Annotated in this window: 50 protein-coding genes, 1 tRNA gene and 2 pseudogenes (2 of these 53 cut by a window edge); 21 read left to right on the forward strand and 32 right to left on the reverse strand. The window is 62.3% G+C overall.

Annotated features, from left to right (window positions below; translation table 11 throughout):
* On the forward strand, window positions 1-993 hold the 3' portion of the coding sequence (locus tag QF629_00865; protein ID MDP6012089.1) for an NADP-dependent oxidoreductase. 30 nt of this gene lie to the left of the window's left edge; 993 of the gene's 1023 nt are visible here — the last part of the coding sequence; its start codon lies beyond the left edge, outside the window; it ends in the stop codon at window positions 991-993.
* Window positions 994-1024: 31 nt separating this feature from the next.
* On the opposite strand, the gene QF629_00870 is transcribed toward QF629_00865, so the two are convergent.
* The 5 genes from QF629_00870 to QF629_00890 form a co-directional block, all read right to left on the reverse strand.
* The gene (locus QF629_00870) at window positions 1025-2164 is read right to left on the reverse strand and encodes an acyl-CoA dehydrogenase family protein (protein ID MDP6012090.1); all 1140 of its coding nucleotides are present in this window, start codon (window positions 2162-2164) and stop codon (window positions 1025-1027) included.
* A gap of 213 nt (window positions 2165-2377) precedes the next feature.
* Window positions 2378-3007 (reverse strand): flavin reductase family protein, encoded by a 630-nt coding sequence (locus QF629_00875; protein MDP6012091.1) that lies wholly within the window; start codon window positions 3005-3007, stop codon window positions 2378-2380.
* Window positions 3008-3071: 64 nt separating this feature from the next.
* The gene (locus QF629_00880) at window positions 3072-4256 is read right to left on the reverse strand and encodes an acetyl-CoA C-acyltransferase (protein ID MDP6012092.1); all 1185 of its coding nucleotides are present in this window, start codon (window positions 4254-4256) and stop codon (window positions 3072-3074) included.
* Window positions 4257-4286: 30 nt separating this feature from the next.
* Window positions 4287-6377: a 3-hydroxyacyl-CoA dehydrogenase NAD-binding domain-containing protein gene (locus tag QF629_00885; GenBank protein ID MDP6012093.1), complete on the reverse strand. Its 2091-nt coding sequence runs from the start codon at window positions 6375-6377 to the stop codon at window positions 4287-4289.
* A 327-nt stretch (window positions 6378-6704) separates the two neighbouring features.
* Window positions 6705-7562 (reverse strand): NAD(P)-dependent oxidoreductase, encoded by an 858-nt coding sequence (locus tag QF629_00890; protein MDP6012094.1) that lies wholly within the window; start codon window positions 7560-7562, stop codon window positions 6705-6707.
* Window positions 7563-7636: 74 nt separating this feature from the next.
* Here QF629_00890 and QF629_00895 point away from each other — a divergent pair, with 74 nt between their 5' ends.
* Window positions 7637-8101, forward strand: a complete 465-nt coding sequence (locus QF629_00895; GenBank protein ID MDP6012095.1) for a MaoC family dehydratase — start codon at window positions 7637-7639, stop codon at window positions 8099-8101.
* Between the two features lie 46 nt (window positions 8102-8147).
* On the opposite strand, the gene QF629_00900 is transcribed toward QF629_00895, so the two are convergent.
* Together QF629_00900 and QF629_00905 are read right to left on the reverse strand one after the other, a co-directional pair.
* On the reverse strand, window positions 8148-9638 hold the full coding sequence (locus tag QF629_00900) for an AMP-binding protein (GenBank protein MDP6012096.1): 1491 nt from the start codon (window positions 9636-9638) through the stop codon (window positions 8148-8150).
* Window positions 9639-9644: 6 nt separating this feature from the next.
* Window positions 9645-10421 carry a glucose 1-dehydrogenase gene (locus QF629_00905; protein MDP6012097.1) on the reverse strand — a complete coding sequence of 259 codons (777 nt, stop codon included), beginning with the start codon at window positions 10419-10421 and terminating at the stop codon, window positions 9645-9647.
* An 85-nt stretch (window positions 10422-10506) separates the two neighbouring features.
* Between QF629_00905 and QF629_00910 the strand changes: the two genes are divergently transcribed.
* The 5 genes and pseudogenes from QF629_00910 (at window position 10507) to QF629_00930 (ending at window position 15369) form a co-directional block, all read left to right on the forward strand.
* Window positions 10507-11403 carry a haloalkane dehalogenase gene (locus tag QF629_00910; protein MDP6012098.1) on the forward strand — a complete coding sequence of 299 codons (897 nt, stop codon included), beginning with the start codon at window positions 10507-10509 and terminating at the stop codon, window positions 11401-11403.
* Window positions 11404-11811: 408 nt separating this feature from the next.
* A pseudogene (locus QF629_00915) lies at window positions 11812-12398 on the forward strand (nitrile hydratase subunit beta).
* Window positions 12395-13018, forward strand: coding sequence for a nitrile hydratase subunit alpha (nthA, locus tag QF629_00920; protein ID MDP6012099.1), 624 nt, complete (start codon window positions 12395-12397; stop codon window positions 13016-13018). Before QF629_00915 ends, nthA begins: the two are co-directional and overlap by 4 nt.
* Window positions 13019-13027: 9 nt before the next feature.
* Window positions 13028-13648, forward strand: coding sequence for a glutathione S-transferase family protein (locus QF629_00925; GenBank protein MDP6012100.1), 621 nt, complete (start codon window positions 13028-13030; stop codon window positions 13646-13648).
* A gap of 41 nt (window positions 13649-13689) precedes the next feature.
* Window positions 13690-15369, forward strand: a complete 1680-nt coding sequence (locus QF629_00930; GenBank protein ID MDP6012101.1) for an amidohydrolase family protein — start codon at window positions 13690-13692, stop codon at window positions 15367-15369.
* A 186-nt stretch (window positions 15370-15555) separates the two neighbouring features.
* On the opposite strand, the gene QF629_00935 is transcribed toward QF629_00930, so the two are convergent.
* A complete protein-coding gene (locus QF629_00935) occupies window positions 15556-16356 on the reverse strand; it encodes a hydroxypyruvate isomerase family protein (protein MDP6012102.1) in 801 nt (266 codons plus the stop codon).
* Window positions 16357-16372: 16 nt separating this feature from the next.
* Window positions 16373-17545 carry a M20 aminoacylase family protein gene (locus QF629_00940; GenBank protein ID MDP6012103.1) on the reverse strand — a complete coding sequence of 391 codons (1173 nt, stop codon included), beginning with the start codon at window positions 17543-17545 and terminating at the stop codon, window positions 16373-16375.
* A gap of 181 nt (window positions 17546-17726) precedes the next feature.
* Between QF629_00940 and QF629_00945 the strand changes: the two genes are divergently transcribed.
* The gene (locus tag QF629_00945) at window positions 17727-18794 is read left to right on the forward strand and encodes a diguanylate cyclase (GenBank protein MDP6012104.1); all 1068 of its coding nucleotides are present in this window, start codon (window positions 17727-17729) and stop codon (window positions 18792-18794) included.
* On the opposite strand, the gene QF629_00950 is transcribed toward QF629_00945, so the two are convergent.
* Together QF629_00950 and QF629_00955 are read right to left on the reverse strand one after the other, a co-directional pair.
* Window positions 18791-20509: a carbamoyltransferase C-terminal domain-containing protein gene (locus QF629_00950; protein MDP6012105.1), complete on the reverse strand. Its 1719-nt coding sequence runs from the start codon at window positions 20507-20509 to the stop codon at window positions 18791-18793. The genes QF629_00945 and QF629_00950 overlap by 4 nt on opposite strands.
* Before the next feature lie 234 nt (window positions 20510-20743).
* Window positions 20744-21676, reverse strand: coding sequence for a 2-dehydropantoate 2-reductase (locus QF629_00955; GenBank protein ID MDP6012106.1), 933 nt, complete (start codon window positions 21674-21676; stop codon window positions 20744-20746).
* Window positions 21677-21773: 97 nt separating this feature from the next.
* On the opposite strand from QF629_00955, the gene QF629_00960 reads away from it, so the two are divergent.
* The 5 genes from QF629_00960 to QF629_00980 all read left to right on the forward strand — a co-directional run bounded on the left by QF629_00960 (window position 21774) and on the right by QF629_00980 (window position 26837).
* Window positions 21774-22523: a dienelactone hydrolase family protein gene (locus tag QF629_00960; protein ID MDP6012107.1), complete on the forward strand. Its 750-nt coding sequence runs from the start codon at window positions 21774-21776 to the stop codon at window positions 22521-22523.
* A 182-nt stretch (window positions 22524-22705) separates the two neighbouring features.
* Window positions 22706-23878: an isovaleryl-CoA dehydrogenase gene (locus tag QF629_00965; GenBank protein MDP6012108.1), complete on the forward strand. Its 1173-nt coding sequence runs from the start codon at window positions 22706-22708 to the stop codon at window positions 23876-23878.
* A 224-nt stretch (window positions 23879-24102) separates the two neighbouring features.
* Window positions 24103-24618 carry a TRAP transporter small permease gene (locus tag QF629_00970; protein MDP6012109.1) on the forward strand — a complete coding sequence of 172 codons (516 nt, stop codon included), beginning with the start codon at window positions 24103-24105 and terminating at the stop codon, window positions 24616-24618.
* A gap of 4 nt (window positions 24619-24622) precedes the next feature.
* Window positions 24623-25915: a TRAP transporter large permease gene (locus QF629_00975; protein ID MDP6012110.1), complete on the forward strand. Its 1293-nt coding sequence runs from the start codon at window positions 24623-24625 to the stop codon at window positions 25913-25915.
* A 10-nt stretch (window positions 25916-25925) separates the two neighbouring features.
* A complete protein-coding gene (locus QF629_00980) occupies window positions 25926-26837 on the forward strand; it encodes an SMP-30/gluconolactonase/LRE family protein (protein MDP6012111.1) in 912 nt (303 codons plus the stop codon).
* 27 nt (window positions 26838-26864) lie between these two features.
* On the opposite strand, the gene QF629_00985 is transcribed toward QF629_00980, so the two are convergent.
* The gene (locus QF629_00985; protein ID MDP6012112.1) at window positions 26865-27665 is read right to left on the reverse strand and encodes an alpha/beta fold hydrolase; all 801 of its coding nucleotides are present in this window, start codon (window positions 27663-27665) and stop codon (window positions 26865-26867) included.
* Window positions 27666-27718: 53 nt separating this feature from the next.
* Between QF629_00985 and QF629_00990 the strand changes: the two genes are divergently transcribed.
* Window positions 27719-28447 (forward strand): NUDIX hydrolase, encoded by a 729-nt coding sequence (locus QF629_00990; protein ID MDP6012113.1) that lies wholly within the window; start codon window positions 27719-27721, stop codon window positions 28445-28447.
* Window positions 28448-28594: 147 nt separating this feature from the next.
* Here the strand turns inward: QF629_00990 and QF629_00995 are convergent, their stop codons facing one another.
* Window positions 28595-28885: an NfeD family protein gene (locus tag QF629_00995; GenBank protein ID MDP6012114.1), complete on the reverse strand. Its 291-nt coding sequence runs from the start codon at window positions 28883-28885 to the stop codon at window positions 28595-28597.
* A gap of 347 nt (window positions 28886-29232) precedes the next feature.
* Between QF629_00995 and QF629_01000 the strand changes: the two genes are divergently transcribed.
* Window positions 29233-30321 carry a mandelate racemase/muconate lactonizing enzyme family protein gene (locus tag QF629_01000; protein ID MDP6012115.1) on the forward strand — a complete coding sequence of 363 codons (1089 nt, stop codon included), beginning with the start codon at window positions 29233-29235 and terminating at the stop codon, window positions 30319-30321.
* Between the two features lie 303 nt (window positions 30322-30624).
* Here the strand turns inward: QF629_01000 and QF629_01005 are convergent, their stop codons facing one another.
* Both QF629_01005 and QF629_01010 read right to left on the reverse strand, forming a co-directional pair.
* Complete coding sequence (locus QF629_01005) at window positions 30625-31806, reverse strand: alpha-hydroxy acid oxidase (GenBank protein ID MDP6012116.1); 1182 nt, start codon at window positions 31804-31806, stop codon at window positions 30625-30627.
* A 62-nt stretch (window positions 31807-31868) separates the two neighbouring features.
* A pseudogene (locus QF629_01010) lies at window positions 31869-32863 on the reverse strand (quinone oxidoreductase).
* 91 nt (window positions 32864-32954) lie between these two features.
* Between QF629_01010 and QF629_01015 the strand changes: the two are divergent.
* On the forward strand, window positions 32955-33587 hold the full coding sequence (locus tag QF629_01015) for a glutathione S-transferase family protein (GenBank protein MDP6012117.1): 633 nt from the start codon (window positions 32955-32957) through the stop codon (window positions 33585-33587).
* Between the two features lie 161 nt (window positions 33588-33748).
* Here the strand turns inward: QF629_01015 and QF629_01020 are convergent, their stop codons facing one another.
* The 3 genes from QF629_01020 to QF629_01030 all read right to left on the reverse strand — a co-directional run bounded on the left by QF629_01020 (window position 33749) and on the right by QF629_01030 (window position 38727).
* Entirely contained in the window at window positions 33749-35392 is a 1644-nt protein-coding gene (locus QF629_01020; protein ID MDP6012118.1) for a thiamine pyrophosphate-binding protein, read from the reverse strand.
* Complete coding sequence (locus QF629_01025) at window positions 35389-36606, reverse strand: CinA family nicotinamide mononucleotide deamidase-related protein (GenBank protein ID MDP6012119.1); 1218 nt, start codon at window positions 36604-36606, stop codon at window positions 35389-35391. Before QF629_01025 ends, QF629_01020 begins: the two co-directional genes overlap by 4 nt.
* A 351-nt stretch (window positions 36607-36957) precedes the next feature.
* Window positions 36958-38727 (reverse strand): hypothetical protein, encoded by a 1770-nt coding sequence (locus tag QF629_01030; GenBank protein ID MDP6012120.1) that lies wholly within the window; start codon window positions 38725-38727, stop codon window positions 36958-36960.
* 292 nt (window positions 38728-39019) lie between these two features.
* Here QF629_01030 and QF629_01035 point away from each other — a divergent pair.
* A tRNA-Leu gene (locus tag QF629_01035) sits at window positions 39020-39106 on the forward strand.
* A gap of 148 nt (window positions 39107-39254) precedes the next feature.
* On the opposite strand, the gene QF629_01040 is transcribed toward QF629_01035, so the two are convergent.
* The 13 genes from QF629_01040 to QF629_01100 all read right to left on the reverse strand — a co-directional run bounded on the left by QF629_01040 (window position 39255) and on the right by QF629_01100 (window position 54173).
* The gene (locus QF629_01040) at window positions 39255-41702 is read right to left on the reverse strand and encodes an FAD-dependent oxidoreductase (protein ID MDP6012121.1); all 2448 of its coding nucleotides are present in this window, start codon (window positions 41700-41702) and stop codon (window positions 39255-39257) included.
* Between the two features lie 89 nt (window positions 41703-41791).
* Window positions 41792-42904 carry a pyridoxal phosphate-dependent aminotransferase gene (locus tag QF629_01045; protein ID MDP6012122.1) on the reverse strand — a complete coding sequence of 371 codons (1113 nt, stop codon included), beginning with the start codon at window positions 42902-42904 and terminating at the stop codon, window positions 41792-41794.
* Window positions 42905-42918: 14 nt separating this feature from the next.
* On the reverse strand, window positions 42919-43461 hold the full coding sequence (locus tag QF629_01050; GenBank protein ID MDP6012123.1) for a cytochrome c: 543 nt from the start codon (window positions 43459-43461) through the stop codon (window positions 42919-42921).
* Window positions 43448-44746: a sulfite dehydrogenase gene (soxC, locus tag QF629_01055; GenBank protein MDP6012124.1), complete on the reverse strand. Its 1299-nt coding sequence runs from the start codon at window positions 44744-44746 to the stop codon at window positions 43448-43450. The genes QF629_01050 and soxC overlap by 14 nt, the downstream gene beginning before the upstream one ends.
* Before the next feature lie 14 nt (window positions 44747-44760).
* Window positions 44761-46794: a 4Fe-4S binding protein gene (locus QF629_01060; protein MDP6012125.1), complete on the reverse strand. Its 2034-nt coding sequence runs from the start codon at window positions 46792-46794 to the stop codon at window positions 44761-44763.
* A gap of 139 nt (window positions 46795-46933) precedes the next feature.
* Window positions 46934-48970: a 4Fe-4S binding protein gene (locus QF629_01065; protein ID MDP6012126.1), complete on the reverse strand. Its 2037-nt coding sequence runs from the start codon at window positions 48968-48970 to the stop codon at window positions 46934-46936.
* 210 nt (window positions 48971-49180) lie between these two features.
* Window positions 49181-49390, reverse strand: coding sequence for a cold-shock protein (locus tag QF629_01070; GenBank protein ID MDP6012127.1), 210 nt, complete (start codon window positions 49388-49390; stop codon window positions 49181-49183).
* A gap of 180 nt (window positions 49391-49570) precedes the next feature.
* A complete protein-coding gene (locus QF629_01075; protein ID MDP6012128.1) occupies window positions 49571-50389 on the reverse strand; it encodes an NAD(P)-dependent oxidoreductase in 819 nt (272 codons plus the stop codon).
* A gap of 3 nt (window positions 50390-50392) precedes the next feature.
* Window positions 50393-51292, reverse strand: coding sequence for an SMP-30/gluconolactonase/LRE family protein (locus QF629_01080; protein MDP6012129.1), 900 nt, complete (start codon window positions 51290-51292; stop codon window positions 50393-50395).
* Window positions 51293-51315: 23 nt separating this feature from the next.
* Entirely contained in the window at window positions 51316-51744 is a 429-nt protein-coding gene (locus QF629_01085) for a GFA family protein (protein ID MDP6012130.1), read from the reverse strand.
* Window positions 51745-51754: 10 nt separating this feature from the next.
* Complete coding sequence (locus tag QF629_01090) at window positions 51755-52906, reverse strand: thiolase (protein MDP6012131.1); 1152 nt, start codon at window positions 52904-52906, stop codon at window positions 51755-51757.
* Entirely contained in the window at window positions 52903-53283 is a 381-nt protein-coding gene (locus tag QF629_01095) for a Zn-ribbon domain-containing OB-fold protein (GenBank protein ID MDP6012132.1), read from the reverse strand. Before QF629_01095 ends, QF629_01090 begins: the two co-directional genes overlap by 4 nt.
* Window positions 53280-54173, reverse strand: coding sequence for a polyamine aminopropyltransferase (locus tag QF629_01100; protein ID MDP6012133.1), 894 nt, complete (start codon window positions 54171-54173; stop codon window positions 53280-53282). The genes QF629_01095 and QF629_01100 overlap by 4 nt, the downstream gene beginning before the upstream one ends.
* Before the next feature lie 111 nt (window positions 54174-54284).
* On the opposite strand from QF629_01100, the gene QF629_01105 reads away from it, so the two are divergent.
* The 4 genes from QF629_01105 to QF629_01120 are packed head-to-tail and all read left to right on the forward strand — an operon-like array spanning window position 54285 to window position 57308.
* The gene (locus QF629_01105) at window positions 54285-54557 is read left to right on the forward strand and encodes a hypothetical protein (protein MDP6012134.1); all 273 of its coding nucleotides are present in this window, start codon (window positions 54285-54287) and stop codon (window positions 54555-54557) included.
* Between the two features lie 50 nt (window positions 54558-54607).
* Entirely contained in the window at window positions 54608-55408 is an 801-nt protein-coding gene (locus QF629_01110) for an amidohydrolase family protein (protein MDP6012135.1), read from the forward strand.
* Window positions 55405-56508 carry a TRAP transporter substrate-binding protein gene (locus QF629_01115; protein ID MDP6012136.1) on the forward strand — a complete coding sequence of 368 codons (1104 nt, stop codon included), beginning with the start codon at window positions 55405-55407 and terminating at the stop codon, window positions 56506-56508. Before QF629_01110 ends, QF629_01115 begins: the two co-directional genes overlap by 4 nt.
* Window positions 56508-57308: a shikimate dehydrogenase gene (locus QF629_01120; protein MDP6012137.1), complete on the forward strand. Its 801-nt coding sequence runs from the start codon at window positions 56508-56510 to the stop codon at window positions 57306-57308. Before QF629_01115 ends, QF629_01120 begins: the two co-directional genes overlap by 1 nt.
* Here QF629_01120 and QF629_01125 read toward each other — a convergent pair.
* Window positions 57298-57671 carry the 3' portion of a glutathione S-transferase family protein gene (locus tag QF629_01125; protein MDP6012138.1) on the reverse strand. The gene runs 259 nt beyond the window's last position, so only the last 374 of its 633 coding nucleotides appear in the window; its start codon lies off the right edge, out of view — the gene reads right to left on this strand; the stop codon is at window positions 57298-57300. The genes QF629_01120 and QF629_01125 overlap by 11 nt on opposite strands.

The raw sequence follows: 57671 nt of genomic DNA on the forward strand, positions 1-57671 counted from the left end.
GCAGCCCGCCCCGTGGGAGCGCCCAAGCTCGGCGATTTTCACCTGCAGGAAACGCGGCGGCCCGAGCCCGGGACCGGCGAGATGCTGATACGTACCCTTTGGCTCTCGCTTGACCCCTATATGCGCGGGCGTATGAACGCGCAGAAATCCTATGCGGAGCCGATACCCATCGGCGGTGTCATAGAAGGCGGCACGGTAAGCGTGGTCGAGGCGTCCAACCATGGCGACTATGCCGTCGGCGACATCATCGTCGGCCGTGCCGGCTGGCAGGAATGGGCAGTGTCCGCAGGCACAGGCATGCGCAAGATCAACCCCAACGCAGGACCGCTCTCCGCCTCGCTCGGCGTGCTCGGCATGCCGGGCATGACCGCATATACGGGCCTGCTCAACATAGGCCAACCCAAGGCGGGCGAGACCGTAGTCGTGGCCGGCGCCTCGGGCGCGGTCGGCAGCGTGGTCGGGCAAATCGCAAGGATCAAGGGCTGTCGTGCTGTCGGCGTCGCCGGAGGTGCAGAGAAGTGCACCTTCACCACGGGCGAGCTTGGCTTCGACGCCTGCATCGACCACCGCGCACCCGATTTTGCAAATCAGCTCGGCGCCGCCTGCCCTGACGGCATTGACGTCTATTTCGAGAATGTCGGCGGGCCGGTGCTGGAGGCAGTGTTCCCACTCATGAACATGTGGGGGCGCATGCCGGTTTGCGGCATGATCTCACACTACAACGACACCGCGCCGTCGCCCGGCCCCAACATGTTGCCCAAAGCGATGATGTTGATCCTCACCCGGCGCCTGATCCTACGCGGCTTCATCGTCAGAGACTATACGAGCCAACTGGACGATTTTCTGCGTGACGTGGGTGGTTGGGTGCGCGAGGGCAGGATCCGCTATCGCGAAGACGTGCTGGACGGTCTGGACAAGGCGCCCGAAGGCCTCATTGGGCTGCTGCAAGGCAATAACTTCGGCAAGCTGGTGGTCAAGGTGGCGGAGCTATGAGACGGGCCTGCCGCCCTGCTGATCTCCCCGCCTACAAACCCATCTGCCGCGCCGCGAGGTCGCGCATGATTTCTTCGGCGCCACCGCCGATGGCATTCACGCGCACCTCGCGGTAGATGCGTTCGACCTTCTGGCCCCTCAGATAGCCGGCGCCACCGAAGGTTTGCACGGCCTCGCGAGCGCAGAACTCCATAGTCAGCGTTGCCTGGTTCTTGAGCAGGCAAATCTCGGCGACCGGGTCTTCTCCGTGGTCGATGCGCCAGGCGAGGGCTTCCAGCCAGGCCTGGGTCGCCTTGATGCGCATCGCCATGTCGACCAGCTTATGACGAACCACCTGGTGATCGATGAGGCGCTTGCCGAAGGTTTCGCGCTCCCGAGCATAGCCAACCGTCTCATCGAAGCAGACCTGGGAGAAGCCGTTGCACCCAGCTGCCATCATCAGCCGCTCGAAGTTGAAGTTCTGCATGATGATCTTGAATCCCTGGTTCTCCGCGCCGATGAGGTTCTCCGCCGGCACGCGCACATCGTCGAAATAAAGTGTCGCGGTATCGGAGGCGTGCCAGCCCATCTTCTTCAGCGGTGTGCGCGAAAAACCCGGCATGTCGGCCTCTATCAGCAATAGGGAGATGCCGTGCATGCCCGCGCCGCCGGTGCGCACTGCCGTGGTGATGTAGTCGGCCTGAAGTCCCGAGGTAATGAAGGTCTTACTGCCCTTGACGATATATTGCTTGCCCTCGCGCCGCGCCGTGGTCCGTAGGTTGGCGACATCAGACCCGCCCGTCGACTCGGTGATTGCCAGCGCCGCGATCTTCTCGCCCGCCAGAACCTCAGGCACGACACGCGCCCTCACCGCGTCCGTCGCCGCCCGGATGACCGGCGGCAGGCCGATGGCATGGCTGCATAGGCTGGCCGACACGCCACCGGCGCCAGCGCGCGCGAGCTCTTGTGCAGCGATGATCATGCTGAAGTGATCTGCCATCGCGCCCCCAGCCTTGACCGGGTGATAGGCCGCGATAAGCCCAATCTCACCGGCCTTGCGGAAAAGCGTGCGCGGCAGGCGCTCGGCATCCTCCCAGGCTTCGACGTTGGGATCAACCTCCATCTCGACAAAGCGGCGCAGGCTATCGCGCCAGACCTCGTGATCAGCGGTGTAGTACGGACTTGGTATCATGACCGACATCCCTCCGATGAGCGGAAGTCACTATAGGACGGTTGCGACTGCACGGCACTGTCTAACAGCTAAAATATTCTTACATATTACTAGTATGCCAATAGAATGCTCATAGAGGTCTGACTCAATTTTGGATTCCAATGGCTTGCCCACACTAGAAGCACAGTACAGTGTGACGCGATCGACGCGCGCGGCGGGATAGGCGAAAGAACCCTACCCCCGTTTCTCCTCCGTCCATTTCGGGCGAGGGTGGGTGATGATAGTTTCGACGGGAGAATAGTCGAGATAGCCAAGCCGGCCAACGGGGCGTAGCTTATTCCAGGCTACTATCCCGTTCTCGATCACGCGGTCGTCAATATGAATGCCTATGACCTCGCCAAATACCACGCTGTTGTCGGCCGGTGCGATTGAGCGCAGGCGCGTGGTCTGCACGTAGCGGCATTCGAGATGCACTGGGCTACCGGCCACGCGCGGCGGCCTGACCACCTTGGACGCCTCGGTCTGTAGCCCAGCATAAGCAAATTCGTCGACCTCGTGCGGCGCCGGCACTGAGGTGGCGTTCATGGCCTCGACAAGCTCTTGCGTGACCATGTTGACCACAAACTCACCCTGCGTTTCAACATTATGCACGGTGTCCTTGAGCCCGCCCTGCTCGTGGTGGCCAGAGGCCGCGAACATCACGTGCGGCGGCGTGTAAGAGAGCGCATTGAAGAACGAATAGGGCGCTAGGTTGACATTGCCGTCGGTGTCCATCGACGAAATCCAGCCGATCGGTCGCGGGACGACAAGGGCGTTAAACGGATTATGCCGCATACCATGCGGCTCGCCGGGCTTGTAGAACATGCCTTCCCTCCCACAAAGAAAAGCCCCTCCCGCCGCGACGGCGGGAGGGACCGAATTTGTGCGCTTAGTTGACCTCGAACAGGCCGGCCGCGCCCATGCCGCCGCCGATGCACATGGTCACAACCACGTTCTTGGCGCCGCGGCGCTTACCTTCGATAAGCGCGTGGCCGGTCAGCCGAGCGCCGGACATGCCATAGGGGTGCCCGATAGAGATGGCGCCACCGTCGATATTGAGATTTTCGTTGGGGATGCCGAGCTTGTCGCGGCTGTAAATTACCTGCACCGCAAAAGCCTCGTTGAGTTCCCAGAGATCGATGTCATCCATGGTCAGGCCGTTGCGCTCCAAAAGCCGGGGTACAGCATAGACCGGCCCGATACCCATCTCGTCGGGCTCCAGCGCCGCGACACTGAAACCGCGGAAAGTGCCGAGCGGCTCAAGGCCGCGCTGCTCGGCGAGCTTGGCATCCATCACCACGCAAGCCGAAGCACCATCCGAGAGCTGGCTGGCATTGCCGGCAGTGATGAAGCCACCCTCGCCGATCACCGGTTGCAGGCCCGCCAGGCCTTCCAATGTCGTGCTCGGTCGGTTGCCCTCGTCCTGCTCCAAGGTCACCGCCTGTTCGCTAGTCTCGCCGGTTTCCTTGTCGGCAACGATCTTGACGCTCGGTAGCGGCACGATCTCATCATCAAAGCGTCCAGCCTGCTGCGCCGCCGCTGTGCGCATCTGGCTTTGCAAGCCGTATTCGTCCTGGACCTCACGGCTAATACCATAGCGGTCGGCCACCACCTCGGCGGTCTGGATCATGCTGTAGTAGATCTCGGGTTTGTGCTCGTCTAGCCATTCGTCATGGCCGCGATAACTGTTCTGGTGGTCGTTCTGCACCAGGCTAATTGAATCGAGACCACCGGCAACCATCACCGGCACGTTGTCAACGATTACTCGCTGCGCCGCCATGGCAATGGTTTGCAGACCCGATGAACAAAAGCGATTGACCGTGGCACCGCTAGTGGTCACGGGTAGGCCCGCACGCAGCACCGCCTGGCGGGCAATATTGCCACCGGTGGCACCTTCCGGGATAGCACAGCCGAGCAACACGTCCTCAACCTCCTCCGGATCGACGCCGGCACGCTCGACCGCATGCTTAATCACATGGCCGCCGAGTTCGGCACCGTGGGTGTTGTTGAAGGCACCGCGATAGGCTTTGCCGATCGGCGTACGTGCGGTTGAGACGATGACGGCTTCACGCATGACTGCACTCCCATTGTGATAGCGTATCGGCTATTCGTTGAAGGTCTTGCCCGCCTTGGCGAGCTTTTCAAGCAGCGGCGCCGGCCGCCAGGCCTCGCCATGCTCATCGTGATAACGGCTGACTGAGTCGTACACCTTGTCGAGGCCCGTGCGGTCGGCATAGAACATCGGCCCACCACGATAGCGCGGAAATCCGTAACCGTTGCAGTAGATGACGTCGATGTCGCTGGCACGCATAGCGATGCCCTCTTCGAGAATCTTGGCGCCTTCATTGACCAATTGATACATGGTGCGCTCGAGGATCTCCTCGCGGCCGATCTGGCGCCGGGTGATGCCTTCCTCCTCGGACTGAGCGTCAATTAGCTTTTCAACCTCGGGAGCGGGGATCGGCGTCCGGCTGCCGGCTTCGTAACGATACCAGCCGGCGCCGGTTTTCTGGCCATAGCGACCCTGCTCGCAAAGCGCATCGGCCACGGGTGAGTCGGACTGGTTGAGGCCGAACTCCACCATCTTGCCCTTGCGGATACGCCAGCCGACATCGAGGCCGGCGAGGTCGCCCATGGCAAAAGGCCCCATGGCGAGACCAAAGTCATACAACGCGCCGTCCACATCCTGCGGCAGGGCCCCCTCGATCAGCATGCGATAGGCTTGGCGCGCATAATGATGCAGCATGCGGTTGCCGACAAAGCCATCGCAGACGCCGACGAGCACCGGCACCTTGCCGATCTGCTTGCCGACCTTCATGACGGTAGCGATGGCTTCCGCCGAGCTCTTTTCGCCGCGCACGTTCTCCAGCAAGCGCATGACATTGGCGGGGCTAAAGAAGTGCGTCCCGATGACGCTCTCGGGGCGGCTCGTCGAGGCCGCGATCTCGTTCACGTCTAGGGTCGAGGTGTTGGTCGCCAGCACCGCGCCGGGCTTGGCGATGGTGTCGATCTTGGCGAAGATCTCCTTTTTTAGACCCATCTCCTCGAACACCGCCTCAATCACCATGTCGGCCTCAGCGATATCGTTGTAGTCTAGGCTGGGCTTAAGCAGACCCATGCGAGTCTCAACGTCTTCGGCCGTGATGCGCCCCTTGGTAGCCGTGCTCTCGTAGTTCTTGCGAATGATGCCGAGACCCCGGTCTAGCGCCTCCTGACTCGCTTCGACCATGGTCACGGGGATGCCCGCATTGAGAAAGTTCATGGCGATGCCGCCGCCCATGGTGCCGGCGCCGAGGATGGCCGCCGTCTTGACGTCCACGATCGGTGTGTCGCGGGGCACGTCGGGAATCTTATTGGCAGCTCGCTCGGAGAAGAACATGTGGATCATGCCGCGTGCCTGTTCGGATTGATGGCATTGGTTGAACAGCTTGCGCTCGCGTGCCATGCCTTGGTCGAAAGGAAGATTCACCGCCGCCTTGACGCATTCGATGATGTTGAAGGGAGCAAGATTGCCACGCTCGCGCCGCACAATGGACTTGGCGAAGTTGTCGAAGAATGCCGGGTCGGACGGCGCGGCGGCGCTGTTATCGCGTATCTTGCGCGGCCCCTTACCCTCTGCCAGCAGGCCCTCGGCGTAGGCCACCGCGGCATCGGTGATATTGCCCTTGGCCACGGCATCGATGATGCCGAGGGCTGCCGCCTTGTCGCCATTGACAAAGCTTCCGGAAGCGATCATCGGCAGTGCGCGCTCAACCCCGATCAGACGCGGCAGGCGCTGGGTGCCACCGGCGCCAGGCAGCAGGCCAAGCTTGACCTCGGGCAGGCCGTAATTGGCCTTGGCGTGACCGCAGCGATAATGGCACGACAAAGCAACCTCGAGCCCGCCGCCGAGCGCATTGCCGTGAATGCCGGCAACGGTGAGCTTGGCCGAACCCTCCAGTGCGTCGAGCACGTCGAAGATCGAATGGGTCGGGTTTTCCGGCGGATTGAAGAACTCGGAGATATCGGCGCCGGCGATAAAGGCGCGACCACCACCAACAACGACAATGGCCTTGACCTCAGCGTCCGCCTCGGCCGCCGCGACGCCCTCACAGATGCCCTTCGGCACGCCCACCGAAAGCGCATTCACGGGTGGGTTGTTGACGGTAATGACGCCGACCGCACCGCGCTTCGAGAAATCGACCAGATCCGCCATGAGGCCCGCGTCCTTTGCAAGAATGGGAAAGCCCCGGCAAGAAAGCCCGCTGGGCACCCCGCGTCAATCGCTAATGCGGAAGGGCCGGTCTGCGCTCAGCGTATTGACACAGCCCACGCGGTTACATTGCGCGAGGCAGGAGCAAGCCGCGCCATCTGATGCGACTGCTTCAGGCGCCAGTAGGGAAGGGAACCGGCGTGACTGAGGACGAAGGGTAAGCGGGTATAACTGACCCCGTGCTCGCCGGATATTCGCCCCGCGGTTGGGACTTGCCGCCTGACCTAGGGCCGAATGTTGCGGCAAACTACTGATCTCAAGTAACACTTTCTACGCCGCACCCAGCCTTTTCAAATATGAGTAAACACGGGTGAAGTCGGCGCCCGGCATGGCGTCGTGCATGGCAGCGAGAGTCTCGCCCACTTGCCGCGCGACCTTTTCGCGGGCGCCGATGCGCTCGGCTTCAGCCAGATAGAGCGCCACGTCCTTGCTCAGGAGATCAACCGTGAAGCCAGCATCGTAGCGGCCGTTCAATATGCGGGTCGGAAATTTATCTGACGTGGCCGTGTTTTGGCCGCTGGAGACGTTGAGCACGTCGATGATCACTTTTGGGTTGAGCCCGTGCGCCTCGCCGAACAGCACGACCTCGCTGGTGGCAACCATAGCGACGCCCGAGAGCAGATTGTTGAGCAGCTTCATGGTCTGGCCCTGGCCCGGCGCGGGGCCGATGTAGAAGAGATTCTTGGCCATGGTCTTGAGCGCCGGCGTGGCGCGCTCAAACTCTGCGGACTCGCCCGAGACCATCATCGCCAGGGTGCCCCGCACCGCTCCGCGGGTGCCGCCCGAGACCGGCGCATCGAGATAGGTGATACCGGCTTCGGCCAGCAGCCCGTGTACGCGCACTGCCGCTTCCGGGCCGATGGTCGAATGGTCGAACACACAGCCCGTCCAGCCACTCTCCACGATCTCGCTTGCCACTGCCTCGACCGCCGAGCCATCAGGCAGTGACAGCAGCGCCACACCAGCACCGGCCAGCGCCTCCGCCACCGAGTCGGCGGCCGTGCCGCCATCGGGCAGCCGCTCGGCCGTGCCCGCGGCATCGTACCCGATCAGAGCATAACCGGCGTCCGCCAGCCGCGCCGCCATACGCGCGCCCATCTGCCCGAGCCCAATAAAGGCGGTGCGCATGGTTTTGCTCCTCACTTGCATGCTTGGTTCAGACCGTGCCAGCTTAGCAGCCGCATATTGCAGGGAGGAAGCCCGTGAGAGAGATCGAAAGTTTCGAGGCCATGCGCGCCCTGGTCGGCGAGGAGCTTGGCGTCAGCAGCTGGGTCGATGTGACCCAGGAACGTATCGATAAGTTCGCCGAAGCAACGGGTGACTTCCAATGGATCCACGTGGACCCAAAGCGTGCCAAGACCGAGCTGCCGGGGGGCAAGACTATCGCCCACGGCTATCTCACGTTGTCACTGGTGCCGATGATGATGTACGAGATCTACAAGATCGTCAACGTCACCCACGGGCTGAACTACGGCGCCAATAAGATTCGCTTCACAGCGCCGGTGCCAGCGGGCGTGCGCGTACGCGGGCGCCTGCGCATCAAGAACACCGAGGACATGCCCAATAACGGCCTCAAGATCTTCGGCGAGGTCACGGTTGAGATAGAAGGCGCTGAGCGCCCCGCCTGCGTGGCGGAAACAATCAGCGTGGCCTACAGCGCCACTTAAGCCGCGGCGAATGTAGGTTGTGCCTTGGATCGAGTTACAAGAATACCTAAGTCTGTAACCGCTCGCGTAAAGCGACCTTGACCACCTTACCATAGTTGTTCTTAGGGAGCTCGTCGATAGCAAGGTAGGACTTAGGGCGCTTGAAGCGAGCAATGTTTTCCAAGCATAGCACATCCAGCGCCACGGGGTCGATGTCGACCCCCTTTTGCATGACCACGAAGGCCACTACCTCTTCGCCCCATTCGGGATGAGGGCGCCCAACCACCGCAGCTTCGCGCACATCGGCGTGGCGCAGCAGCACTTCCTCAACCTCACGCGGATAGATGTTGCTGCCGCCCGAAACGATCATGTCCTTTGAGCGGTCACGCAACGTCAAAAAGCCATCTTCATCGAGCACCCCGACATCGCCCGTGCGCAGCCAGCCGTCGCGCAGGGCCTCGGCTGTCGCTTCCAGATCGTTCCAGTAGCCGAGCATAACCGCAGGCCCCTTGACTTCGATCTCACCCACCTCGCCCGCCTCCAGCGCCTGGCCATCCTCGCCGGTGATGCGCAGCTCGACCGCGCTTTCCGCGAGGCCGACCGATGACAGGTACTCACGCGACTCGTGCCAGCGGCGACTCAGCGCCGTGATGGTCATGGGCGATTCAGCCTGGGCGTAGATCTGGATAAAACGCTGACCCATGACTGCGATAGCCTTCTCGATATCGGCGAGATACATTGGCCCACCGCCATAGATCACGGACTTGATGCCGTCGCCGTCCATGCCGCGCACCTTGGCCGCATCCACTAGGCGACGCACCATCGTCGGGGCCGCAAACAGCGAGACGTTGCGCAAGGTTTGGGCTAGATCCAGAACCTCGGCTGCGTCAAAGCCGCCGGACGCGGGCACGACGTGGCGGGCGCCGGCGCGCACGTTCTGAAAATTGTAGACACCGGCGCCATGCGACATGGGCGCGGCATAGAGGATAGCGTCGCTGGGCGCGATCGCCTCGACGTCCATGACATAGCACAGCGCCTGCACGACGAGATTGCCGTGCGACAGCATAACGCCCTTTGGCCGGCCCGTGGTACCGGAGGTATAGAACAGCCAGGCGAGATCATTCTCTTTGCGTGATAACGGCCGTGGTGGTCCCTTGCCTTCCCGCATCACAGCATGCGCCGACTCGTCTACGGAAAGGACGGTGGCGTCGGTATTCAGCACAGCCGCGGTGGTAGCGTCGCAATAGACAACCTTGCAGCCCGCATTATCGAGAATCCACTCCGCCTCGCGGGGATGCAGCTTGGCATTGATTGGTACCACCGCCGCGCCCAGCCACCAGATGCCGTAAAGCACTTCGAGATACTCGATGCGGTTCTTCATGAGGACGCCTACGCGGTCACCAGAGACAACGCCGTAATCACGCGCCAGCCCACCCCCCAGCGCCGAAGCGCGACGGGCAAATTCCTGATAATCCGCCACCATCCTCTGGCCACAAAACAGTGCTGGCGCCTCTGGGCGCGTGTGGGCGGTGCGATATAACCACTCAGCTAGATTCATAGCCGGCTACATGGCCGTAATGCCGCCGTCGAGCACGAATTCGGTGCCGGTCATAAACTTCGATTCATCAGAGGCCAAATAGACGATACCCCAGGCGATGTCGTCGGGCTCGCCCATATGGCCGAGAGGAATCTGGCGCTCGAGCTTGGCCTTGGTCTTGGCGGGATCGGGTGAGCCCTCGTACATGGCCTTGACCATGGGCGTGTCGATAAAGGTCGGATGCACCGAGTTGCAGCGGATGTTGTAGCCCTGGCGCGCGCAATAGAGTGCGACAGATTTGGTCAGCAGCCGCACCGCACCCTTGCTGGCGTTGTAGGCGGCGAGGTTGTGGCCACCGATCAGCCCCGAGACAGACGAGATGTTGACGATCGAACCACCCGCCCCGTCCTCGCGCGAGGTCTGCTTGATCGCCGCGACACCGTACTTACAACCGAGAAAAACGCCGTCTGAATTGACCGCCTGGGTGCGTGTCCAGTCCTCGAACGAGGTCTCCTCGACATTGCCCATCTCTGCGATGCCGGCGCTGTTGACCAGCACATCGAGGCGGCCATGACGGGTTAGCGCCACCTCAACCACCGCCTGCCAGCCGGCCTCGTGGGTGACATTATGCTCGAGAAACAGAATGTCGCCGCCTATCTCCGCCGCCACCGCATGGCCCGCTTCGGCCTGGATATCGGTAATCACTACCCGCGCACCCTCCTCTACCATGCGCTCGGCACTGCGCCTGCCGATGCCCGATGCCCCGCCCGTGATCAATGCGACCTTGCCATCCAACCGTGCCATGCCGACCCCCTATGCTGCGTCCGGGACCACGATACGCGCCTGCATAGCTTGACTCAATTGGCACCTCACGCCCAAATGTGCCGACATGAGGGACGCCGTGACCACAACACCATCAGCCGCAGACACACACCCGCGCCAGCGCGCGACGGTGCTCGATTCCGAGATCACTTATGTCGATACCGGCAAGACGGACGGCCGCCCGTTGGTGTTCCTACACGGTAATCCGACCTCGTCCTATCTCTGGCGCAATATCATTCCGCACCTGGCCGAGGGCAATCGGTGCTTGGCACCGGATTTGATCGGCATGGGCGATTCCGGTGGCGCGTCGAACGACGACTACAGCTTTGCCACCCACGCGCGTTATCTCGATGCCTGGCTTGCAATCATGGACCTGCGCGATACAGTCTTGGTAGTGCATGACTGGGGTTCAGCGCTGGGCTTCCACTGGGCCTATCGCAACCAGGACCGAGTCGCCGGCATCGCCTACATGGAAGCCTTGGTACGCCCGGTCCGCTGGGCCGACTGGCCCGACAGCGCACGCGAGTTCTTCCAGGCGCTGCGCTCGCCCGCAGGCGAGGAAATGGTACTGGAGAAGAACCTATTCGTGGAGGTGCTGCTGCCGCGCGCAATATTGCGCGGGCTGACGGATGCTGAGATGGCGCACTACCGCAAGCGCTACACGCAGCCCGGCGAGTCGCGCCGCCCGACGCTGACTTGGCCGCGCCAGATCCCTATCAATGGCGAGCCGGCAGACGTGGTGGCCATCGCCGAAGCCTATTCAGCGTGGATGGCGGCAAGCGACCTGCCCAAGCTTTTCATAAATGCCGAGCCCGGCAGCATCCTCGTCGGCGAGCAACGCGAGTTCTGTCGCGCCTGGCCCAACCAGACCGAGATCACGGTGCCTGGGCTGCATTTCATCCAGGAGGACTCGCCTGATCAGATCGGCGAGGCGGTGAGCGACTTCGTAGCGCACCTCGGCTAAGGCGTTGCACGAGACTGGCTGTTTTTCTCATCTTCGGCCAATACAAGTCTTTGACTATTAAACAAAAATCTGTACCTAGCTTATTTCGTAATTCCCGGTGCCACACGTTCGGTGACCAGGAGATAGACTCCGGCGAACAGAGAATTCACTGACTGGCACCTAGCCCCTCGTCCGGCAAATGAAGGGGCACGCGGAGAAACGGAGGATTCGCGTTTGACGGATTTGATGAGGGATGCCAGTCAACGGCGGTACCGATCAGACGCAATACCTTCGCGCTGCCACGAGGGAGGGCGCCGGAAGACGCCGAATGTGATCGCCGGAATCGCAAATGGTACTCGCCCTTGCAAAGCGCCCGCGGCCCTGCCCACAATGTGCCACGGGAGGGCGATTATGCGTAGTCATCATGATATGGGCGGTGAGCCGGCCGGGCCAGTCGAGATCACCGAGGACGACTACGACGTCTGGGAGAAGCGCATCGACGCGCTGCTTTCCTTGCTCATCCAGGAAGAGAAGATCATGCGCGTCGACGAGCTGCGCCGCGGCATCGAGGCACTGGCGCCAAATGCCTATGCGTCTTTGAGCTATTACGAGCGCTGGATTGCCTCCATCGCCGCTATTCTCGTCGAAAAAGACGTGCTGGGTCAGGACGAGGTCGACGCGCGCGTGGCTGTAGTGGCGGCGCGGGAGGGCGAAGCATGAGTCGCTTTGCCGTCAGCGAGCGCGTACAGGTCGCCTTCCACGACCCGCCCGATACCCCGCGCAAGCCGCATCTGCGCACGCCCTGGTACGTGCGTGGCAAAAGCGGTGAGATCGAGCGCATCTGCGGCGAATTCCGCAATCCCGAAGGCCTGGCCTATGGTGAGGACGGCCTGCCCAAGCAGACACTGTATCGCGTACGGTTCTCCCAATCCCATCTCTGGCCAGATTATGCGGGCCCGGCTCACGACTGCGTCGAGGTCGAGATCTACGAGCATTGGTTGGAGCGGACGTCATGAGCGACGAAGTCAGGCACCGTCACGGTGTCCACGATCCTCATTACCGCCACCTCGCGATCGCGGTGCACGAACTGCTTGTCGAGAAAGGCGTGCTGAGTGAGGATCGAATTGACCGCCAGATCGTGCGCATGGATGCACGTAGCCCGGCCGATGGTGCTCGCATGGTGGCCCGTGCCTGGACCGACCAGGCGTATCGCGCCCGCATGCTCGCTGACGGTAGCGCCGCGGCCGAGGAAATCGGTCTCGTCGTCGACGGTACCCTGTTGGTGACAGTCGAAAATACGGACGCGGTGCACAATCTTTTCGTCTGCACACTTTGCTCCTGCTATCCGCGCTCGATTCTCGGCTTACCGCCGACCTGGTACAAGGCGCCGGAATACCGCAGACGGGTGGTGCGTGAGCCGCGCAAGGTGCTGGCCGAGTTCGGCGTCAGCGTGGCGGATGACGTCGAGCTGCGGGTGCACGATTCCACCGCCGATATGCGCTATATTGTACTGCCACGCCGACCCGACGGCACCGAGGGCTGGAGTGAGGACGCGCTTGCCAAGCTTGTGACCCGGGACAGCATGATCGGCGTTGGTCTGCCTTTGTCGCCGGAGACCGCACAAGCGGCAGAGTAGGGCACAAGCATGCTCAAGGTTTGGGGGCGGCGCAACTCGTCCAACGTACAGAAGGTGCTGTGGTTTTGCGACGAGGCGGCGCTACGCTTCAAACACGAGGAGATCGGCGGCGAGTTCGGCCGTACCGCCGATGCCGACATGCTGGCGCGCAATCCCAATGCCCGCGTCCCCACCATTGAAGATGATGGTTTCGTGTTGTGGGAGAGCAACGCCATCCTGCGCTATCTCGGAGCAAAATATGCCTCCGGTGCCATGTTTCCGACCGAGCTCAAGGCCCGGGGCGATGCGGACCGCTGGATGGACTGGCAGCAATCTACGGTACTAGCACCGCTGACCACCATCTTCTGGGGTCGGGTGCGAACGCCCGAGGCCTACACTGAAGAGCAGATCGCGCAAGCCGAAACGGCGGCCGTGCAGCTCTGGAAGATTCTCGATACCCGCCTCAAGGGACGTGACTGGATCATGGGCGATACATTTACCATTGCCGACATACCGCTCGCCATCCTCGCCTGGCGTTGGTTTTCGCTGGCCAAGGAACCGCCTACCATGGCGGCGCTTGACGCCTGGTTCGTGCGTATCCGTGCGCGTCCCGCATTTGAGGCCCGCGTCTCCAGCATACCGCTCACCTGATAGCGTGGACAGACACCGTAGCTTGCGGCAGAGTTCTCCCTATGCATGACTTGGTAATTAAAAATACCGTCATTTACGACGGCAGTGGCGAAGCGCCGCAACATGCCGCGCTCGCCGTTAGCGAGGGCCGTATCGCGGAAATCGGTAGTGATGTTGGAGCCGGCCGCGAGGTTGTCGATGCGGAAGGCTTGGCGCTGGCGCCGGGTATCATCGACACCCACACCCATTACGACGCACAGGTCACCTGGGACCCCTGGCTAGACCCCTCCTCACGTCTCGGCGTGACCACGGTGGTGATGGGCAATTGCGGCTTTACCGTAGCGCCCTGCAAGCCGCAGCACCGTGCGGCCACCGCACGCAATTTATGTAACGTAGAAGGCATGTCGATCGAGGCCTTGCGCGAGGGCATGCGCTGGGAGTTCGAGAGCTTTGGCAACTATCTAGATCATTTGGAGAGCCGTGGCGTTGGCCTCAATGTTGCGTGCTTTGCAGGCCATTCCTCGATTCGCACCTGGGTGATGGGCGACGACGCTACCGAGCGCGCGGCCACTGCGGACGAGATTGCGGCCATGGCAGACCTGGTGCGCGAGGCGATGGCAGCCGGCGCTATCGGCTTCGCTACCTCGACTTTCGAGGGCCACAACGGCGCCGGTGGCGTGCCCATGCCCTCGCGGCTGGCAAAACAGGACGAGTTGCAAGCGCTCGTCGTCGCCATGGCCGAGGGCGACCGCGGCACCTTCATGCTCACGCGCGGCTCAGGCTCGCGGCTCAGCTTTCTCGAATCCCTTGCCGAAATGGCGCGGCGGCCGGTAATCGTCGCAGCGCTACTGCACAATCCTTTGAACGACCAGACAACGACGCGCGCAATGCAAAAGATCGCCGAGGCCAACAGCCGCGGGCGCGAGCTTTACGGCCAGGTCTCCTGCTGCCCGCTGACTTTGGATTTCACCTTGTACAACCCGTACATGATGGAGGCGTTCGACTCCTGGAAGCCAATCATGGAAGCGGAGCCGGAAGACCTGCCACGCCTGTATCGCGACCCGGAGCTACGCGCCGCCGTGAAAGCCGAGATCGCCGAGCCGGGAAAAATAACCGCGTTCACCGGGGACTGGAGCGGCATCAAGGTCGCCGAGGTCGCGAACCCCGCCAACCGCGACAAGGAGGGTCGCGATACTGCCGACCTGGCAGCGGAGGCGGGCGTCGATCCACTCGACTGGATTCTCGACTTCGGTCTCAGCGAGGACATGAAAACGACCTTCGCCTCGGTGCTCTTAAACGCCGATAGCCAAGCGGTGGGTAAGCTGCTCAGCGACCCCTACAGCACGATCGCCTTGTCGGACGCCGGCGCACATCTCACCTTCTTTTGCGACGCCGGCTTCGGGCTGAATCTCTACGGCAGCTGGGTGCGCGAGCGTGGTCTGTTTTCGTTGGAGCGCGCAATCTACGAGATGACCGGCCGCCAGGCGGACATCTACCGTATTCGCGGCCGCGGGCGCCTCAGGCCCGGCGCTTGGGCCGACATGATGCTGTTCGACCCGACGACCGTAGCGCGGTCGCCCAACCTCCGCGTCCACGACCTGCCGGCCGGCGCCAGCCGCCTGGTCTATGATGCCAAGGGCCTGCACGGCGTCTGGGTCAATGGCAGCCACATTGCCGATGCTGGGGGCCTCATCACCAACGGCGCGTTGCCCGGCATGGTAATCCGTAAGTTCGATAGCTAAGAGTCTGAGACAAAGGCCTTATAGGTCAGCGCCTCGGAGGTCTCCCAGAATCGTCGCGCCATAGTCTCGGGTTTCGAAGCGTGTAGCAGCCTTTACAGATCGTGCGCTCGATATCGTTACAGACCCCGTCCTCTCTTACTTAGACGTCCCCTCAGTACCGGGCCGCCACGGCGCATTTCACCCTGTTCAGCCGCCGCCGTGCCCACTAATGCCGTAATCGAATGCCCAGGCCATACCGTCCCGGGTGGCTCCGGCCGGGCTGTACTCGCAGCCGACCCAGCCACGATAGCCGAGACTGTCGAGCAAGTTGAACAGATAGGGATAGTTGATCTCGCCATTGTCGGGCTCGTGGCGACCGGGAACACCGGCGATCTGAATATGGTCGATTAGCGGCAGCGCTTCCTCCAGTTCCGCCGCCAGATTACCACCCATGATTTGGCGGTGATAAAGATCGAACTGCAAGAACAGATTGTCGCTCGCGACCTCATCCATGATGGCGCGTGCCTGATCGATGGTGTCGAGAAAATAGCCCGGCATGTCGTGCCGGGTATTGATCGGCTCGATCAGGGCGCGTACGCCGCGCCTAGCGCATTCCGCTGCCGCCCAACGCAGGTTGTCTATAAAGCACACATGAGCCGCCGCCGCATTGCCATCCGCCCCTAGCATGCCCGCCATCACGTGCAACCGCGGACAACGCAGGGTCTCGGCATAATCGAGCGAGCGGTGCACACCGTCACGGAAATCCTCCTCCCGCCCCGGCACCGCGCCGAGCCCCCGCTCGCCCGCTGCCAGATCCCCAGGCGGCACGTTGAAAAGCACCAGTTCGAGCCCGTTGGCGAAAAGACGCTCGGCGATCTCGCCGATACGCCACTGGTAGGGAAACTGGAACTCGACCGCGCCAAAGCCGCAATTTGCTGCCCCCCGAAACCGCTCAAGAAAATCCAGCTCCGTGAACATCGTGGAGAGATTGGCGGCGAAGCGCGGCATTGGCGTAGCGGCGCCCTCAAGCCGCCGGGTTGCGCGGCAAGGCTGTCTCCACGAGCCGCGCAAAGAAGCTCGCCCCAACGGGCAGGATCTCATCGTTGAAGTCGTAGTGCGGGTTATGCACTGTGACGCAGGCGGGACCGTCGCCATTGCCGACGAAGGCATAGGCACCGGGCTTTTCCTCAAGAAAGAACGAGAAGTCCTCCGAGCCCATGACGGGCGGTTGTGCCGGCGCCTCCGCGCCCAGCACGTTGGCCGCAACCTCACGCGCAAAGGCGGTCTCCGCGTCGTGGTTGCACGTCGGCGGGTAGCCCTTGCGGTAGGAGAAAGCGACGCCGGCACCGTGCGCCGCGGCAACGCCCTCGAGCACCTCACGCATGCGGCGCTCAGCCATCTCGCCGACGGCGCTGTCGAAATGCCGCACCGTGCCGCCAAACTCCACCGTATCGGGAATCACGTTGAAGGCATCGCCAGCGTGCAGCGTGGTCACCGATATCACCAGAGTCGCCGAGGGATCCGCATTGCGCGAGACGATGCCCTGCAAGGCCGAGATCATAGCTGCAGCAGCCGGCACCGGGTCGGTAGCCATATGCGGCATGGCACCGTGGCCACCCTTGCCCTGGACGGTGACACGGAACTCGTCCGCCGCGGCCATCACCGGGCCAGGCGACAGCGCGATGGTGCCCGTGGGCAGGCCCGGCATATTGTGCACGCCGTAAATGGAATCTACCGGATAGCGCTCGAACAGCCCGTCGTCGATCATCGCCTTGGCACCAGCGAAGCCTTCTTCCGCGGGCTGGAAAACGAAAACCACGGTGCCAGCAAAATTGCGGTTCTCGGAGAGATATCGCGCGGCTCCCAGCAGCATCGCCGTGTGCCCGTCATGGCCACAGGCATGCATCAAGCCATCCTTGGTAGACTGATAGGATAGGCCCGTCTCCTCCGTAATCGGCAGGGCATCCATGTCGGCGCGCAAGCCGATCGCAGGCCCGTCGCCATTGTGGATGACCCCCACCACACCCGTCTTGCCTATGCCTTCCGCGACCTCGTCGAGACCAAACTCGCGCAGTCGCTCCGCGACCACCGAGGCTGTGCGATGTTCCTCGTAGGCCAGCTCGGGATGGCGATGAATGTCACGGCGCCACTCGCGCATGACATCGTGGAATGCCGCTATTCGATTGACGACTGGCATGGCCACTCCTTGCTGGTTGAGCATCTCCAAAGTACCGGACGTTAGCACGGGATCAGCGACTTCGCTACGCGCCATGTCGCGTGCCAGTGCGAGGCTATTTCACAAGACCCGAACGCGACTTCGATGCTATAGAGATTGGCAAATTTTGGGGCAGGCTTGCAGCTGGAGGCAAGTGGGAACCATGATTCCCGGTATGGGCATCAGACTGGCGGGCAGAATCTCGGAGGCTAGTATTCTAGTGATCGAGAACGATGCCACCCAGATGCAGCTGGTGACAGCCATGCTGAAGAGCATCGGCGCTGGCCGTGTCGCCTGCGCGCAATCGGCCGAGGACGCCTTCGCGGTCATCGGCTATCCAGAAGCTGGGCCGAAGACGCACCCGGTGGATCTAATCCTGATGGATGTGGTCCTAGCTGACAGCAACGGCATTGATCTGTACCAACGACTTGCCGCATCGCCGGCGATGGCGCTGGTGCCAATCATCATCATCACTTCCCTCTCCGATGCCGAGACACTCAAGGACGCCTTCGATGCGGGAGCCGCCGACTTCATTACCAAGCCGATCGCCGATTACGAGCTTGAGGCACGCGTCAGTGCGGCTCTCGGCTGGCGGCGTTCAATGCTGATCCGCATAGAGCGGGAGAATGAGTTGGAAAAGCGGGAGAAGGAACTGGTCAAGGTTACCGAGGTCCTGCAGCAGACAAACGAGCGGTTACAACTCTTGTCGACACGCGACGCACTGACGGGTATCGCCAACCGCCGCGGGCTGAACGATTTTCTCGAGATGGAATGGCGCCGCGCCGCGCGCGAGGAAGGCAGCCTATCCCTGTTGATGATCGACGTAGACGATTTCAAGAACTTCAACGACACCCATGGGCATCAGGCCGGCGACGAATGCCTCTGGATGGTCGCCCTCTGTCTTAAGGACTGCCTCCATCGCGGCGCCGATATGGTTGGCCGCTATGGCGGCGAAGAGTTTCTTGCCGTGCTCCCCGATACACCGATCGAGGGCGCGATGAATGTGGCCGAGGTCATGCGGCAAAGCGTGGAAGAGAAAGGTATTGCCCACACCGAGTCCCGCACGGGCGCAGGCGTGGTTACGGTAAGCGTCGGTGTCGCCTGCGGTAAGCCGAAAATGGCAATGGTCTCTGATAGTTTGCTAACCGCCGCCGACACCGCACTCTACGAGGCCAAAAGCCAGGGCCGAAACCGTGTCGTCACCGCGCCAGATTTGGTGACGGCGGCTTAGGCTTTCTTGCGATAGACGGCACCCTCGCTGACCACATAATCGACCCGGTCGTCAGCTAGCGCCTGCGCGCATTCTTCTGGCGCATTGATAATCGGCTCCTCGTGAGCGTTAAAGCTGGTATTGATCAGCACCGGGATGCCACTGGCCTGCTTGTAAGCAGCGAGGATATCGTAATATAGCGGGTTGGGCTCGCGCTCGATAATCTGTGGCCGAGCGGTGCCGTCAACATGGACGACCGCCGGGATACGCGCACGCCATTCGGAGCGCACCGCGCAGGTAATGGTCATGAAACGGGCGGCATAGGAGAGCCCGTCACCAAGGACGAAGATCTCGGCCGCATCATCGGCCGCAACGACGGGTGCGAAAGGCATGAATTCCGTGCGCCCGAGCCTGGCGTTGAGAACGTCGTTGATGCGACTATCGGTTGGCGCTGCAAGGATGCTGCGCGAGCCGAGCGCCCGCGGCCCGTATTCGCCACCGTGGCTGAAAATAGCGACCGCAGCGCCCTCTGTCAGCAACTTCACCGCGGTCTCGACCGGCGCCCCAGGCAGAGCTTCGAGGCGGGCATCGCCGGCAAGAACGGTATCGGCCTTGCTACCCCAATCCCTCCCCAGATAGAGCGTATCGAGACGCCAGCGGCTCGCAAGCCAGCGCTCGAAACCGTCGCGGGCGAGCAAGAAATCGAGCACGCCGCCAGCCGCCAAACCAGCATCGCTCATCGCGGGATAGACGAAAATCTCATCGACGTCCGTTTCCTCGGCAAGGCGTTGATTGAGTCGCACATTGCCGAAGACGCCGCCAGCCAGGCCCAGATTGCGTACCGGATGGCGTGTCAGCAAGCGTCGCACCGCGGTCAATACGGTCTCTTCCAGCAGAGTCTGGACGGAAGCAGCAACATCGGCAGGCTTGGCTCCATCTGCCAAGGCGAAGATATGCCTACGCATCGCCGTGTAGTTCTCGAAGTCGCTATTAATACAGCCCTTATTATCTACAGAAAAATGTGTAGCTAATGACTGGTACAGCGTCGGTTCACCGAACGCGGCGAGGCCCGTTAACTTCCCCTCGTGACGGTTCATACGATAGCCGAGCGCCTGCGTAGCATAGCCATAGGCCAGACCCAGACTGTCAATACGCTGCGGCTCGAGAAGCCCCGCATCACCACCATGCAAGGTCTCGATGGCACCATCACGAAAGACGCGATGGCTGTATTGTACGTTGTCGCCACCGCCGTCGGCGGTGTAGAGCAGCGCCTCATCCCAGTCCGTATGGAACAGGGTAGGCAAGGCATGGGCGCGATGGTGATTGTAGAAAGTGACCGGAATGTCAGCGCGAAAGCCCTGCTCGCTCCTGAAGCGCTCGACGTTGAAGATTCCTGCTGCGTCCGTGCACCTGGCGCGGATCAGCTCGCGCTCCATGCTCTTCTGTTTTTGCTTGCCGAGCGCCTGGCGAACTTTGCCTTCAACCCAGCGCCCGCCGGAGAAATGGTTGAAGTAGTGCCAGGGAAAGACGGCCCGGCCGAGTGCCACCGCATCAACATCAACACGGCCCGCACCGACTACATCAAGGCATGCGTCGATTGCCTCGCCGGGGATGCGGCCACCGTCGATCTTGCGCCGGGTCAGGCGTTCTAGCTGGATGGCCGCACGCATGGCATAGTCCTCGAAGAGAATCGCCACGGCATCGTGGTGGCCGGAATGAACGCCGAGAATGAGCATGTGTGATAGCACCGGAGAAGGGGCAAAAACGCGTCCCCCTCATGCCAAATTTTTGCTTCACTCGCAATGCGCCGCGATATTTTTATGTGCGAACGTACTGCTGCCCAGTTCCCCTGTCATGGCAGCCGATGAGCTATATATCGCTTTCGAAAGTGCGCCCCAGGTCAGCAGAGATGAGGCGTTGTTTCACGTCCCCACCGTCTGGCACGGGCGTTGCCGCGTGCCGATCTTGGCTTAGCCCTCGCGGATACCACGTGCAACCTCGGCGGCCCGCACCAGCGCGGTCAGCGTATCATGGGTCGGCGTGTCCACGCCTGCAGCCTTACCGGCGCCGGCGATGGCACCGTTGATGGCGTCTATCTCGCCCGGGCGACCCGCATCCATGTCCTGCCACATGGACGGCCGGCCATCGCGAATCTTGCTGCCGAATGCGTGTACATAGGCAACCGCGTCGTCGAAATCGAGGCTGATGCCTTTGGCGCGCGCTACCGCCGCGCCCTCGCTGGCACAAGCCGAAGCCACGGCCCAGGCATCGGCGTCGTCAAGCACGCCGCCCGCGGTCAGACCGGTCAGGGTGCAGACGGCGCTGAAGGTACCGTTGCAGATCAACTTCTCCCAGATTAGCTGGTGAATATCGTCGAAGCATTTCACGTGGAAGCCCGCGTTTCTCCATACCTTGGCGATGGCTTCGAGGCGCAACGTCACCGGGCCTTCCATCTCACCCAGGCGAATCATCTCCATGCCCTCATGGCGGGCATGTCCCGGCGCCAGCATCTTGGCGCCGAAGCCACCGGCTACGCCGATGGTCACACGCGCTGCGCCGAGCGCCGCCGCCGCCGCATCACCACTGCCGAGACCGTTCTGGATGGTCAGCACGGGCGCCTCGGGCGCCAGCATGCCCACCACGCTTTTAGCCGCGGCCCTAACGTGCCGTGCCTTGGTGGCAAGGATAACAAGCTCGCAGGCGCCCACCTCACTCGCTTCCGTGGTGGCGTTCAGAACAACCGTATTGTCGCCGCTGGCACCCTCGATATGCAGGCCGTTCGCGCGAATCGCGTCGACATGCTCCTGCCAGACATCGACCGCCCAGATCTCGTTGCCGGCTTTGGCCAACAGCGCCGCATAGACCGAGCCCATGGCGCCACACCCCACCACCGCAATTTTCATGCTTGCCTTCCTCCCGTCATAACGGCGCACAGTGTGTCCGAGCTGGCGGGCCACGGCAATGGCGTGCTATCGCTCAGGCCTCAGGTAGGAGTAAAACATGCGCGAATATGAGATTGAGCTCGGCACCGACGATGGCAACATGGACTGCTTCGTCTGCCATCCCGACGAGGGTGGACCTCACCCGGCGGTGATCCTGTACATGGACGCGCCCGGCATCCGCGAGGAGCTGCGCGACATGGCGCGGCGCATCGCCACGGTGGGCTATTTCGCGATGCTACCCAACATGTACTACCGCACCGGCCGCGAGAGTCATTACGGCTTCGATCTGTCGCGCATCCGCGTCGACGATGGCGAGCAGAAAAAGATGTTCGGCGTCATGAACAGCTTGAGCAATGCTCGTGTGGTTGCCGACACCGGACCCATGCTCACGCATATCCGAAGCACCGAGGCCGCTTCTGCAGGCGCCGTCGGCTGTGTCGGTTATTGCATGAGCGGGCAATATGTAGTCTCGGTCGCCGCGGCCTTTCCGGACGACTTCGCCGCCATCGCTTCGTTCTACGGCGTCGGCATCATTACCGAGCGGGACGATTCACCACACCTCAAAGCGGAGCGCATCAAGGGAGAGCTTTATCTCGGCTTCGCCTCCGACGATCCTTACGTGCCGCAAGACCTGCTCGACCGCATGCCGGGCATCTTCAAGGCCGCTGGTGCCAATGCCCGTATCGAGGTCTACCCCGGCACCGAGCACGGTTTTGCCTTCCCGCAGCGCCCCGTCTACAACAAGCTGGCGGGCGAGCGTCACTGGCAGCGTATGCTGGCGCTGTTCGATCGCCGGCTACACGACTGAGGGCTTACCGAAGATTGACGACAGGCTGTAAAGCTCTGCGCAAGCTCATCACCGCAAGGCCTCGACGAGAAGAAAATATCGACGAGGGCGGCGTCAATCTCGGCCGATTTCATCGATCCGACTCCAATTCAGCCCAACATGATCTAGCATAGCCACTCACTGGCAGAGCTCGCGAGGACGCAATGATCCCCAACCGTTACCCTACCCTCGACTTCGGTCTCAGCGAGACCGTGAACATGCTACGCGAGTCGGTAGCCGATTTCACGGCCGAGGAGATTGCGCCACGGGCAGCGGCAATCGATGAGAGCAACAATTTTCCCAGCGATCTCTGGCGCAAGCTGGGCGATCTCGGCCTGCTCGGCATTACCGCCGATGAGGACTATGGCGGCACCGGCATGGGCTATCTCGAGCAAGTGGTGGCGATCGAGGAAGTGAGCCGTGGCTCGGCCTCCATCGGCTTATCCTATGGTGCCCACGCCAATCTTTGCGTCAATCAGATCAATCGCAACGCCACGCCAGAGCAGAAAGCGCGCTACCTGCCCAAGCTCATCTCGGGCGAGCATATCGGCGCGCTGGCCATGAGCGAGCCCAGCGCCGGCTCGGACGTTGTCGGCATGAAGCTGCGCGCCGAGAAACGCGGCGAACGCTACATTCTCAACGGCAGCAAGATGTGGATCACCAACGGCCCCGACGCCGATACCGTGGTGGTCTACGCCAAGACCGACCCGGAAGCGGGCAGCCACGGTATCACTGCCTTCCTTATTGAGAAGGGCTTTCCCGGCTTTTCCACGGCCCAGAAGCTCGACAAACTCGGCATGCGCGGCTCCAACACCGGCGAGCTGGTGTTCGAGAACTGCGAAGTACCCGAGGAGAACGTGCTCGGCGAGGTCGGCGGCGGCGTCGGGGTGCTCATGAGCGGCCTCGACTACGAGCGCACGGTGCTAGCCGGCGGGCCGCTCGGCATCATGCAGGCCTGCATGGACATCGTCGTGCCCTATGTGCACCAGCGCGAGCAGTTCGGTCGGCCGATCGGCACTTTCCAACTCATGCAGGGCAAGCTCGCCGACATGTACACCACCATGAATGCATGCAAGGCTTACGCCTATGTCGTCGCCAAGGCCTGCGACCGCGGCGAGACCACGCGCAAGGATGCCGCTGGCGTGATTCTCTATACGTCCGAGAAGGCGACCTGGATGGCACTCGAAGCGATACAGGCACTGGGCGGCACCGGCTATATCAACGAAAGCCCCACGGGGCGCCTACTGCGCGATGCCAAACTCTACGAGATCGGCGCCGGGACGAGCGAAATCCGCCGCATGCTCATCGGCCGGGAGCTTTTCGAGGATACCGCTTAGCTATTAGCGACAGTGACCTATTAATTTGGGCATGATTGACGCTGACGGACCGGCCATCCAGTCTACGACTGTGCGGCCGGATAGCCTCTCTCTATACTGACAAACGCTGAGACGAAATTCCACATCGTCAAAACCCACATCTCGAAACACATGGCGATAGGCGTTGATATAGGTTGTTTAGGCTGCGAGCGAAGGCCGCAACACCATCTTGTTGCGGGCCACCGATGAAGCTCGTGCGGGTGATCGAAAGCACCAGCCTGTTGTGTGGTTGGCTGGCAGCAGCAGCCTTCTTTACCCTCGGACTGATTGTCGGCTACGAGGTTTTCATGCGGTACCTTTTCCTGGCGCCGACGCGTTGGGTAGAAGAGGTCGCGCGCCTGCTCCAGATCTATGCCGTCTTTCTAGCTGCAGCCTGGCTGGTGGCGCGACGCGAGCATATTCGCATCACCGTGCTCGCCGCCGCCCTGCCGCCGCGCCCGCGCCTTTGGCTGGCGCGCCTAGCTTTGGCCGTGGTTGCGCTGATCGCCAGCGCCGGCGCCTGGCATGCCGGTACCCTACTACGCTTCTCGGTGGAGATGGAGCAGTTCACCGATTCGACCGTCGGCCTGCCCATGTGGCTGCTTCAGGCGCCAGTGGTCGCCGGCCTCGGCCTCGCCAGCCTGCAGGCGCTCGCCACTCTGTGGCGCAGCTTCCTCGAGCCTGAGCGCCTCGTCGAAGCAGCGGATCCCGCGAGCGTATGACGCCATGGAAGCGCTGCTCGTTTTTCTCGCTCTCTTCGCGGTACTGCTGATCGGCGTCGATATAGCCTTCGCCCTCGCGGGTCTCGGCCTAGCCTTGCTGCTGATCGGTGGCTTTTCGCCGCTGATTATGCCCCAAACCATGATGGCTAGCATGGACAACTTCATCCTGCTAGCGGTGCCATTATTCATCCTGATGTCGAATGTTCTGTTGCGCGGTGGCGCTGGCGACGACCTCTTTGCCGCGGTGCAGAGCTGGGTCGGGCACTGGCCTGGCGGGCTCGCGGTGGCAACCATTCTCTCATGCGCCCTTTTCGCCGCTATCTCCGGCTCCTCGGTGGCAACTGCGGCGACCGTCGGCACGGTAGCCATTCCGGCCATGGCGGCGCGTGGCTACGACCGCCGCTTCACCTATGGTCTGCTAGCGGCGGGTGGGACGCTCGGCATTCTCATCCCGCCGTCGATCCCGATGATTGTCTATGGCGTGGTGATGTCGGAATCGATCGTCGATCTGTTCCGCGCCGGCGTCGTTCCCGGCCTTATGCTTACGGCCCTATTCGTGGCTTATTCCGTGCTGCAGGCGCGCTTTGGCGGTGCCTGCCAGCCCGAGCCGCGGGCCGATTGGCAAACCCGGCGTACCGCTAGCTTACGCGCGGCACCAACGCTAGCGCTGGCCCTAGTCATCGTGTTCGGCATCTATTTTGGTGCCTTCACGCCGACCGAGGCAGCTGGCGTCGGCTTCCTGCTGGCAGCAGCCATCACCCTCGGCTGGCGGCGTAGCCTACTCCCGGCCGATCTGGTGCCTATCGCGCTCGAATCAGCGCGTACCTCTGCCATGATCTTGTTCATCGTCGCCGCCGCCAGCGTCTTCGGTAAGGCGCTGACGCTCTACCGCATCCCGCAGGAGGTCACAACGCTGGTGGTAGGCAACATCGCCTCGCCCGAGCTGTTCATAGCCGTCACCTGCGTCCTGCTGCTGGCCATGGGCTGCGTACTGGAAGCGCTTTCCATGATGCTGCTCGTGGTGCCCGTGGTGCAGCCGGCTCTATCTGACCTCGGCGTCGACCCGATCTGGTTCGGCGTCATCTTCACCATGATGATCGAATGTGCTCTGATCACGCCGCCGGTAGGACTTAATCTCTTCGTTATCCGTGCCGTTGCCAGCCAGTCGCTCGGCGCCGGAGAAACAGCTACGGTCGGCGATGTCGTTCGCGGGACACTACCCTTTGTCTTGCTTATCCTATTCGCAGTCGTCTTATTGATTGTCTGGCCCTCGATTATTCTAGCCGTTATCCACTAAGGAGACACACATGTTCGCCGCTCCGCCAGTTATCGAGACCCGCGTCTTCAGCCGTATGCCCGAGCGCTTCCGTAAGCCCAATACGCGTAACGAGTGGACCGATATCATGTTGCTCGGCGGTACGGCGGACTGTTTTCTCGAAGGCCCATCCTTCGATGCCGACGGCAATCTGTGGCTAGTTGACATTCCCTTTGGCCGTATCTTCCGCGTCTCGCCAGATGGTGAATGGACCTGTGCAGCCGACTATGATGGCGAGCCAAACGGTCTCAAGCTCCATGCCGACGGGCGGATCTTTATCGCCGATCACAAGCAGGGAATCCTGCAACTCGACCCGGCCACAGGCGCTGTCAACCCAGCACTCGACCGGCCACGGCTCGAACGCTTCAAGGGCTGCAACGATCTTTTCTTCGGCGCCGACGGCACACTCTATTTCACCGACCAGGGGCAGACCGGTCTGCATGACGCCAGCGGGCGTCTTTACCGCTTGCGCACAGACGGCGGCCTTGATCGCGTACTGGAAGGAATTCCGAGCCCGAACGGCCTAGTAACCAATCTCGACGAAAAAATTCTCTATCTCGCTGTGACCCGTGACAACGCGGTCTGGCGCGTGCCCATGTTGCCGGGCGGCGAGGTTACCAAGGTTGGGGTCTTCGTGCAGATGTCGGGCGGCCTTGCCGGCCCCGACGGCATGGCGCTTGATGTCGCCGGCAATCTGGCAGTGGCCCATGCGGGGCTGGGAACGGTGTGGCTGTTCAGCCCTCTTGGAGAGCCGGTCGCACGGGTGCGCAGCTGCGCCGGCGTCATGACCACCAATGTCGCCTATGGCGGATCCGACAACAAAAGCCTTTACATCACCGAATCCGAAAGCGGCAGCATACTCGTTGCCGAGATGCCAGAGCCCGGCCGCAAGATGTACGGTTGAGGCCGAGCCGGAAGCGCCGCAACAAGTCTAACGCGCGTCGAGGAAATCCAGCACCGCCTGGGCGGCAGCGGTGCCGTGGCTCAACACCACACCATGGCGGGCACGGGAGAACAGCATCAACTCAGCGCCGGGCACCAGAGAATGAGTATCGGCGAGCGTTAGCGGCGACAGGAAGGGGCTCGAATCGCCGGCAATCATGAGTGTGGGCGTGTCGATACGTCCCAGCTCATCAGAGAGATCGACCTCGGCCAGCATGTCGCCCTGGCCGAGCACCACATCGCGATTGCAGGCTGACTGAACGGCGTGGAACCAGTTCCATTCGCGTTCGCTTATGCCACCAGGGAAGAAGCGCCGACCCATCATGGTTTTGGACCAGGCGACCATGCCATCGTTTTCGATCTGCTGGCGCCAAGCAAGCAGCCCCGAGACAGCACCGCCTTTGTGCGGCGCGGTGCACGAGGTGAGGCTCAAGAGAGCCTCGCCGTGGTGGATGGCAAGGTAATAGCCGAGCGCGCCTCCCATCGATTCACCGACGTAATGGAACTGCTCGGTCCCAGCTGCTTTAGCCACGGCCAGGGTATCGGCGGCAAGACCCGGTATCGACCAGTCGTAGCCGACACCGGCGCTTGCCGAACGGCCATAGCCGCGCACGTCGAAGCGCACCAGGCGGAAGCGCCGCGACAGGACAGGCCACCACTTGCACCATATGCGGTGATCTATACCGACGCCATGGTGAAACAGAACCGTCTCGGGTGACTCCACCCATGGCGGGTTCAGATCGATAATGTCATACCAAATATCACCGTTGGCGGTTTGCAGCATGCTCATGCGCTGGCTCTCCCTGAAAGCTATCGACCACCTTTGGTATAGGCGGAAGTGGCATGCCTTGGCGAGCCCGCTATGATAGCGCTCCCCGCAACCCTGCCCAGACTGCCATGCCCCGCTCGCCCCGCCCCAAGGATGCCGCCACGCTTATACTGCTGCGTCACAGCCATGGCGCAGCGGAAGTGCTGCTGGGCCAACGTAACGCCAGACACGCCTTCATGCCCAACCGCTATGTCTTTCCCGGCGGGCGCGTCGACGCCTATGACCACCGGGTACGCGTCGCCAGCGAGTTGAGGCCCGAGGTGCGCGACCGCCTTGAACGCGCGACAACGCCGGCACGGGCGCATGCGCTAGCCGTAGCCGCGGTGCGCGAGACCTGGGAGGAGACCGGACTGCTTCTGGCCCAACCCCTGCCTTACGGCATGTCCTCAACCAAGCGGGCGCCGTGGGACGCTTTCACCGAGCGCGGCTTAGCGCCCGCATTGGATTGCCTTGACTACATCTATCGGGCGGTGACACCGCCGGGGCGGCCACGACGTTTCAATGCGCGGTTCTTCTTGGCAGATGCAGCCAATGTCAGCGGCGAGTTGGCCGGCGACGGGGAGTTGCTGGATTTGCGCTGGGTGGCGCTTGACGAAGCGCTTTCGCTGCCCATCCCCCAGGTCACCCATCTGGTTCTCGAGGAAGTGCGGCGCATCATGGACACACGGCCTGATACGCCCAAAAACCGGCCGTTGCCGCGCTTTCAGACGGTCAACGGCCGCTTCGTCTTCGATCACGAATAGGCGCTATCCGCTCTCAACCCGTCCGGCCTTGACCTCGGTGCCGGCGGGCATATCCTCGCCCGCCACCAGCCAAAATCTATCGCCGCCGCACGCCCGGCCACGGCCGTTGCTGATCGGCTCCGCCAGGGTATAGATACGGTCGATATACTAGTCAGTGCGGCGGTTGAGGTCGGGACGGTCGTTCTCCACGTAATCGGGCCGCCAGGACTTTCGCCCTACACAAATACTGACGATCGACAGTGCTGAAAACACGAGCATCTGATACCGCCAATCGAACTCGGGCATGGCCAGCAGCAGAAGCCCGGTAACGCCAGCCGAGACGCCAAACCAGAGGAACAGAGTTCCTGGTAGTAGGGCCCCGATAATCATGAAGGTGACGCCGGCGATCCACCAATGCCAATACTGAACCTCGGTGAAGAAGGCGGGATCCATTTCCATGGCTTAGGCTTCCCGATTCCAGGGCCCGTCGCCACCGCGCGTGACCCCAACCTGCTTGCCAAGCTCAGCGACACCGGCCACCGCTCCCATCACGTCTAAAGCCTTGAGCGGCATCAGCATGACCCTTTCGTTATTGGCATTCCCAATCGCTTCCAGGGCCAAGTCGCCGTTCTCAACGGATCCACACTTGCGGTTTATGCGGAAAAGGCAACCGCCACCACCGTTGCCACTGCTACAGGCCGTGTTTGCATGGTCCCGTCCACTACCAAATTTCGAATAATCTTTTCACTCGATGGCAGAATGGTCAAATAAACGCCGATATCGCGTTTTAGAGACGGAGGGAAAACATGGTCAAGATCGCAACTTTTGAGACTAACCTTTACCGTATTCCGTTGCCGACACCCGTGCGAGGTGCCAGCACGGGCATCATGAGCGACTTCGACATGGTCATGGTTCGTCTAACCGATGACGATGGCGTCGAAGGCACAGGCTATACCGCCGTGATGCTGGGGCAAGGGGCATCCATCGCCACCATGATCGACACGGTTTACGGCGACATCGTCAGCGAAGGCGATCCGCGCGCGATTGAAGGACTTTGGGCCAAGATGTGGAAGCGCCAGCACTATGCTGGACGCGGCGCGCCGGCCAGCTTTGCCATCGCGGCGATCGACACGGCGCTTTGGGACTTGCGCGCCCGCGCTTTCGACGAGCCTCTCTGGCGCCTGCTCGGCGGCCACGATCCTGCGGTGCGCGCTTATGCCGGCAATATCGACCTCAATTTCCCGCTGGAGAAGGCCGTCGAAGGTGCCTGCCGCAGCGAAGCGGCAGGATTCCGGTCGATCAAGACGCGCCTGGGCAAGCCGACCTTGAAAGAGGACTTGGCGCGCATCACCGCCGTCCGCGAAGCGCTCGACCCTGACACGGAACTCATGGCGGATGCCAACGAGGCCTGGCGGCCGGACCAAGCGTTGCGGGCCTTGCGGGCACTGCGCCCCCTGGATCTGGTATGGGTGGAGGAGCCTATCACCCCTGACGATTTTTCCGGCTATGCGCATTTGCGCGCCCATGGCGGTGTGCCGCTGTCGGCCGGCGAGAACTTGCACACACTCGCCGAGTTTGCCCAACTCATCGGCGCCCGCGGCATCGACTTTCCCGAGCCCGACCTGACCACCTGCGGCGGCATCACCCCGTGGATGAAGGTCGCGCATCTGGCCGAGGCGAATGCCCTGCCGGTAACCTCCCACGGCGCCCACGATATTCACGTGCACCTGCTCGCGGCAGTGCCCAACGCGGCCTATCTGGAAGTGCACGGCTTTGGCCTCGACGCCTATATGGCCGATCCGCTGGAGATGCGCGATGGGCTGGCGATCGCGCCCGAACGTCCGGGACACGGCATCACCTGGAATTGGGGCGCACTGTCTGCCCACCGGGTGTGACTCGCTATCAGATAGCTTCCGCTGTGAAGGCGAGCTTGTCTCCCGCAGTCAGCGCACGGTGCAAGAAAATAGCGTATTTTTCGGTTTTCAACACCTCAGCCAGGCTCTCGGTCCTGGTCCGATCGGTGCTGGGCACAGGGAACTCGTGTTCAGCGAGGCCGTCGCGGAGTTGTAGTCGGCCGCCCAAGCCGCAACATTGCCGCGTAGGGTGTGTCGGCGAAGGCCGGCACGCCAAGTTCGGCAAGTGCACCGACCAGCGCGATTGTGCGGCTACCCTAGCCGCCAGCAATGAAAAAAACAGCTTCACCCGGCGCGACGGTCGTTACGCCCATGGTCGGGCGGTTCGCAAAAAATACGACCCGGGTCGAGCTGCCCGAAATCACTGATCCCCGCCTGGCCCATGACCACGTCAATCTCACCACGCAGGATGTCTATGGCGTGCGTCGCGCCCGCCAAGCCGCCGACCGTCACGCCGTAGAGTGTCGAGCGCCCGAGGAAGACGAACTCGGCGCCGAGGCAGAGCGCAGTCAACACGTCCGAGCCGCGCCGGATACCACTGTCAAACATCACCGTCATACGCTCGCCGACTGCCGCCTTAATGGCAGGCAGTACGTCGAGCGGTGACGGCGCCCGGTCGAGCTGACGGGCGCCGTGATTGGAGACGATGATACCGTCCACGCCCATATCCGCAGCCCGCACAGCATCAGTCGTGCTCATGATTCCCTTGAGCACCAAAAAGTCGGGCCAGAGATTGCGAAAATTCTCGACATCGCGCCAGGTTATCGGCGCCGGCGTCTGCGTGGCGACCAGGTCTGCGACCTGATCAGATGTCGGATCGTCACCCGCATAAGCCGCCCAGTTGGCAAAGGTCGGTTTGCCGTTTTTGAGATAGCCGGCCAGCCAGTGGGGATGGCGCAGCGCCTCGATCTTGGTGGCAAGTGATAGCTTCAAGGGCCGCGAGAAGCCGTTGCGCCGGTTGCGCTCACGTTTCGCATGGATCGGCACGTCAACGGTGAAGACCAACGTCTTCAGACCGGCCTCGTGAACGCGGCGAATCATATCTTCCGATATCGCCTTGTCGCGTGCCGCATAGAGTTGGTACCAGCCGTGATCGGGCGCCAGCTTGCCCAAATCCTCAATCGAGCCCGTGCTCGCGCCCGACAGGATGAAGGGAATGTTCGCCTCGCGCGCGGCTTGGGCCAACATCATATCCGCGCCAGGGCGAAACAACGCCGCGAGCCCGGTCGGCGCGATGCCGAACGGCGACGCATAGTCATGCCCGAACAGCCGCGCCGTCTGATTGCGCGTGGCGATATCAACCAGATACTGCGGGATCAGCCGGTGCCGGCGAAACGCCGCCTGATTATGGTTGAGGCCGTCCTCGTCATCGACGCCACCCTCGATGTAGTCGAAGGCTATCTTCGGCAGATAGCGCTTGGCCATGTGCCGCAGATCCTCGAGATTTATGGCGTCGCAAATGTTCATGACACTCCTCAATAGGCCGGCGCTATAGCATGCATGGGCTTAGGCTGGTACCGCGAATCCGACTAACAGATTTGCGCCCCGGGGATCAGGATTGTTGAGCCGGTCGTGCGACGGTCTTCAAGATCAGCATGCGCCCGGGCTGCGTCCCGCAAGCCATAACGCTGGTTGATCTCGATGCGCAGGGCGCCGTCCGCAATGAGCTTGAACAGCTCCGCCGCGTTGCGCGAGCGCTGTATGGGGTCCTTGACAAAACAGGCAAGCCCGCCACACGGGTGACATTGAGCGCCTTGGGCGCCAGCCGCGTTGTCTGCAAGAGTGGCGTTGGGCCAGACGACTGGCCATAGCTCACCATCCAGCCGCGCTCGGCCAGGACATCGATGCCCTTGTCGAAAGTGTCCTTGCCGATGGCGTCATAAATGGCATTGACGCCCTTGCCCTGGGTCAGGTCCATGGCTGCCTCGGCAAAATTTATCTTGCGATAGAGGATGGGATGGTCACAGCCGTGCGAGGCAGCAAGCGCAGCCTTGTCGGCATTCCCAACCGTGCCGATGACCGTGGCGCCGAGATGTTTGGCCCACTGGCAAAGCAACAGGCCGACCCCGCCCGCCGCGGCGTGCACCAGTACGGTGTTGCCAAGCTTAACAGGATACAGCTCACGCACCAGATAATGCGCCGTGAGCCCTTTCAGCGTCGCCGCCGCGGCGGTCTCGTCCGAGATGCCGTCCGCCAACTTGATCAGCCGGTCGCACTGGATGAGGCGCCGCTCGGCATAGCTGCCGAGCATCATACAATAGGTCACACGGTCACCCTCGGCAAAATCGCTCACACCAGGACCGATGGCCTCGACAGCGCCCATGCCTTCCATGCCGAGCGTCACCGGAAGTTCGCGCAGAGGATAGGCGCCAGAGCGTTGGTTGACGTCAATGAAATTGAGCCCGATGGCACCGTGACGGATGCGCACCTCACCGGGTCCGGGATCACCGACCTCGACCTCCTCCCAGCGCATCTCCTCGGGCCCGCCGGTCGCGTGGATACGTATCGCATGGCTCGTTGTCATGTGCCGCACTCCTCCAAAGAATGGGACTGGACCATTGCCTAACCACAGGTCAGAATCGCAGCGCCACCGCAAGGACAAAAGGATCCAGCGCATGAAGCTCTACGATTTCGGCCCTGCTGCCAACTCCAAACGCGTTCGAATGTTCCTGGCTGAGAAGGGCCTTAAGCTTCCCACCGTAGAGCTCAACGTCCGCGACGACGAGCAATTCAAGGAGCCCTTCACCTCGATGAACCCGTTCCACTGCGTGCCTTTCCTTGAACTCGACGACGGTACGGTGATCGCGGAATCGATCTCGGTATGCCGCTATCTCGAGGAGCTACATCCTGAACCCTCGCTATTCGGGCGCACGTCAGCCGAACGCGGCATCATCGACATGTGGACCCGGCGAGTTGAGCTCGACGGCTTCCTGCCACTGCTTCATGCGACGCGTAACGACATGCCTCTATTCGCCGGGCGTGTCGTGCCCGGCACGCGCACCGATCTCGCCCAGCTGCCAGCCATGGTCGAGCGCGGCCAGGAAATGGCTCATGTCTTTTTTGGGCGCCTCGAGCCACACATGCAGGACAACGAATTCATTGCCGGCGCGAACGTAAGCAACGCCGACATCACTGCCTGGTTCGTGGTCAACATGGCCAACCGCTTCAAGATGGGTATCGGAGAGCGCTATCCCGGCATCCAACGCTGGCACACCATGTTCTCCGCCCGGCCAAGCACAGAGGCTTAGCACCCTTACGACAACCGGCTAATGCATCGTGGCAAGCATTCCAGAAGACTTCCCGATTTCCGGTCTGAAAGCAGCCCGGATCGATGGTGCCCATATCGGCCTATCGGGCGAGACTATCACGGACACGGGCCACACTCACGAGGCAGGTTAGATTCTTACTTCTATTTCTGCATGACGAATAGTTGCCAGGGATTGGCTTCGCTATCGGGATCTATCATTATCTCGATCAGCGCGGGGGCGTTCCGTTCTATGGCGGCGGCAAGCACTGGGCGCAGGGCTTCCGGGTTGTCGACGCGCGCGCCGTGCACGCCAAAGCTCTCGGCGAGCGCCACAAAGTCCGGGTTCTCGAGCTCTGAGGCGATGATGCGGTCCTGGAAGCGAGTCCGCTGGTCACGGCGGATATTACCGTAGGCCGAGTTGTTGAAGACCAGCACCACGACGCCAAGGTCGTGCTGCGCCGCGGTCGCCAGCTCCTGCACGCCGAACATGAAGCCGCCATCCCCCGCCACCGAGATTACCACCCGGTCCGGGTTGGCCGCTTTAACGCCCAGCGAGGTCGGATAGCCGAAGCCGAGCGTGCCCTGGTAGCCGGCAGTGATATATTGCCGCGGCCCTGCCATGGGCAGGCCGTAATAGGACGCATAGCCGACTTGGCAGAGCTCCTCGACGAAAAAGCCGTCGGCCGGCATGATCTCGCGGATGACATCGAGATAGCCCATCTGTGGCTGCAATTCCTGCAGCCGCACCTGCGCACGGTCCTTGGCTGTAGCCGTCTCGGTCCGGCGCCCCGCGCCGGCCGGGCGAATACGCCCGGAAAGCGCCGCCGTGGCCTCGGCTGCATCGCCCAAAATGCCAACCTGCGGCACCAGGCGCGCGAGCTCTTCCTCGTCGATATCAATGCGAATGAGCGCCGGCGGCGGGCGCACCTCGGTGATAGCATTCATGAAGCCGCGCCAGCGCATATAGGGCAGCTCGAGCCGCGTGCCGATGCCGAGCAGCACGTCGGTCTCGCGCCACAGCACCTGCGCCGCCAGCGCCGAGACCGCCAGCGCATGGTGCTCGTCGATGACACCACGTCCGGCGCGGAACGACCCTACTGGCGCGCCCAGCGCCTCGGCCAGCGCCAAGACCCCGGGCCCAGCATGGCGGGCGCCGCCACCGACCAGGATCAGCGGCGCGCGGGCACCGTTCAGCAGTGCCGCCGCCTCGTCGAGGGCAAGCGGATCGGCGCGGGGCGGGCGGTCCGCGCCGGCGGGCGGCAGGAAACACACCTCGGCGCTCTCGCCCATGGTGTCCCAGCACATCTCCAGCGCCGCCGGGCCGGGCCGGCCCGAGAGCATGGCGCGGAAGGCGCCCTCTACCGCTGCCGGCACGTCCTCCGTGCGATCAATATGCGTCGCCCATTTGGTGATCGAGCGCAGAGTGGCAAGCTGGTCGGGGATCTCATGCAGGTGTCCGCGCCCCTTGCCGAGAAAGCCAGACGGCACCTGGCCCGTTAGGCAGAGCACCGGCTGGTTGGTGGCTAGCGCCGTGCACAATGCGGCGCCGGTATTCAGCACGCCGGGCCCCGGCACCACGGAATAGACGCTCGGCTTGCCGGTCGACTGCGCATGGCCAAAAGCCATATAGGCAGCCGCCTGCTCGTGGCGCGTCACCACGGTACGAATTTTATCCCGGACGCCGTAAAGGGCGTCGAACAGGGGATAGGTCTGCACGCCGGGCACGCCATAGACGGTGTCGATGCCGTGGGCAATCAAGGCTGCGACGATAGCCTCGCCGCCGCACACGGTCTCAGGTGCGCTCATAGCTGCTGTCGCAAGAAATCGAGCACACTAATCACGGCATATTGCCGTACCCGGTCGCGATCGCCGGGCAGGCGCACGAGGCGACTTTCGGTGCCACGTTCGCGCGCCAGGCCGAGATAGACTGTGCCGGGCCTCTCTCCGCTGGGGTGATCGCGCTCGAAGATGCCGGTGGTCGCCAGCCCGATATCGGCGTCGAGCGTCTCGCGCACTGCCACCGCCATGGCGCTTGCCGCCTCCGGCGTCGGTTGTGCCGCAGGTAGGCCAAGCGGCGGCTCGCCCTCGAGCGGGCTGACGACGGTTCCACGCAGCACATCGTCGGCGCCAGGCACCAGCGCCAGACGGGTACCGGCGATGCCGCCGGTAACCCCCTCGGCGACCGCCAGTGTCAGGCCCTTTTCGCGCATGGCCCCGATCACCACCGATTCCATGGTCTCGTCATCGGTGCCAAAAATGATCGGCCCGAGCATGTCGCGCAACCGCGTTTCCTCTTCGGCGAGTACGGCTTCGGCAGCGGCCTCGTCGGCAGCCTTAGCCGTAATGCGCACCTTGATACCCTCGATGCCGCTAGCCTGAAACGCCAGCGTCGGCGAGCCGAGGCGGTCGAGCTCCGCGATACGCTCGGCTAGAATTTCAGCCAAGCCTGATTCTGTCTGGCCCCAGGTGCGCACGACGCGACTGCGGATCACCGCTGTGGTACCAGCTCGGCGCCGCAGGTCGGGCAGGATGGTGCCCTCCATCATCAAACGCATCTCGAAAGGCACGCCGGGCACGGCATAGATCACCTTGTCACCGACCGGGCAGATTAACCCCGGCGCGGTACCGGGCATTTGCGGGATGGCGGACGCGCCTTCTGGCATGTCGGCTTGGCGTAAATTGTTAGCGGCCATGGGGCGACCGCGCGAGGCGAACAGATTGCGGATGTGCTCGGCCATGGCCTCGTCGCGCAGCAGCGGCACGCTCATGATCTCGGCGATGGCCTCGCGTGTGATATCGTCCTGGGTCGGACCCAGCCCACCGCAGGTGATCACCGCATCGGCGCGCGACAACGCGAGGCGGATGGTCTCGACCATACGCACCTGGTTGTCGCCGACCTTAGTCTGGTAATAGGAGTCGATCCCCGCCAGGGCCATCTGGCCGCCGATCCAAGACGAATTCGTATCGACGACCTGGCCGAGCAGAAGCTCGGTGCCGACCGCCACCACCTCGCAGCGCATGTTTCCTCCGCATCCCGAAGCCACGCGCCGGCATCTTAGCGGCGCACAAGCAAGGAAGCGAGGCTCGCCGAATGCGGTGTTATTAATTAGTGACTGCCACCTATTTACCCACACCTATTCAGGTGATTTCAATATGTTATATAAAACCAAAAATTTTTCTTTCTGTATAACTACGCTAATTATATGAATTCACGGAAAAAATAGAACATTAATTAGTAACTGTTACCTTTATCTTGCGGTATATAAAGAAAATTATGGAACGAACTCAATCTCTCTTTTTGCCTGAATATCAATTTCTTGTATCGGACACACGGTGCCGGACACCGCCTCGCGACCGAGCGCATTAGGGCCTCAGTTGAAGTGTAGCGCTGCCGGGGGTAGGTGGTCGGCGTCAAGGCAGCACCAATCGGCGACTTCAATGCCAAGGTCGGCGAACAGTGGACGCAGAATGGCAACGCGGCGAAAGGGGGCATTGCCGAGGGCGTCGCTGTCACCGGCGCGGCTGCGCGCGGCAAGCCCCTCTATCGCGGCCTTGAGCGTGGCGAAGTCGTCGGCCATGGCGACAGTCGCGGCGCCCTCGCCAGTGATGTTCCAGGACAGACTGACGGAAAGCCAGGCATCGCCCGCGGCGGAGCGCGCGCCAAGGCCACTCACAGTGTCGCGCAGGGCAAAGGTCGCCCGCCAGTTTTCGCCGTCGCGGCGCAAATTTCTGTCCTCGACGGCCAGGCCGGCAGGCGCCGCGGAATCGGAGCGCAGCCGCGCAACGCTGCCACTGCCATCGCCGCGCAAACGCCCGCGCAGCACCAGGCTACCGTCAGCAAAAGGCTCGCAAGTGAAGCCGAACTCGTCGCCGTCGGCGCGCACCGCGCACGGTGTCACCACCTCGCGGACCACTGTGGCGCCGTCGCGCAGGCGCGCATCGAGGCGCTGGATATCCACCAGGGCCATGAAGTTACCCAGCCCGGCAATGGTCTGGCTCACCCAGAAGGGCTCGACAGACGGCATGCCGGCAAAGGACGCCGGCACTCCCCAAACGCTCTCTGGCCGCCGCTCATAGAGCGGCTCGTAGGTATCGTCGAATTGCAGCAGAGCGGGCGTGACCAGCGCCCTGAGCTCAGCGAGATCCATCTCGCCGTCCACGCGGCCAGTGCCGTAGCCGGCTTCTGCAAATGGGTCGTAGTCCGCGAGATCTGCGCTAGCGAGGGCGGCCCCTGCAGGGAAGCGTGCCTGCCAGCCCGCCACGACAGAGGCGGCGAAACGGTCGCGCGCGCCGTCGCCCGCCTCGGCAAGCTGGTAACCGCTGGTTAGACGGTAACGCAGCGCCGCCACCAGACCGTCGCGCCGGCACCCCACCGCATCCTCCGAGGCCTCGCACGCCTGTTGCCAAGCCGCCTGATAGGCGACGAAATAATTGGCGCGATTTGTCGACTCGTCAAAGGATTCGGGAATGTCGAATGGCACCGTGGCATCGATACCGTAGAAACGCTCGCTGGTATGGCGCAGCAACGCCGCCACCTTAATGTTCGTATTGCTCTCGGCCCAGGGGCGGTCGGCATAGATCAGCGCATGGTTATGGTGGCAGGCGAGGCAGAGCCCGCGGTCAACATAGCCCACCGTGGGGTTACCGCCTTCACGGTAATCGCTGATGACCTGATAATCGAAGCGCCCGGCGGCCTCATTGTAGCTGATCGCCTCGACCGAGTTGGTGCGCGGCTGATAGCCGAGATAGAGCCTGTCCTTCATCATCAGACCCGATTCCCCCGCGGTGGGCGCCGGCTCTGTATCGACGGCACCGACCGCCCGCGGGTAGCGGAAGAAGTCCGGCTCAGCCTCGTGGCGGTGCAGAGAGCGGCCGATCGGGTGCAGTACCCGCTTTATGGGCTCCCGGAATCCGGGTCCAAGCCGCGCGGCGATGCGCTCGATTAACGCCTCAAAGGGATAGGGTGCGACGATCTGCCAATCGCCATCGACCTCCTCGGCCAGTACGAAGTCGAGCAGCGAGCGCCCGACCGGCGGCAGGTCCGGTCCGCGATTAGCTTCCGAGGTTAGCGCTTCGGGCTCGGCCAGTACCGGCGCCACAAAGGTTAGTACCAAGAGTATTGGGAAAAGTTGTCGCATCACCACGGCCGCACCATAGGTCGTATTTACCGATTATACACAGGCTTTCTGTGCCGACGTCGGCTCATGGCGAAAGCCGCGTACAAGTTTTCTGGGTGCGATACCCCACACCTGGCATTTACACCATCAACAGTTGAAGATATTTGGGTATTGAAGGTTTACCAAAATGACGCCAAATTAAGGCTATGTGACCCAATTCGCAGAAGATTTTGTTGGAGAAATTAGTGGACTTTGTGGCGTACTGCTTCGTAGTAAGCTAATGCAAAATAGTGTTAAATCTTTTATTTAATTGAATGCCCCTGTGGTGGAATTGGTAGACACGACAGACTCAAAATCTGTTGTCCGCAAGGACGTGTCGGTTCGAGTCCGACTGGGGGCACCACCGCTTAACTAGCTTTTTGCATCGGTATTAATGCTTTAGTGCGTAGTGGGCGCCGGTCTGTCGGCGCTAAGCCGCGTGGGTAAGTGCGACTGCTGCATCCGGATTCGTTTTTAGTCTCCGGAAATACTCGGTTTTCGAGACCCAACGCTCAACTTGTCACGCGCTCATGGGCCGGGTCATAAAACGGCCGAGCGCTCGCCTTAGCGGCGAATTGGCTACCGCCAATCTCTATCTCGTAGGAGGCCTCTTCGATCCAGGCTTTATCGGCGCCATCGGGCATGTCGAGATAGCCCATGCCCACGGACCGACCCAGCGTGTAGCCGAAGGTGCCGGACGTCATCATGCCGGCCAGATCGCCATTACGAAAGATCGGCTCGTCATGCAGCAAGATCGGCTCGGGGTCGTCCATCAGAAAATGCGCGAGGCGCCGGCTCAGACCCTTCGCCTTTTGTTGCTCCAAGGCTGCGCGACCGATGAAGTCGGTAGTCTTCTTGAAAGAAACGGCGAAGCCGAGTCCCGCCTCGAGCGGCGTGTCGGCTGGCGTAATGTCGTGGCCCCAATGGCGATAGCCCTTTTCGCTGCGTAGCGAATCAAGAGCATGATAGCCGGCCAGGCGAAGGCCGAGATCCGCCCCATCGGCCATCAGCAGATCGAAAACCGGGCCGCTGAATTCCGTCGGCAGATAGAGCTCCCAACCCAGCTCGCCGACATAGGTGATGCGCATTGCGCGTGCCTTAGCATAGCCGATTTCGATCTCCTGGCTTGTACCAAACCGAAAAGCCTCGCTCGAAAAATCGGTATTTGACAGACGCGACAGGAGCTGCCGTGAATTCGGGCCCATCACCGACAGCACGCCATAGGCCGAGGTCACGTCCTCGATGGTAACGAACGCCTCGTCATCGAGATTGCGGCGGATCCAGTTGATGTCGCGCGCTTGCGAGGCAGCAGCCGTAACCACCAGGTACTTATTCTCGGCCAGACGCGTCACGGTCAAGTCGGCCTCGATACCACCACCGGAATTGAGAAATTGCGTGTAGACCACTTTGCCGACCGCCACCGCCATATCGGCAGCGCAGATTCGTTGCAGTTGGACTTCGGCATCGCGCCCCTGAACCACGGCCTTGCCGAACGACGAGAGGTCGAACATACCGACGGCCTCGCGCACCGCCTTGTGCTCCTCGCCGACAGGATCGAACCAATTCTGCCTACCATAGGCGTATTCGTATGCAGTGCTAACACCGTTGGGTGCGTACCAGTTTGCGCGCTCCCAGCCAGCGACCTCCCCGAAGCTCGCATTATGTTTTGCCAAGCGACTGTGCAGTGGCGTCTCGCGCACAGGGCGCGCAGTCTCCATCTGCAGATGCGGCCAATGCATAGCGTAGAGGAGGCCAAGGCTTTCCCGCGTGCGGTCGTGCAAGTAGCGACAGTTGGCCTGAAAGCGCTGAAAGCGAACAATGTCGATCTCTGACAGATCCATGGTTGGTTGCCCCTCGACAATCCATTCCGCGAGGGCGCGCCCGACGCCAGCCCCACTGAGGATACCTTGGGAGTTGAATCCAGCGGCAACGAAGAAATTCTTCAACTCTGGCGCTTTGCCGAGAATGAAACGGTTGTCTGGCGTAAAACTTTCCGGGCCGTTCATAAAATGCCTGATACCTGCGTTCTCGAGTAGGGGTATCATCTCCATGGCGCGGCCCAGTGGCGGTCCGAACTGGTCCCAATCCTCCTGCAGTTCGCCGAACTCGAACTTGGCCGGAAGCGCGTCGAGCGACAACGGCTTAGCATTCGGCTCAAAGGCACCAACCAACAGCTTGCCGGCATCCTCTTTCACATACACGGTGCCGTCGGTATCACGCAGGACAGGCAAGTCAGAAGGTATCGCCGGATCGGTCTCGGTCGTCACATACATGTGCTCGGCGGCGTAAAGCGGCACGTTGACACCGGCCAGGCAACCGATATTGCGGGCCCAAACGCCGGCACAGTTAGCAACAACCTCACAGACTATGTTCCCGTGGTCGGTTACGACCGCCGTGACCGCCCCGTCGACAATCTCGAAGCCTGTGACGCTAACCCCCTCGACAATTCGAATGCCACCTCGGCGCGCTCCCTTGGCGAGCGCCATGGTCGTATCGATGGCATTGGTCTGGCCGTCGCCCGGAATGAAACCGCCGCCGAGCACGCGGCCCTCGTCGAGCAGGGGGTAAAGCTCTTTGGCCTCGGCCGGGCCGACCATCCGCGTCTCGACGCCAAAGACCTTGCCCAGCGAGATCATGCGCGCAACCTCGGTTAGACGCTCTGGCGTGCGCGCGACCTGTAACGAGCCATTGGCCTTGAACCCCGTGGCCTGTCCCGTTTCCGCCTGCAACGCCCCATAAAGCAAGGGGCCGTAGCGGCAAAGCTCGGTCATCGTATGGGTAGCGCGGAGCTGCGTGACCAGCCCCGCCGCGTGCCAGGTGGTGCCGCAGGTCAGTTTCCCACGCTCCAGCAACGTAACGTCGCTCCAGCCCAGCTTGGCGAGATGGTAGGCGATCGAGCAACCGGCGATGCCACCACCGATGATGACGACCCGGGACTGGCTGGGAAAGGCTTCGGCCACGACAACTTTCTCCTCAATAGGTCGACGGCGTGATCGCTCAGATCACGACGGTTTCGATCTCGCCGGGATTGCGATAGCGGTGCGGGAAACTATGCGCCGTTGCGTGCTTCCTTCAGGGCTGCGGGTAGAGCTTCTTCAAGCAGGTCGAGGTCGCCGGGCAGGCCGGCGCTGATACGGATACACCGATTGAGAGGAGCGACGCCGGGCATGCGAACGAATACATCGCGCCTGGCAAGTGCTTCGAGAACGCGTATCGCTAGGTTGCCGTCACCCGCGCAATCGACGGCCACGAAATTGGTCGCAGTCGGCAGGCTATCGAGCCCATTCGCGGCAGCGATGGAGGCAATGCGCTCGCACGCAGCAGAGACCTTGATAGTCACCTCGGCCAGATGAGCCGCATCGCCGAGCGATGCCAGCGCCGCTACCTGGGCCATTCGGTTAACGCCAAAATGATTGCGCACCTTATCAAAAGCACCAACCAAACCAGCTTCGCCAAGCGCATAGCCGACACGCGCACCGGCCAGGCCGTGCGCCTTTGAAAAAGTGCGAAAGCGCAGCACCTTGCGGCAAGAGATATCGAGTGGCGGAACCGTGCCGGCCGGTGCGAAGTCCGAGTAGGCTTCGTCGAGCACCAGCACACAACCATCGGGTACAAGCGCGATCATGTCCTCGATCTTCGCCGCATCGGACCAACTGCCCATGGGATTATCCGGGTTAGCGAGATAGATCAGGCGTGCCTTCTCGCGTACCGCCAGGTCGAGCAACGCCTCCGGATCCTCACGGTCCTCACGATAGTGAACCGTGGCTAGCCTGCCGCCAAAGCCAACAACATGAAAATTAAAGGTGGGATAGGCGCCGAGTGAGGTTGCCACGGTCACGCCAGGCTCGACGAACAGCCGCACCATATAGCCGAACAGCGCATCGATGCCCTCGCCCACGACGACATTCTCGGGCGCCACGCTGTGATGCGCGGCGAGCGCCACCTTCAGATCGTGGTTCTCGGGATCACCATATTGCCACAGCGCGGTCGCTTCGGCCTGCATTGCCGCGACAGCCTTCGGCGAACAGCCGAAAACACTTTCATTAGCACCGATGCGGGCACAAAACGGCTTGCCACGCCTGCGCTCCAGCGCCTCTGGGCCGACAAAGGGCACGCTTTGCGGCAGGCTCCTGGCAAGCGGCGTGAAATCGTAATCTGTCACGCCAGCCTCCGTTTTCAGTTAGGCTCTGGCCAGTATAGCAGGAAGCCGTCACGGTTCGGCATCTTCACACCAGGCAGGCTATCGGCATCCATGACCTGGCCGTCCTTGATGATGCCGTTCAAGCTCAACAGGTATGCCGTGACCGCATAGACATCGTCATTGCTGAGCGACATCGGCCGATCATAGGGCATGGCACGGCGCACGTAGTCAAAAATAGTGGTGGCATAGGGCCAGTAGCTGGCTATGGTTTTCACCGGCTTGTCGCCGGCTAGAGAATCGATGCCACCGGCAAGTGCATCAGCAAATTTCTCGCCGCCCCTGGCGCCCCCGCCATGGCAGCGCCTGCAGTGCTGATGGTAGACGTGAGCGCCGCGTTCGGCATCACCCCTACCGGGCGGCAAGGTGGCACCGTCGGGCGCGATGCTGATATCCCATTTAGCGACCTCTTCCGCCGATACCGGCTCGCCCAGCTCTGGACCGGGCTCAGCGAGAACGGGACTGGCAACAAGCAGGACCACGGCCAAGGTCGAAAGCGTGCAACGATCAAATATAGACATTGCTGACCTCCCCGTTGCTTGCAATGCCCCAGGTTTGGATGGCGTTGCAGTGGTAGAGATGGCCTGCCGCATACTGCTCGGACCACACTTCGCGTCGTAGCTGGGTGTTACCTTTCTCGTCGGTCGCGCGGCTTTGCACGACAGCTGGCGCGCCGTCCCAACTCCAGGGCAGGCGGAAACGCGTCAGCGCCATCGGCTGCACCGGCCCGTCCAGCGCCGCCTCCGCCCAGCTCTTGCCGCCGTCGGCCGAGACCTCGACGCGGGCGATTCGGCCGTGGCCTGACCAAGCGAGGCCCGAGATCTGATAGAGCCCCGCGCCGCGCATCGTCAGACCCGTTGCCGGGCGTGTGATGGTTGATTTCACATCCATGCGGAAAGTGAACTGGCGCGCCATGCCGTCGGGCATCAGGTCGGAATATTTCGAGGTCTCGTCCTTTGTGTGAGTTGGTCCCTCGGTGACCTTGATGCGGCGCAGCCACTTGACCGACATATTACCTTCGTAGCCCGGCAACACGAGGCGCATGGGGTAGCCGTTCTCGGGGCGTAGGCGCTCGCCGTTCTGATACAAAGCCACGATGGCGTCGTCGAGTGCCTTTTCCATGGGAATGCTACGGCTCATGGCGGCGGAATCAGCCCCCTCGGCAAGAATCCACTTGCCGCGCGGATCCAATCCAGCTTCATCGAGTAGGATCGAGAGCGGGATACCCGTCCACTCGGCACCGGAGATGAGACCGTGGATCATACCTACCGGCACCTGCATGGGCTCGGAGAACAGGTTGCTGTTGAAGAAACTATTGCCAGCGCACTCGATAAATAGAAGTCGGCTAGCCATCGGATAGCGCAGCAGCGCCTCTATGTCGAACTTAAGCGGCTGCACCACCAGACCATGGATCAAAAACTCATGCCTCTCCGAATCGATGATGGGTCGGCCGTTGTGGCTGCGCTCGAAATGCAGACCGTTGGGTGTGATGGTGCCTTCAAGGTTCTGCAGTGGCGTCATGCCGACACCAGCGCCGGGCGCCAGATCGCCATAGGGCTGAAGCACGGTGCGAGCTGTCTCCCGTTCGGCGCGAGCAGGATCACCGTAGGGCCGAAACGTGATGCCCGGCACGGTCATCCAGCTCGGCGCTTCATCGCCGATGGATTCCGCGGCTACAGCCGCACCGGGCAGGGCCGCCGCAGCCACCGCACTGCCAGCGAGAAAGGCGCGCCGGTGCAGCAGACCACCGCTCGCGACTGGCTCGCCGAGCGCCTCGGCGGCGGGCACAGTGTTCTTCTTTGACATCGGTTCTCCTCCTTCTATTTTGCTGCCACCGGCACGGCTTCCTCGCGCGGCCCAATACCGGAACTACCCGACAGGCGCTCGCGGCGCTCCCTCCTGGCCACCAAGGGCGGACAGACCTGATCGTCCTGATAGGCCACCTGGCAGGCCAGACAGTGATAACACTCATTGAAATTTATGCTGCCATCGTTGCCGATCGCCTGCACCGGGCAAAGCGGCTGACAAGTGTTGCAGCTACTGCCGCATTCGGGCCGACGCTTTAACCAGAGCAGCATGCGCCAGCGCCCGAGGATGGCAAGGCTGCCGCCCAGCGGACAGAGATAGCGGCAAAAGGCGCGCTCAACGAAGAGCCCTACACCGAGTATAGCGAGCGTAAACAGCACATAGGGCCAGGCGCGCACGAAGCCGAACAGGATCGCCGTGTCGAAGGGCTCTATCTCGACAGCGCGTATGACCGGGGTCCGATCGATGAAGACCAGCGCGACTAGTGCTATCGCGACAACATATTTGAGCGCCCACAGCCGCTCGTTGAGCGCAGCCGGCAGTTGCCGCTGGCGCAGCCCAAGCCACCGCGCAGCTTTGTTGAGCAACTCCTGCAAAGCGCCAAAGGGGCAAAGCCAGCCGCAGAATATGCCGCGTCCGAGCAGCAGCAGGGTAAGCCCCGCGAAGCCTAGCACGATCAGTGTCAGGGGATCGAGCAGCATTGCCTCCAACCCACCGCCTTCGAAGGGCGCCCGGGCAATCGTGAAGAGATGGCTGATCGACAGTTGCGCGCCTGCATACCAGCCGATCCAGCCCAGCGAAAAGACAAGAAAGACAGCGCGTAGCCAGCGCATACATTGGGCGTGTCGGACGAGCCGGTTTTGGGCCAATAGCACAGCCGAAAGGGTTGCCAGCGCCAGCAGCAGCACCGCGATCTTGGCTTCCTGGTCCTTCCACACCGAGAGCCAAAGGGCCGGCACCTCAGCGGCACGATTATCGACAGCGGCAACGAGCCGCGGAATAGGCTCGACCACCAGCTCAGCCGGCGGCGCGTAGTCAAGCCCGAACCGGGCTTCTCCGCCGAAGGCGATCTCCAGCAACCACGGCCGGCTACCATCGAAGCCGCTCGTCGCCGGAATTCGCAACAGAACTAGCTGCTCCATGGCCGGCGCACCACTCACGGCGACACCGTTCAGGGCAACCGACTCAAACTCGTTGAGTGATAGCGTCAGCCCGCCTTGACGCAGGCTAAGCGCGCTTGACACCGGCGCTTCGGCAAGGGTCGCAACGCCCCGCCGCAGACTGGCCCGTCCGGCACTTGCGACGAGCAGAAGTGAATCACCTTCCGCGAGCCCGGCCGCGGCATGAGCTTCGGCGCCAAGCAGATTGCGCCCGATCAGTGCCGGAGTCGCGAGCGCCGTAACGAGGTCAGCAAAAAGCATGTCGGCTGGACCGCTGCTAAGCTTTGCGGCATGGGCGGCGACATCACCATTGCTGAGCGTCAGCCGGCGGACCGCACCAATGGCGCGCAGCCCTGCCCAATCGAGGGGGCGGAAGCTCACGAGATCGAGGCGGCGGGCCTCGCGGGCGCCGGGACCGAGCAGGTCACGCGAGACCGCGACCATGCGCCCGGCCCGGTAGATACCGTCGAGCAGCGCCAACACGCTGATATCAGCACGCCCGCCATAGTCTTCGGGTGCGGCAGGCCGTGGCGCGAGCACATCAAGGCCGACCAGCCCGGTAAGCGCCGCTTCCAGCGCCGCGCGCCCACCGAGATTACGCAGTAGTGGCTCGTCCTCAGCAATCAGCACTGCGCCGGTGACGCGGGCGTGCATATCGAGGCCGAGCAGAATGTCAAAACGACTGCCGCCGTAGCCACGCGGCTTGGCCAAGTCGCCGACCGAAAAGACATAGCCCACAATGTCACCGTCGCGAAGAACCTCGGCAGCAGGCGGGCGCCCATCCGTCGGTTGAGCGCGATCTGCGCCGGGAAAGGCTTGCGCCAGGCGGTCCGGCGTCAAGCGGTCGGCCAGGGGGTCGGGTTTTGCGGCCGGGGATTCCGTTGCCATCCCAAGCCCGCAGAAAAGCCCCAAGATGACGAGCCGTCCGATCGATTTTCTCACAAGGATCCCCTACGTACCTGTCGCCCGCAATGGCAGTGGCCGTTGCATAGCAAAGATGGGTGGGCACGCAAAGCGCCGTTTTCCCTTATGTCGCCGCCGCCCGCGCAGCGCGCTTGCGCTGCTGGATCAGCGGCGGACAGCGCCCCTCATCGAAATACTCGACCTGGCACTCCAGGCATTGGAAACATTCGTTCATATCGATGCTGCCATCGCCGCGGATCGCATCGACTGGACAAATCTGGCGGCAAACCGCGCAAGGGCTGCCGCATTGCGGGCGTTGCCTGAGCCAGCGCATCACGTGCCAACGCCCGAGAAGACTCAGCGCGCCGCCGAGCGGGCAGAGAAAGCGGCAGAAGAAGCGCTCAATGAAGAGACCGAGAACAAGGAGGATCCCAGCATAAAGCACGTAGGGCCAGTGACGCGCGAAGCCGACCACGATGGCGGTCTTGAAGGGTTCCACCTCCGCGGCCACCTGGGCGGCGTCGAGCGACCATATGGCGAGTCCGAAAATTACCAATGTCACCAGATATTTGGCAGTCACCAGACGTTCACCCAAGCTCTCCGGAATCTTGACACGCGGCAGGCGCAAACGGCGCGCGACGGCGCCAGCGAACTCCTGCAAGGCGCCGAAGGGGCAAAGCCAGCCACAGAAGACGCCACGACCCCATAGCAGCAGCGTGACCAGCACATAGAGCGACAGCAGAAAGATTAACGGGTCGAGCAGTACCAGCGCCGGGTCGAGGCCGGAGACCATGATCCGCGCATAGGTGACGATGTTGAGGATCGTCAGCTGTGCATCGACGATCCAGCCAAGCCATACCAGAACCACCGCCAGAAAGCCGAGGCGCAGCATGCGGTAAAGACGGCGACCACGGACCAGGCGATCCTGCCACAGCAACATCAGCGTAAGCGTGGTGAGCAAACCTACAAGAGCCACGATATCGCCGGCCCGGGCCACCCAGACCCTTTGCCAGTCATTGAGCAGGCTTCCGCGCAGCAGACCGAACAAGACATAGGTGGGCTCTTTGTAGCCAGCCTCCTCCAATGCAAAGTCGCTGCCGGTCACGAAAAGCGCGGGCAGCGTGTAGGGTAGACTGTGGGTTTCGTCCCCGATATCGAACTCGAACGCCCAGGGCTTGAACACGTCAAAGCCGTCGCGGGCGCCGAGGCGGAACATAACTCGCTCGCTGAAGCACGGCGCGCCGTCACCAATGATGGAGGGCTTACCGAGCTTGTTATCGCGGCTCAGCGGCAGGGTTTTGCCGTCCTGGACAATGCGCACATTGGGATAGGGTTCACCACCGCGCGGCCTTTTGCGGAACAGCGCCGGATTGCCGGTACCGGCGAGGACGAGCAGGTGCTCGTCAGTGCCGAGCTTCGAGACATGGAAGGTATGCCAGCTACCGCCAAAAAAATTGCGGCCGATGCCGGGCGGTGTGGTAATCGCGGCATAGACCTCCAGGGTCTCGCCAGCCTCGCTCGGCACGGCGAGTGTCGTCACCGCGCCCAGCGCAAGCAGGGTTTGCCAGTCGCGTGGCTCGTAGCTCCTCATATCAACGCTGACGCCCGTTTCCAGCCCGTCGATCAAACCGTATTCCGTAGCAATCTTGCGCGCTGAAGACAGCACCGCCGAGCGCATCAGCTTGCTGCTCACCGTGGCACCCGAGATGGCATCGGTGGCCTCGCGTACATTGCGCAGCGATTGATCCACGGGAAAGCCGGAGAGCTGAAGCAAAAATCCATCCAGACGTGAGAGCGGGATGGCGTTGTGGCTGATGATCGGCTCGTGGTGCTCGATCACATGCACGCCGCGCAGGCGGCCATCCAGATCAATGCCGACCAGTAGATCGAAAGCGAGGCCGGTGAAACCACCGATGGGATCGATGTCGTAGGTCGAGAGCACGTAACCCGCCAGGGCATCGTCGATGAGCACTTCCGCCACCGCGGGCCGGCCGCTGATCTCGCCGACCTCGTCGGCCTCGGGAAAGGCCTGGTCGAGGGCGCGGACCGACAGGCGACGCTCCAGCGGATCCTCCTTGTCAATTGCCTGAGCATCGCCAGTGAGCACACAAAGCAACGCGGCAACAACAAGAAACAGGCGGTACGTCGGAAAGGCAACCATGGGGCCCGGGACGGATACGGCTTTGCTGTGCCCTTGTCGAGAGTTAAGCCGGTGCAAGGATCGGCTGAGCGAGAATCCACAGGCTCAGGACCGAGTATGCGACCATCAGCAGCAGCAGTGGCAATTGCGCGAGATTGCGCGCGCCCCGAGGTGGGAAGAACGCCGGGTTGTCACGCCTAGAACCTAGGACCCGGCCAACCGATATCGTCGTCAGTCAATCACGCGCAGATTATCCGCTGCCATCCGGCCGCGATTATCGGCAACCATGTCGAACTCGATCTTCTGTCCTTCGGACAGGGTAGACAGGCCCGCCCGCTCGACGCTCGAAATATGGACAAAAGCATCCTTGTCACCTGTCTCGGGTGTAATAAATCCGAACCCCTTTACGGAATCGAACCATTTCACGGTTCCCGTCGTCATACGTACCTCCTCGCACCAGTGTTTACCCCATCCCTTCGGACAGGGTCTCTCTATAGAGCTTCGACTTGCTATCCCGGAGGAGGCAGTCACGAAAACTCACACACATAACCATAGCAGTGGCGAGCCCTGCGTCACAAGCCAATGCGTGTAACACTTTCGTGACTTGCTGGAAAATGCCGCTCAACCGCGGCCGCGGAACAATTGCCGTGGCGCGGGACTGCTCCGCGAGTAGCCATCTGCGCAAAACGCGCCGCCCTGATAGCGCCTGGCGACGGGATTCATATCGTCCTCGCTGCCTTCGACGATCGAGCCATAGGCGTCAGCGCTGTCTTCGGACGAAAAACCGATCTGTTCCCGGGCCAGATCGGACCACCAGCGCCCGGTATTCTCGGATACACCCCAATAAACCGCATGGCCCAGAGTGTCGGCCGCGAGACAGCAGCGCACTAGTGCGGTCAGATCGGCAAAGCTCAGCCAGGTGTAAAGCTGGCGGCGGTCGACGGGCTCGGCAAAGCAGGAGCCGATCCGCAAGCAAGCGTTCTCCACCCCGTACTTATCCCAATAGGTGCGCCCAAGTAGCTCACTATAGGCCTTCGATAGACCATAATAGCTGTCGGGGCGGAGCTGGCAGTCCTCGGTCAGCGCCTCGTCGCGCTGGTGAAAGCCGATGGCGTGGTTGGAGCTTGCGAAGACCACACGCGCACCGTTACGCCGGGCGCCTTCGAAGATGTGATAAGTGCCGCGCAAGTTGGCCTCAAGGACTTCTTCGAAGCTCGCTTCCGTAGAAATAGCGCCGAAATGCACGATGGCATCGACACCTTCGCAGAGCGCCAGTACCGTGTCCTTGTCGGCGAGGTCCGCCAGCCGAAAAACCGCGCCATCCGGTATCTGGCGAGCGGTCACGATGTCCATGAGGCGTAATTTGTGCTCATCAGCCAAGCCGGCGCTGAGTACACGCCCGAGATTGCCAGCGGCACCGGTCAGAAAAATGGTGGACATGGCTTATTCTCCGAATTGGCCAACGGGAACGCCTGCGACGTCGACCTGCAACATAAGAATGCTGCCGGACAGGGGATAGCGCTCGATGAGCTCGGGCGCGCGGCCATCGCGCAGGCTGCTAACGAAGAGTGTGCGCATGTCTTCGCCGCCGAAGCAGCACATGGTCGGTGCTGGGACAGGAAGTGAGATCGACTCGATCACCTCACCGGTCGGCGAAAAGCGGTTGAGACGGCCGGCCGAGACCCCGGCGCTCCAATAGCCGCCTTCAATATCGCATGCGGCACCATCCGGACGGCCTTGCTCGGGTGTCGGCTCGGCATAAACACGGCGAACGGCGATGGTACCATTGGCGGCATCAAACTCCCAGACATCGATGCGGTTGGCAGCGCTGTCGCTGTGAAACATCAGACTGCCCTGGGCGTTCCAGGCAAGGCCGTTCGAGACCATCAGGCCGTCAATCTTACGCTCGCAAGCGCCGTCCGCCGTGATGCGATAGAGCGCGGCAATAGGCTTGCGCTCGGGCCGGTCATCCATGCTGCCAATCCAGAAGGCGCCGTCGGGGCCAACCTTGCCGTCGTTAAGCCGAGTGTGCGGCATGTCCGCTTCGATCGCCACCAGCGGTTCCAAATCGCCACTGGCCGGATCGAAAAGCGAGACACCGTCGCGTAAGCCCACAACCAGACGCCCATCAGGGCAGAGCCCGAAAGCGCCGACCTCGCTGGGAAAGTTCCAGCCCTCATGCTTCGCCGAGGCTAGCGTGTAGACATGAATGCGCCGGCCCGTGATGTCGGCCCATAACAACCTGTCGCCAGCGGCATCCCAGACTAGGCTCTCCCCCAGTCGGCAGCGACAGTCGACCAGACAGGAAATCTCGTAACCCACGGCACCCCCTGCAATTTCCAAGATTCGTGTGCCGCCTACCCCGCTTAGTCCGCGTCGGGGACAGCTAAAACCTCTGGCGGCGGCCAGGCCTCGAAGGTGGGCGCCTCGCTCTGCCAGTTGCCGTAGTCGGCGCTTTCGCCGGTGAAGATGCGCGCGACCAAGGCCAGACCGCTTGGTCCTTCCAGGTTGCCGCCGGCGATGACCAGGCGGTCACCACCGTCGCGGCGGTAGAAGAGGCTCGAGCCGCATCTGTTACAAAAGCCCCTCTGCGCCTTGTCGGAACTGCGGTACCAAGTTAGTGCCCCAGCCGCGTCATGGATCTCAATATTGCTCAACTTAGCCGCTGTACCGTGCCAGAGCCCGCCACTGACACGTCGGCAGCTCTCGCAGTAGCACTCAATGACGCCCCGCATGGGACCATAGATGTCGAACGATACAGCACCGCAATGGCAGCGTCCTTTGGTCTCGCTCATGATCGCCTCCCTATGTCGTATCCTGGCCTCCGAGGATAGTCGTGACCTGGCTCGAGAAAACACCACCATTGCCGTGCACAAGCGCCACCTCGGCGCCGTTGATCTGGCGCTCGCCGCATTCGTCGCGCAACTGGCGGACGGCTTCAATGAAGGGGAAGATGCCGTACATGCCGGGATGGCAACACGACAGCCCACCGCCATTGGTGTTCACGGCCACCTTGCCGCCGGGTGCAATGGCACCGCCTTCGACGAACGCCCCGCCCTCGCCCTTGGCGCAAAAACCGAGGTCTTCGAGGAACATCAGCGTGGTGATGGTGAAGGCATCGTAGAGCTCGACTATATCGACGTCGGCAATGTCCAAGCCTGCCATCTCGAACGCCCGTGCTCCGGATTCGGTGGCTGCCGAGACCGTGAGATCGGGCATGTTGGTGATGTAACGGTGCCAATGGGCCATGGCCACGCCGAGCACATAGACCGGCACCTTGGGCAGATCGGGCGCGCGCTCGGGCCGGGTAAGCACCACGGCACCGCCACCGTCTGTGACTAGGCAGCAGTCGCGGACCGTGAAAGGATCGCTAATCAAGCGCGCCGCCAGCACCTCCTCCAGCGAAGTCGGCTCGCGGCAGAAGGCTTCCGGGTTCAACTGGGCCCACTGCCGCGCGGCAACGGCGATCTCCGCCAGCTGCTCGCGCGTGGTGCCATATTCGTGCATGTGCCGCGCCGCAGCCAGCGCGTAGGACGTGATCGGCTGGCGCGGCCGGTAGGGCGCCTCATAGGGGTCCGGACGCGAGCTCGACACCAGGCGCCCCGCTGCCGAGCGCTGGTTGCTGGCATAGGCGATCAGAGCCACATCGCAGATACCGGCCTGCAGCGCCATGGTGGCGATCAGCACCTGGGAGAGGTTGGACGAGCCGCCGATCACCGTCGAATCGGAGAACTTCGGCTTGATACCGAGATATTCGGCAAGGCTGAGCGAGCCCATATTGAGCTGCATCGAGGTGCAGAACACAGCGTCCACGTCGCTGATGGCAAGGCCGGCATCGCCGAGCGCAGCCTGTGTCGTGGCAGCCAGCAGCTCGAGCTCGGACAACCCGGACATCTCGCCAAGGCCATAAGTGCCGGCGCCAGCGACGATGCTCGCCGCGCGCAAGGTGCCGCTCATTGCCCAGCTCCCACGGCTGGGCGGAAGACGAGTAGGGCCGCCTCGTCTTCCTGAATGATCTCGGCCTCGACGGCCATGCCAATGCTTACCTCTTGCGGCGCGATACCCTGGACCCGGCTCATCAGGCGCGCGCCCTCCTCGAGAGTGATCAAGGCCACATTGTGGTCGCCGCCCTGGTTCGGCTTGCGGCGCACGATGCTGGTCGAGTAGACCGTGCCGCGGCCCGAGGGTTTGCGCCAGACCAATGCCTCACTGCCACAATGGGGGCAGACGGCGCGCGGATAGAACACCCATTCGCTGCAGTCATCGCAGCACTGTAGGCGCAGACGCCCAGCCGCGAGATTGTCGAAATAGGTTTGTTCCGGCCCGGCTGTCATGCCTCGTCTCCCTCTTGTCTCCCCAACAGCGTCCGCCACCAGGGGGGCAACGCAAAGGCGGCGCGATGAATGTCGGGCGTATAATGGCGCCCAGCATAGTGTGACACCGGATTTGAATAGTCGTGCCCGTCAGCGCTGTACAGGAAGAAACCGAAATCCGCGCCCGGATAGATGGGCACCACCGAACGGTAGGCCGCGAGATGGGGCAGTAGGCGGTGCACGCGCATAAGACTGACCAAATTAGGCGCACCGTCGTTGCACAACTCCTGTAAGAAGCGTGGTCCGTCGGTGGTGAGAAACAGGCTGTCGGAATCGACCACCACCCCACCCTCAGCGAGGCACGCGGCGAGATCGTGGCAGAACGCTTCGCCGAACAAACCGCCTGAGGGGCCGACCGGCTCGGTGAGGTCGAGCAGGATGACGTCAAAGCGCTCAACGCCCGCCCGCGCCTCACGCAAATAGGTGCCGGCGTCCGCCACCACGATCTCGGCGCGGGGGTCATCACCGTCCTCGGCGAGGCCGAGAAAGCGGTTGGATACCTCAATCACGCGCGCATCGATTTCGACCATGACCACGCGCGCAACAAAAGAATGGACCAGGGCCTGGCGCAAGGCACCGCCATCGCCCCCGCCGACGATCAGCACCGAGGCGCGCTCGCGGTGGCGACCCAGCAGCGGCACGTGCAGCGCCATCTCGTGATAGAGGAATTCATCGGCCTGCGAGGCCTGGATCAGCCCGTCCAGCACCAGCACGCGGCCGAGCACCGCATGCTCCCAGACCTCAATCTCCTGGTGCGCGCTCCGCTCGCGGTGCAGACGCCGCATCTTTAGAGCCTGGGCCACGCCCAAACCCTCGTCGCGCTCGCGCCACCAGATCTCATCTTCGCTCATGGCCCCGTCCCGCCTCCTCGCCGCTGCCATTGCATAGCATGACAGGCCTGCGCAGGATGCTATTTTTGCGGCACCCTGTGTTAGGCTTTGGCGCACGAAAGGGGCAAGACGATGGGGGTTAAGCCTATGCTGCGTGTCACCATCCAGATATTGGCAGCAGCCTTAGTGGCGACCAGTGTGGCGGGCGTTGCGGCCCAGGGCCTGAAGTCAGAGGCCCCGGTCGCCTACCGCTCTTTCGCGCGGGCGCCGCTGTACCGTGCCTTCCCACCCACCTCAGTGGACCTGGCCTATGCCTCCCCGACCCCGGGCGGCCAGGGCTCCTGCGTCGGCTGGGATATAGAAAAAGGCGCGGCCAAGGTGATCCCCGAGAATAACAGGTCGTGAGCGTCTATGCGGGGAGTGCGCGGGTGCCGGCGGGCGCATGCGACTGTCACATGCACATCTTCGGCCCCACCGAGCGCCATGCGCCGATCACCGCAGCCGACTACGTGCCGGCCGATGCGCTATACGAGGACTATATCGCGCTGCGCCTCAGCCTTGGCTTAAGCCGCACGGTAGTCGTACAACCGAGCATCTACGGCCTCGACCACGCCTGCACGGCCGAGGCCGTCGAGCGCCTCGGCGAGAGTGGGCGCGGCGTGGCTGTGCTGGCGCCTGACGTGCATGACAGCGAGATCGAGTACTTGCATTCGATCGGCTTTCGCGGCATCCGCTTCAATCTGGTCAGCAGCGGCGGCGTGGCTGCAGATGCTTTCGAGACCATGGCTGCTCGGGTTGCGGAATATTGCTGGCACGTTCAGGTGATGGTCACGGGCGACGCGATCGCAAGCTTGGCGCCGCGCCTCGCCGGCCTGCCGGTGGACGTGGTGATCGATCACATGGGGCGCTTCGACGCCATAGCCGAGGCCGAGCCGGCGGGCTTTCGCAGTCTGCTCAGCCTGCTCGAAGGCGGGCGTTGCTGGGTCAAGCTGTCGGGAGCCTACCGTATCGATTTCGGGGGAGCGCCCTGGCCGATGGCAGCACCCTTGGCCAAGACCCTGATAGCAGCCGCGCCAGAGCGTCTGGTCTGGGGCACCGACTGGCCGCACCCGGATCTCGGCACCAGCCCGATGCCGAACGATGCAGCATTGCTTGACGCCCTCGCTGCCTGGACCGCTAAAGATGCGCTGCTGCAGCGCATTCTCGTCGACAACCCGGCAGCGCTTTACGACTTTGCGCCGGAGGTAGGATCATGAACAATGTAGCAATTGCGACCGGCCTCATCAGCTTCGCGGTAGGAGTCGGGATCGGCCTTTGGGGCGGCGGCGGGGCGGCAGTGCCTGCGCCGGCGCCCATGGCTGGAGCGCCAGCAGCGGAGCAGACAGCGGCACCCGTGCGCTGGAAAGTCGCCAGCACCTTTCCCAGCACCCTGACGCTGGTAGGGGAAGGCGGTATACGCTTTCAAAACCGCCTCGCCGAGATCTCCGGCGGCGAGATCGCGCTCAAGTTCTTCGAGCCCGGCGCCCTGGTGCCAGCGTTCGAGGTCTTCGATGCGGTCTCCGCTGGCTCGGTTGATGCAGGTTGGGCGGCATCAGGCTACTGGGCCGGCAAGATGCCTGCGGCGCAGGTCTTCAATTCCGTTCCCTTCGGGCCGATGTTCAACGAGTTGATGGCCTGGATGCGCTATGGCGAGGGCCAAACGCTTTACGAAGAGCTCTACCATCCGCACAACGTCCACCCGCTGGTCTGCTTCTTCGTGCCCCAGGACGGCTCCGGCTGGTTCCGCACCGAGATCGCTTCGACCGAGGATTTTGCCGGGCTCAAGGTGCGTTATCTCGGCTTTGGTGCGCGGGTGTTGGAGAAGTTCGGCGCCTCCACCCAAATTATTGCCGGCGGCGACATCTATACTGCACTCGAACTCGGCACCATCGATGCGACCGAGTTCTCCATGCCCGCCATCGACTACGACCTCGGCTTTTACCAGATCGCCAAGCATTACTATCTGCCTGGCTGGCACCAGCCGGCCAATATGGGCGAGTTCATTGTCAATCTGGACCACTGGAACGCGCTGTTGCCACGCCAACGCACTTTGATCGAAACAGCGTGCAGCGAGTCGGTGGTGGACAGCCTAGCCTCGGGCGAGGCGGCCCAAACCGAAGCTCTCAAGAAGATAGCCGCCGAGGGCGTCACCATACACCGCTGGCCGCCCGAGATGATGCAGGCCTTCGAAGAGCAATGGATAGTGGTGGCCGAGGAACAGGCCGCGGCCGATGAGGGCTTCGCCAAGGTCTGGCGCTCGTTGCAGAACTTCCGCGCGAATTACAGCGATTGGGCCAAACTCGGGGCTATGGACTGATGGCGGATTACGTCAGCGGCAAGACTGCGGTCTACGCTATCCTTGGTGACCCGGTGGCGCAGGTGGGCTCGCCTGGGCGCTTCAACGCGCTGTTTCGCGAGCGCAACCATGACGGAGTGATGGTTGCTATGCGCATTGGTGCAGACGAGCTGGCGCAGGGCTTTGCTGGCCTGCGCACGATCGGCAATCTCGCTGGCCTGGTCTTCACCATCCCGCACAAGCTGCCCATGGTCGGGCTCGTCGACAAGCTAGCGCCCAATGGGCGACTGGTCGGCGCCATCAATGCGGCCAAACCGGAACTGGACGAATGCTGGATCGGCGATATGTTCGACGGTCGCGGCTGCGCCGCGGCTGCACGCGCGAAGGGTCATAATCTCGCCGGGCGCTCGGTGCTTCAGGTCGGTGCCGGCGGCGTCGGCAGGGCCATCGCTTTTGCCTTCGCCGAGGCTGGCATCGCCCGGCTCAGCATCTCGGACCTAGATTCGAAACGCTCCCGCATCCTTGCCGATGACCTGTCCTCTGCCTTTCCGGCCATCGCAACCGAAGTAGCCGCGCCACGGGTCGCCGGCCACGATGTGGTGGTCAACGCGAGCCCGCTGGGTATGGCCGAATCCGATCCCATGCCTGTACCTGCCGCTGACCTCGCCAGCGACATGCTGGTTATCGACGTGGTGTTGCTCGACCGCCCGACGCCGCTCCTCGCCACCGCCGCCGAGCGCGGCGCGGCGACGCAAAATGGCCATGCCATGCTAGCCGCTCAGGTGGGCGAGATCGCGAGTTTCTTCGGTATTACCACTTGAGGACGTCAGCAGCGGCTTTCCTAGCCCGGTAGCGAACATCCCAGGCGCGCAAATTCGGCTGCCCGCCGAGTAAATCGGCTTCAATGAAGCGCAGGAACTGCAGCGCGGCCTGCAAGGTACAATCCGCTATCGAGACCCTCTCACCCGTCAGCAGGGGTCGACCATCGCCGAGCAGAATCTCGAGATAGTTGAGCGGTGATTGCAGCGACTCTTCCATCTCAGCTGCCAACGAAGGATCGGGCGGCCAACCCAGGGGGGACTTCGTGGCATGCGCGTACCTTGCCATGGGGATGGCGACGCGCAGATCGACCACGCGCTCGAGATCGCGGGCATGGGCGCGGGCAAGAATATCATCGCCCAGCA

This window comes from Alphaproteobacteria bacterium, from assembly GCA_030739735.1.
GTDB lineage: Bacteria > Pseudomonadota > Alphaproteobacteria > UBA7887 > UBA7887 > UBA7887.

What these genes read in the sequence shown, in the direction of transcription:
- soxC (MDP6012124.1), bottom strand. Translation starts at nt 44,746, where the DNA reads ATGTCAAAGAAGAACACTGTGCCCGCCGCCGAGGCGCTCGGCGAGCCA.
- QF629_01085 (MDP6012130.1), bottom strand. Translation starts at nt 51,744, where the DNA reads ATGAGCGAGACCAAAGGACGCTGCCATTGCGGTGCTGTATCGTTCGAC.
- QF629_00875 (MDP6012091.1), bottom strand. Translation starts at nt 3,007, where the DNA reads ATGTTCTACAAGCCCGGCGAGCCGCATGGTATGCGGCATAATCCGTTT.
- QF629_01060 (MDP6012125.1), bottom strand. Translation starts at nt 46,794, where the DNA reads ATGGCAACGGAATCCCCGGCCGCAAAACCCGACCCCCTGGCCGACCGC.
- QF629_00940 (MDP6012103.1), bottom strand. Translation starts at nt 17,545, where the DNA reads ATGCCAGTCGTCAATCGAATAGCGGCATTCCACGATGTCATGCGCGAG.
- QF629_00905 (MDP6012097.1), bottom strand. Translation starts at nt 10,421, where the DNA reads ATGGCACGGTTGGATGGCAAGGTCGCATTGATCACGGGCGGGGCATCG.
- QF629_00880 (MDP6012092.1), bottom strand. Translation starts at nt 4,256, where the DNA reads ATGCGTGAAGCCGTCATCGTCTCAACCGCACGTACGCCGATCGGCAAA.
- QF629_00960 (MDP6012107.1), top strand. Translation starts at nt 21,774, where the DNA reads ATGCGCGAATATGAGATTGAGCTCGGCACCGACGATGGCAACATGGAC.
- QF629_00870 (MDP6012090.1), bottom strand. Translation starts at nt 2,164, where the DNA reads ATGATACCAAGTCCGTACTACACCGCTGATCACGAGGTCTGGCGCGAT.
- QF629_01000 (MDP6012115.1), top strand. Translation starts at nt 29,233, where the DNA reads ATGGTCAAGATCGCAACTTTTGAGACTAACCTTTACCGTATTCCGTTG.
- QF629_00945 (MDP6012104.1), top strand. Translation starts at nt 17,727, where the DNA reads ATGATTCCCGGTATGGGCATCAGACTGGCGGGCAGAATCTCGGAGGCT.
- QF629_01100 (MDP6012133.1), bottom strand. Translation starts at nt 54,173, where the DNA reads ATGAGCGAAGATGAGATCTGGTGGCGCGAGCGCGACGAGGGTTTGGGC.
- QF629_00910 (MDP6012098.1), top strand. Translation starts at nt 10,507, where the DNA reads ATGAGGGACGCCGTGACCACAACACCATCAGCCGCAGACACACACCCG.
- QF629_00900 (MDP6012096.1), bottom strand. Translation starts at nt 9,638, where the DNA reads ATGAATCTAGCTGAGTGGTTATATCGCACCGCCCACACGCGCCCAGAG.
- QF629_01095 (MDP6012132.1), bottom strand. Translation starts at nt 53,283, where the DNA reads ATGACAGCCGGGCCGGAACAAACCTATTTCGACAATCTCGCGGCTGGG.
- QF629_00935 (MDP6012102.1), bottom strand. Translation starts at nt 16,356, where the DNA reads ATGCCGCGCTTCGCCGCCAATCTCTCCACGATGTTCACGGAGCTGGAT.
- QF629_01105 (MDP6012134.1), top strand. Translation starts at nt 54,285, where the DNA reads ATGGGGGTTAAGCCTATGCTGCGTGTCACCATCCAGATATTGGCAGCA.
- QF629_00975 (MDP6012110.1), top strand. Translation starts at nt 24,623, where the DNA reads ATGGAAGCGCTGCTCGTTTTTCTCGCTCTCTTCGCGGTACTGCTGATC.
- QF629_00980 (MDP6012111.1), top strand. Translation starts at nt 25,926, where the DNA reads ATGTTCGCCGCTCCGCCAGTTATCGAGACCCGCGTCTTCAGCCGTATG.
- QF629_01090 (MDP6012131.1), bottom strand. Translation starts at nt 52,906, where the DNA reads ATGAGCGGCACCTTGCGCGCGGCGAGCATCGTCGCTGGCGCCGGCACT.
- QF629_00995 (MDP6012114.1), bottom strand. Translation starts at nt 28,885, where the DNA reads ATGGAAATGGATCCCGCCTTCTTCACCGAGGTTCAGTATTGGCATTGG.
- QF629_01120 (MDP6012137.1), top strand. Translation starts at nt 56,508, where the DNA reads ATGGCGGATTACGTCAGCGGCAAGACTGCGGTCTACGCTATCCTTGGT.
- QF629_01065 (MDP6012126.1), bottom strand. Translation starts at nt 48,970, where the DNA reads ATGGTTGCCTTTCCGACGTACCGCCTGTTTCTTGTTGTTGCCGCGTTG.
- QF629_01110 (MDP6012135.1), top strand. Translation starts at nt 54,608, where the DNA reads ATGCACATCTTCGGCCCCACCGAGCGCCATGCGCCGATCACCGCAGCC.
- nthA (MDP6012099.1), top strand. Translation starts at nt 12,395, where the DNA reads ATGAGCGACGAAGTCAGGCACCGTCACGGTGTCCACGATCCTCATTAC.
- QF629_01015 (MDP6012117.1), top strand. Translation starts at nt 32,955, where the DNA reads ATGAAGCTCTACGATTTCGGCCCTGCTGCCAACTCCAAACGCGTTCGA.
- QF629_01020 (MDP6012118.1), bottom strand. Translation starts at nt 35,392, where the DNA reads ATGAGCGCACCTGAGACCGTGTGCGGCGGCGAGGCTATCGTCGCAGCC.
- QF629_00885 (MDP6012093.1), bottom strand. Translation starts at nt 6,377, where the DNA reads ATGGCGGATCTGGTCGATTTCTCGAAGCGCGGTGCGGTCGGCGTCATT.
- QF629_00925 (MDP6012100.1), top strand. Translation starts at nt 13,028, where the DNA reads ATGCTCAAGGTTTGGGGGCGGCGCAACTCGTCCAACGTACAGAAGGTG.
- QF629_00985 (MDP6012112.1), bottom strand. Translation starts at nt 27,665, where the DNA reads ATGAGCATGCTGCAAACCGCCAACGGTGATATTTGGTATGACATTATC.
- QF629_01050 (MDP6012123.1), bottom strand. Translation starts at nt 43,461, where the DNA reads ATGTCTATATTTGATCGTTGCACGCTTTCGACCTTGGCCGTGGTCCTG.
- QF629_00965 (MDP6012108.1), top strand. Translation starts at nt 22,706, where the DNA reads ATGATCCCCAACCGTTACCCTACCCTCGACTTCGGTCTCAGCGAGACC.
- QF629_00890 (MDP6012094.1), bottom strand. Translation starts at nt 7,562, where the DNA reads ATGCGCACCGCCTTTATTGGGCTCGGGCAGATGGGCGCGCGTATGGCG.
- QF629_01070 (MDP6012127.1), bottom strand. Translation starts at nt 49,390, where the DNA reads ATGACGACGGGAACCGTGAAATGGTTCGATTCCGTAAAGGGGTTCGGA.
- QF629_01115 (MDP6012136.1), top strand. Translation starts at nt 55,405, where the DNA reads ATGAACAATGTAGCAATTGCGACCGGCCTCATCAGCTTCGCGGTAGGA.
- QF629_00950 (MDP6012105.1), bottom strand. Translation starts at nt 20,509, where the DNA reads ATGCTCATTCTCGGCGTTCATTCCGGCCACCACGATGCCGTGGCGATT.
- QF629_00990 (MDP6012113.1), top strand. Translation starts at nt 27,719, where the DNA reads ATGCCTTGGCGAGCCCGCTATGATAGCGCTCCCCGCAACCCTGCCCAG.
- QF629_01025 (MDP6012119.1), bottom strand. Translation starts at nt 36,606, where the DNA reads ATGCGCTGCGAGGTGGTGGCGGTCGGCACCGAGCTTCTGCTCGGCCAG.
- QF629_01075 (MDP6012128.1), bottom strand. Translation starts at nt 50,389, where the DNA reads ATGTCCACCATTTTTCTGACCGGTGCCGCTGGCAATCTCGGGCGTGTA.
- QF629_00955 (MDP6012106.1), bottom strand. Translation starts at nt 21,676, where the DNA reads ATGAAAATTGCGGTGGTGGGGTGTGGCGCCATGGGCTCGGTCTATGCG.
- QF629_01005 (MDP6012116.1), bottom strand. Translation starts at nt 31,806, where the DNA reads ATGAACATTTGCGACGCCATAAATCTCGAGGATCTGCGGCACATGGCC.
- QF629_00970 (MDP6012109.1), top strand. Translation starts at nt 24,103, where the DNA reads ATGAAGCTCGTGCGGGTGATCGAAAGCACCAGCCTGTTGTGTGGTTGG.
- QF629_00930 (MDP6012101.1), top strand. Translation starts at nt 13,690, where the DNA reads ATGCATGACTTGGTAATTAAAAATACCGTCATTTACGACGGCAGTGGC.